Below are 54,689 nucleotides of genomic sequence, written 5' to 3'. Positions count from 1 at the left end.
AGCCGTGACGTTTCGCGAACACCTGAAATACGGCTGAACCATAGGCGGCCGAACGGCTTCCGTGATGCGGAGAATCAGCCAATAGGTGCGCAGCTACAGTCCGAAATGGATCAGAATACGAGAGCTAGCCAGCTCGGCCGACAACCACGGTGCCATCGAGCTCGGCCGACCTGGCGGTCCTGACCACGAACCCCGCCGCCGCCAGGATCAATGCCGTGCGTTTGGCCTGCCGCTCACTCGTTTCGATGATGATATGCCCGCCAACACGCAGCCACTCGCGGGCCCCAGCGGCAATGCGGCGATGAAGGTCGAGGCCGTCCGCGCCGCCGTCGAGCGACAGCATTGGCTCAAAATCACGTGCTTCGCGCGGCATGGTGGAAATCTCGGCAGTAGGGACGTAGGGGGCATTCGCTGTCAGTACCGAGACACGTCCCTTGATGACCCTCGGGAGGGCATCGAACAGATCGCCCTCGTGAACCACTCCACCCACACGGCCGACGTTACGGCGCGCACACGCCACAGCGGCAGGATCGAGGTCCGCAGCATGCAGTTCAAGCCCCGGCATCCGGGACGCGAGCACGGCACCCGCTGCGCCGGATCCGCAGCACAGATCAACGACGACTCTAGGCCCGACTGGCCGCGCCGAAATTCGTGCCCTACCCCGCCGGACCTTGGACTCCCCCGCCGAGACGTCCGACAGCAGCGCAACAGCCTCGTTGACCAGTAGCTCGGTGCGGCGACGCGGAACGAAGACACCGGTGTCGAGCTCAATCCGCAGGCCCCCAAACTCTGCCCAGCCGAGAATGTGCTCAAGCGGATTGCCCGCAATGCGCCGCTCCACGGTGGCACTGACATCAGCGGGAGAGGACGCGGCGGCCATGAGCAGCCGGGCCTCCTCTTCAGCAAAGACACACCCTGCGGAACGCAGGCGCTCGGCGATCCCGGCAACGGAATCGGCGGTGGAATCAAAGCCCAGTCCGGAGCGTGACAACGCAAACCCCTTTCGGCACGCCGGCGGGAGCAAACAGCATGCATTCCGGAAACGTCGCCAGGTCTCGCAAGATAACCGCCACGAACCTCATGGTATGCGCTCAATAGCCTCTTGGCACGGTCTCAAAAGACCGAGAATTCAGTGCAAGCGCTTCCAGTTGGGCATAGTTCAAAGGCCGCGCTGAAAGGCATGTGGCGTGTCAGCTACGGGGCGGGGCGGGGCATCACCCGGCGCAAACATTCCGTTTGAGCACGACGGCGGCCCTGTCACCTTCCGGGACGACCCCGCCGGGCACCCGCTCATTGCCGGCTAGTCCATTTCTGCCAGGAAGAGTAGCCCGGCCCACTATGCGGAGTCGAAAACGGAACCGGCACGCAGGGTCGGCATCTCCGCGTAGTCCATGCAGGGTGAACGGCCAACGCCTGGCGCTGGGCAACCCTGCTTCGGCGCAGCTCATACCGGACGGCAGCTCAGCTCATCCCGGACGGCAGCTCATCCCGGACAGGGACGTCAGCGAACAGCGTGCCCAAGACCGGTAACGAGCCGGCGGACAGCGTCCTCCGCAGTGGGTGGCTCGCCGAAGAACTGCTGCTGGAGGGTTGTGTCCGCTACATACCGGCCGGTCTGGAACCAATCGATCATGGCCGACATGTCCTTGGCCATCGGATTGACCGGCGCCAGCACAGTGCCGGCCCCGCGCAGTAGCCCAGTGGGCACCGAGCGGACGCGGATGGTCTTACCGGTGAGCCGGCCTGCGATATCCGCAATATCCTGCATGCTAACCGGCCGGTCCCAGCCGATGTCGATGCGTCTGCCCTCCACCCCCGGGACGTCAACGGCGGCGGCCAGATAACGGGCCAGATGCGCGGTGTGCACAAACGTCAGCGGTATCCGCGCCGACCCGAACCAACTGAGCCGCCCCTTGCTGATGGGGTCGCCGCCGAACCGGGTGATCTGGTCCAGGAACGCACCCGGACGCAGGGCCACGAAGGGCACGCCTAGTTTCTCCAGCCGGTCCTCCGCAAGCTTCTTGTGCCAGAAGTGCGGCACTTGCGGAGTCTGGTCGCACGTGAGGATGCTGGTGAGGACGAACCGGCGGATCCCCGAGCGGCCGGCCGCCTCCACGAGGTTGGTGTTGCCCACGATGTCAGTCTCGCTGGTATCGCCCTTGCGGTGCCTGGTGTAGCCGGCCGCCGAAGTGACTACAGCGTCGGCACCGTCCATGGCGCGCGCCAGCGACGCCGGATCCATCATGTCGCCGCGGGCAACCTCGGCGCCGGCCGCTTCGAGGCGGGACGCATCCGAGCCCGGCCGCACCAGCGCGCGTACCTGTCTGCCCCGCGCGAGCAGCTCCGTGACAACCTGGCTGCCCAGCATGCCAGTACCGCCCACCACCAGGACTGGTCCGTCGCTCATGTGATTCCTCCCGTGAACCGGCTTCCTCCCGCGAACCGGCCGGAGGACTCTCCGGCCGGTTGCTCACATTGTCGCCCCGCCCGGGGCAGCCCGCCAGCCCTACCCGCGTAATGACTCCGAGACAACGGCCAAAAGCGAGTTGAACCTGGCGTTGCCGGGAAGGTCATCGATAAACACGGGCTTACCGGTGGGGTCGCCCAGAGGAACCTGCCAGTTCGGATACAGCGCTTCGGTGGTGCCCGGCTGGTTCTGCACGCGCCGCTCCCCCACCGCGTCAACCAGTGCGACGCCGAGCAACACCGACGGTGTCTGGGCGAGGAGGCGGTGCAGCGCCTCAATGGTGCGCTCCTCGTCAGCGTGAGTGCCGGGGCTCGCTTGAGTGCCGACGCTGGCGGGAGCGACAGCGGGAGTCTGGCCGCCTTCAGGCAGCAGCCCGCGTTCGCGCAGCAACCCCATCATCTTCTCAAGCGTGGCCACATGGTCGGCCCGCTCTTCGGCTTCGGATCGTTCCAGCAGCCCCAGCCTGCTGCGGAGCGCCACGTGATCGCCCGCAAGGTAGCCGGCGGTGGGCGGAAGGTCGTGGGTGTTGACGCTGGCGAGCGCCTGCGTGCGGTAACGCTCCGGCGGCAGTGGGGAGTCGCCGTCGTTCTCGAACCACAGGATGGACGTCCCCAGAATGCCGCGGGCAGCAAGGTAGTCACGCACCCACGGTTCGAACGTTCCCAGGTCCTCCCCGATCACCACGGCGCCGGCGCGCTGGGCCTCCAGCGCCAGGATGCCGATCAGTGCGTCGTGATCATACTTGACGTAGGCGCCGTCCCGCGGCGAGTTTCCGGCCGGCACCCACCAGAGGCGGAACAGTCCCAGGACGTGGTCCACCCGGATGCCGCCGGCGTGCCGGAGGACCGTGGAGAGCATGTTGCGGAAGGGTGCGTAGCCCGCCTCGGCCAGGCGTGCGGGATGCCAGGGCGGCTGGTTCCAGTCCTGGCCCTGCTGGTTGTACATGTCCGGCGGTGCGCCCACGCTGATCCCCGGCGCCAGCACACCGCGAAGCGTCCAGGCGTCGGCACTGCTCAGGTCAACGCCGACGGCCAGATCATGCACCACGCCCAGCCGCATGCCTGCCCGGCGCGCGGCCTGCTGCGCGTATTCGAGCTGCTCGTCACAGATCCACTGCAGCCAGCGGTGGAAACCGATCCGGTGCGCAAGTTTTTCCCTCAGCGCCTCGGCCTCGGGCGACCCCAGGGCGCAATCCGGGTCCATCCACAGCGGGTCCTCCGCCGCCAGGTCTTCGCGGATGGCGGACCAGAGAGCAAAATCGTCCAGGCCGGTACCGGAACTCCGGCAAAATTCGTCGAACGCTGCCTGCCGGGCCGGCGAGCGCCGTGCGTGGTAAAGCAGCTCCAGGGCCTGGAGCTTGGCCGCGAACACGGCGTTCCGGTCCAGCCGCTCCCCGTCCGCGTTCAGGCCCTGGACCTGCTCCTGCAGCCTGTCGATCGTGGCGCGTTTGCGCGGCCTGAGGTAAGCCAGTTCCGGGATGGCTTCCACCCGGATGTAAAGCGGGTTGAAAAAGCGCCGCGTTGACGGCGAGTACGGCGAGGGCTGGACCGGCGGTACGGGCTCCGCCGCGTGCAGTGGGTTGACCAGGACGTAGTCCGCGCCCCGTTCACCGCTAAGCGTTGCCAGGTCCGCCAGGTCGGCGAAGTCGCCGATGCCCCAGGACCGCTTCGACCGCACGGAGTACAGCTGCGTGGCCAGTCCCCAGCCGCGGCGCTCCACCAAGGAATCGGCGGTGGTGAGCCGCGCCGGAACCACCACCAGCGCACACTCGGCTGTGACGCCGTCGGACTCGGCATGCAGCGTGTGCCAGCCAAGCGGCAGCCCCTCCGGCACGGCGAAAGTGGCCCGGCCGGTGGGCACGCCGTCCACATCCTGCGGCGTGACCCAGACATCCTGCTGGACCGCCTCCACGGGCTCGCCTGCGCCCGCTTCCAGCAGCACAGTCAAACGAGCGGTGGCACCGTCCGGGACGTGGACCGGAACCAGCCGGGCGTCGCCCTCTTGAACCACGACGGCGGGCGGCAGCATCCGCCGCCACGGCGCCAGTTCGGCCTCGGCCAGGGCGGCTTCGATCAGTTCGTTCGTGTGGGCCCGGACGCCCAACGCAGCCAGGACTTTCACCAGGGTCTCGGGAGCGACGCTGTACGGCAGCCCGTCCCAGCCGTGGAATGACGTGCCCACCCCGCGCGCATCGGCCAGGCGCTGGAGGAGGTCCTGGTCCACATGAGCATGACCTGCTGCTTCACCGGCGCCTGGCGGAGCCGGGGTTCCGGAGAACTGAGCGTACTGCTGGTCTGGAGCCTTCATGGATGTCCGCCTCGTCTGGTGTGATGGGCCCGAACTTACATTGCGTCCTGTTCGACCGGGGGCTTCCTCGCTCCCGGACAACTGTCGGTACCGATTATTGCAGGAGGACACGGTTTACCAGGGCAGCCTGGCAGGGCAGCGACTTTGCCGGACCGGTTCGCGCGCGGAGGTTCCCTGGTCCTTAAGGCGCGTATTCCCGTCCCAGCGCCTATTCCTGGATTTTCTTCGCCGCTGCCTTCGCTGCCTGCTTGCTGGCCCGCACCTTGACGAGGGACTCAGGATCCACGATGTCTGCGACCGAAAGGAAGGCATCTTCCTGGCCATAATGCCCGGCCGCCTCTCGCCAGCCCGGTGCACTCAGCCCGCACTGCTTGCCCAGGAGCGCAAGGAAGATCTTCGCCTTTTGCTCCCCGAAACCGGGCAAGGCCTGCAGGCGTCGCAGTACTTCCTTGCCGCCGGGACCGCCCTGAGTCCAAATCTGCGTGGCGTCACCGTTCCAGTCGCGCCGGACCGTCTCCGCGAGGGCCTGGACCCGCGCCGCCATCGAGCCGGGGAACCGGTGGACTGCCGGCCTTTCCTTGAACACTTCGACGAACGCCTCCGGCTCGTAAGCGGCTACGGCTGCCGGATCGATGGAGCCGATGCGTGACCGGATCTTCTCCGGCCCTGCGAAGGCGGATTCCATGGTTACCTGCTGGTCCAGCAGCATCCCCGTCAGTAGCGCAAACGCATCATCAGTGAGCAGTTGGTCGGCAGCGGGGTCCCCGGTGATGTGCAGTTCCATGGTGCTTATCTTCCCATCCCCGGCTTCATACGTCATGAGAAGGCTGAGTTTTTCAGCACTGATCCGAGTAGAGACCCGCAAAACCAAGTACTACCTAATCTCAAACACGAGTACCGATTACGCGTTCACCTGGGCCACGCCCCAACTACCTTCGATCTAGAGCCAAAGACTCGTTGTCTCAGGGGTTGGATGTCTCACTAGGGGGTGTGAGAAGGAATGAATACAGGACTTAGCAGCCACGTTTTCCCGCCCGTAGGGGCCCGGGAAGTGAGCGGGGCCGGCGACGAGGAGGTCTTCGAGACCAAGGCCTCTCCCCCAGCCGTCGCCGGCCCTCTGACCGCTGCATTCTTGCCGCTTTCACCTTGGTTCTCCACCATTCACGTGCACGGACAGCCGATTGGTCGGTGCCATGGGAGCCGGCACTGTGGGAGTCGGCCATGAAGTATTCAACATCGCAGGTTTCCGCGTCACACGCGCCTTCGGGCAGGCGTCCGGCGCAGCCGCGCCAGGGCCAACAGCACGCGGCCGGGCGTCCTGCCGCGCTTCCCGGCCAGCCGCCGTCACCTTCCGCTGCCGGAACGGCCAGCACCGGCCCAGACGGTTTCATCCCCGATTTGGCCACCGGAGCGACAACCCTCGCTGACTCGCTCGAAATCCTGACCCGGACGGCGTCTGCCACCCTCAGCAGGCTCATGGACTCCCCGGTCGAATGCGGCACGCTCCTCAACAGGGCAAAGAACGGCCCGGCCACAGCCGGCACCAACGCGCAGACTGCCGAGTTGGCCCGGCTGGAGCAGGAGGTGCGTGAAGGACCCCTGACGGAAGCGCTCACCGGCAACGGCACCGTGGCCATGAACCACGTTTCATCCGATTTCCGCTGGTCGCGCTACCGGCCACACCTTCAGGCTGCTGGATTTCACAGCGTCCTTGGCGTGCGCCTCCGGCTGGATGAGGGTGCCACTGCGGCCCTCGCCTTCTTCGCCCCTGCTGCCCAGGCCTTCCCGCTTCCTGTAATCGCCGGGGCCCACGGTTTCGCGGACCTCGCAGCGCGGGGCCTCAGGCTGGTGCTCGAGCTGCAATCCACAAGCACCAGGGCGTCCGACCTGCAGTCCGCGCTCGAAAGCCGGACCTCCATCGATATCGCCTGTGGAGTGATCATGGCGCAGAACAGGTGTTCCTACGACGAGGCGATTGCCATCATCGCCAAGGCGTCGAGCCACCGGAACCTCAAGCTGCGCAAGGTCGCGGAGGGTATTCTGGAGAAGTTGCCCGGCGGCGCGCCGCGCACCCACTTCGAACACTAAAGCAGCCGCTCGGCTCATGGGGGACAACGATGGTTCAAGTTTGTGCGTTCGTGGTCGCGGCGGTCCTCGCCGCCCTGGCCATCTTCCAGATAGCACTTATTGCGGGCGCTCCCCTCGGCCGTCTGGCCTGGGGCGGCCAGCACAAGGTCCTTCCACCCAAGCTACGGCTGGGCAGCGGAGTCTCCATCGTCCTGTACGGAGTCTTCGCTTACATCGCCCTGGCGAGGGCCGGGCTTACGGGTCCGGTCATCAGCGAATCTTTTACGGACGTGACCGCATGGGTCCTCACTGCCTACTTCGCCTTGGGTGTCGTCATGAACGGGATCTCGCGCAGCCGGCCCGAGCGCCTCACCATGACTCCGGCGGCGCTTGCCCTAGCGCTGCTGTACCTCGTGCTGTCGCTCAGCTGAGCGCTTAAGTGCAGCAAGTCAGGGGCATTTTGCTCCTGACTTGCTGCGTGGGTGGGCCCTGTGGGGATCGAACCCACGACCCACGGATTAAAAGTCCGATGCTCTACCAACTGAGCTAAAGGCCCCAGCCGACGGTCAAGTGACCGATCAGCCCAGTCCATTTCTGGACGATAAATACTTTACCCCACGCGCGGGGCCGCTTTGACACGAAAGGCGCGTGCCGTCGTCGTACATCCCTTTTTCCGCAGGATTTGAGGGCCCGGCCCGAGTGCTCGGCTTCCACTGAGCACTCGATTTCCCCGGCGACACAGGAGTAGCGTTGGGGCATGAGCGAGCAAGCAGGACCCAGTCATTACGGCGGCGCCAACCGGCATCACAAACCGAAGCCGTTCGCGCCCATCGACTTTGAGCCGTTCGCCGGAGGCCCGGACCCCGCGCGAGTCTCCGAAGCCGCTCACCTCGCCGCCCAGGCCCTGGTGCGCCACGGACGTGACAGCGACGATCCCGTCATCACCGACCGGCTGGTCAAGCTGACGGACGAACAGGGCCTGGAAGCCATCGCCGAGATGTGGGCCGAAAGTCCGGCGCGGTCCTTGCCCGGTGCGCTATGGCGGCTGTACGCGCTCCGCGCGGCCACCGTCCAGGACCCGGAGCGCATCTCCGTTTACTTCCGTGCGGGCAAGGACACTGCACAGGTCTCCAACGTGGTGGCCGGCGCCGCCGAGCCACCGGGGGCCGATGAAATGCGGACCCTGGCGGACGCCATACTTTCCGGCGCGTTCGACGGCGAGTTCGACGTCGCGCTGGAACGTTCCGCCGCTTTCTGCCGTGTGGTTGCGCTCGGCCAGGCGACCCTCGCCGACGGCGCCGAACACGGCAATGAGGCCCATGCGAGCAAGCTCACGCGCAACTCGCATCAGCTCGTGAAGACGGCCGAGGATCTTGAACACGCTGCGAATGCCTGGCGTCTGGGCGAACTCGACTAAACAGGACGCCCGATCTGTCAATGTTGACTTGGGCCGGGCAACGTAGAACACTAAAACTGGTGCCGAGCCGCGAAACCCCCGGGCTTCAACATTTAGCCGCCTAGAGCGGCCTACCGCCGAGAGGCGTATCCGGTTCGGCACCATTTTCCTGCCTGTTTACAGGCCGCAGGCTGACGCCCGGTAGACTCAAGTCCAGTTGCAGGCCTGCGTCAAGTCACAGTGGGCGGCCCCTAGACCCACTCCAACGCCCGGAGACCGAACCCAACGTGAAGCTGCGCCTTTTCCCCCAGGAGCCCGCCGGGCTGGTTCTGTTATCCCAAATGGCCCAGCAAATCGTGCATGCCAGTGCCACCATGGCCGAGATCCTGGGCGTTCCCGCCGGTGAGCACGCCAGACTCGTGAACGACATGCACAACCACGAGGCGAAATCCGCCCAGCTGCACTTCGCCCTGCTCACGCACATGCGCACGAGCTTCGTAAATCCACTCCCCCGCGAAGACATGTACGCCCTGTCCCGCTACCTCAACGAGGCCCTCGAAAAGCTGGACGGTGCCGCCGAACTCGTTTCCCTCTACAAGCTGGACCGGTTGCCCAAGCGTGCCGCGGACCAACTGGAGGTCATCAGCCGCCAGGCCGAGCTCACCGTGGATGCCATGCGCCGGCTTAACAATCTCGATGACCTTGAGGACTACTGGATCGAGATCCTCAGGCTGGCCCAACGCGCAGAGCGGACGCACCGCGTCTGGGTGGCGGACATGATCCGGGACATGAAGTGGGCGCAGTATTCACGCAACCGCGATGTCGCGAACCAGCTGGTGGAAGTCACCAAAGACATGCGCCGCATCGCCACCCAGGTAGGCAGCATCATCGTCAAGGAATCCTGACGTGACAGCAGTGATATTCGGCGCCGTGGTCCTGCTGACCGCGGCGTTCGCCTTTCTCAATGGCTTCAGGGACGTCTCCACCGCCGTAGCGCTCGCCGTCCGGACCCGTGCCCTCACCCCGTCGGTAGCTGTGCTGCTGGCTGCCTTCTTCAACCTCGTGGGCGCCCTGCTCAGCGCCAGCGTGGTGGTGGCCATCAGCCACACGTGGATTCATCTGCCGGCGGGGACCAGCGGCCTGGGTATCCTCCTGGCGGGTGTGGGCAGTGCCTGCGCCTGGGGCCTGCTGATGTGGTGGCGGGGCATCCCCGCGTCCTCCACACACGCCCTGGTGGGCGGGCTGGCCGGCGCCGGGCTCGCCAGTCTCGCCGTGGGCGGGCTGGGCGTAGGGGGCGTTGACAGGTCCTTGCTGGTCCAGGTGATACTGCCGCTGCTGCTCTCGCCGATCGTCGCCTACGTGGGCGCCTACCTGCTGGTTTTCCCGACGAGTTGGGCAGCACGCCATGCCCAGCCCAATGTCATCAACCAGCGCTTCCGCCGCAGCCAGGCCATCGCGGCCGGCGCTGTCGCGTTCGGCCACGGGCTGCAGGACGGGCAGCGGGTGGGCGCCGTGCTGCTGCTGGCACTTGCCGCGGCAGGTTATGCCGACGGCGGCAGCATCCCCCTGTGGGTGGCGCTGTTCTCCGCCGTTATGATGGCCATCGGGACCCTGTGCGGCGGCTGGCGGATCTCGTACACCCTGGCCTACAGGATCACCCGGATCGACCCGCTGCGGGGTTCCGTGTCCCAGACATTCAGCGCCTTGATGCTGCTCGTTGGGGCCATTGCGTTGCAGTGGCCCGTGTCCACGACCCACACTGTCACGGCCTCCGCGCTGGGTGCGGGCGAAAACCAGCATTTCTCGGTGACCAACCGGAAACTCGTCCTGGAGATCCTCGGGCTGTGGGTCATCACGCCGGTAGCGGCCGCTGCCGTGGCCTTTGTCTTTGCCCTGGCACTGTCACCGCTGACCGGCGTTTAGACCAGCCTCACGCCCCGTTAAACCACAATCGACTGCTCCAGCAGCGCCCTTCTGAGCTGTCAAAAGGGCCCTGCCGGAGCAGTCGATGAGGTTAGGGAGGCGGTGGATGGGCCCACACCGCGAGGGTTCCCGGGCCTGGGGCCACACCGGCGAGGGCCCCGGCCTGAGCTTGCGAAGGCTGGGAGCCGGTGGGGACTTGCGAGCCTGGGGATTACCCGAAGCGGCCGGAAACGTAGTCTTCGGTCGCCTTCACCGTGGGGTTGCTGAAGATGTTCTGGGTGTTCCCGTATTCGATCAGCTTGCCCGGCTTGCCGGTTCCGGCGATGTTGAAGAACGCTGTCTTGTCCGAGACGCGGGCGGCCTGCTGCATGTTGTGCGTCACGATCACCACGGTGTACTGGTCCTTGAGCTCATTGATGAGGTCTTCAATGGCCAGCGTGGAGATCGGATCCAGTGCCGAGCATGGCTCGTCCATGAGGATCACCTGCGGCTGCACGGCGATGGCACGGGCGATGCAGAGGCGCTGCTGCTGGCCGCCTGACAGGCCCGAACCCGGCTTCTCCAGCCGGTCCTTCACCTCGTTCCAAAGGTTGGCGCCCTGCAGCGAGCTTTCCACGAGCGCGTCGGCTTCCCCCTTGGAGATCTTCTTGTTGTTCAGCTTCACGCCCGCCAGTACGTTGTCCCGGATGGACATGGTGGGGAACGGGTTGGGCCGCTGGAAGACCATGCCGATCTGCGAACGGACGGTCACGGGGTCAACGCCGGCTCCGTAGAGGTTGTCGCCGTCCAAGAGGACTTCACCTTCAACGCGGGCTCCGGGCAGCACTTCGTGCATGCGGTTCAGGGTGCGCAGGAAGGTGGACTTGCCACAACCCGAGGGACCGATGAAGGCCGTCACGGATTTGGCCTCGATGGCGATGCTGACATCCTCCACGGCGAGGAAATCGCCGTAGTACACGTTCAGGTCTTTGACGTCGATGCGCTTAGACATGATGTTCCTTCACTTGCTGGGGGTACGGATTGAAGTCTAGGGTTTGGTCGCGGGGACCGGAACGGCCTGCCGAAAACTTTTTCAGCGGCCCGTCTTGGGGGCAAAAATCCTGGCGATCAGGCGGGCGCCGAGGTTCAGGATCATCACCAGGATGATCAGCACCAAGGCCGCGCCCCATGCCCGCTGCGAGGACGGGTCAGGGTTGGCCGGCGATGTGGGATTCAGGATCTGGGTGTAGATGAATGTCGGCAGCGAGGCCATCCAGCCGCCGAACACGTTGTTGTTGATGCTGGTGGCAAAACCTGCGGTGACCAGGATGGGGGCGGTCTCGCCGATGACGCGTGCGATTGCGAGAGTGACGCCGGACGCGATGCCGGAGATCGCCGTCGGAATGACCACCTTCACGATGGTGCGCCACTTCCGCACGCCCAGCGCATAGGCTGCTTCGCGAAGCTCGTTGGGGACGATCTTCAGCATTTCCTCGCTGGAGCGCACCACCACGGGGATCATGAGCACGGAAAGGGCCACGGCAGCGACGGCGCCGGTTTTTGTGCCGGGCCCAACCACCGCAAAGAAGAAAGCGGCGGCGAACAGGCCGGCCACGATGGACGGGATGCCGGTCATGACGTCCACGAAGAACGTGATGGCACGGGCCAGCCGGCCGTCGTTGCCGTACTCCACCAGGTAAATGGCAGTAAGCAGGCCGACGGGCACGGAGATGATGGTGGCAAGCACCGTCATCTGGATGGTGCCGATCAATGCATGGTAGATGCCGCCGATAACAGGGGCGCCTTCTTCCACAGCCTTGTTGTCATAGACGCCGGTCACGCCGTTCATGGAGTTGGTGAGGAAGCCGGGAGCAATCAGGCCGGGAAGGCCGTTGACCAGCACCGTCCAGATCACGGAGATCAGCGGGAGGAGGGCGATCAGGAACGAACCCACCACCAGGCAGGTGGCCAGCTTGTCTTTGGCCTTCCGGGACCCTTCGACCATGGCGCTCCAGCTGACCAGGCCGACGGCGAAGAGCAGGGCCGAGACGATGCCCCAGCCGAAAGTGTTGAAGCCGATCAGTGCCAGGATGGCGGCGCCGATGATGAGCGCGGCCGCCAGGACAACGTACGGCGCGAACGCGGGAAGCTGGCCCTTGGTGAGGGCGGAGCGCTTGCTGCGCACCGGGGTGAGAGTGGAGGACATCTAGTTGGCTCCCGAGAATTCTTTGTGCCGGCTGATGATCCAGCGGGCGATCATGTTCACGGCAAGCGTGATGAGGAACAGGACCAGGCCGGCCGCGATCAGGGTGCTTACCTTGAGGCCGCTTGCCTCGGGGAAGTTCAGCGCGATTTCGGCAGCAATGGTCTGGTTGCCGGACGTGATCAGGCTGGCGGTCAGCGCTCCCGAAGACAGCACCAGCGCCACGGCCATCGTCTCGCCGAGCGCGCGACCCAGTCCAAGCATGACGGCGCTGATGATGCCCGGCCGGGCGAATGGCAGGACCGACATCCTGATCATTTCCCAGCGCGTGGCCCCGAGGGCCAGAGCGGCTTCCTCGTGCAGCTTGGGGGTCTGCAGGAAGATTTCACGGGTCAAAGACGTGATGATGGGCAGGACCATCACCGAGAGCACAATGCCCGCGGTGAGGATGGTCTTGCCGGTGGCCGAAGCCGGGCCCTGGAAAATGGGCAGCCAACCCATGTTCTCGGCCAGCCAGTTGTACGCCGGGGAGATTTCCTTGGCGAGGAAGGCCGCACCCCAGGCGCCGTAGATGACCGACGGGATGGCTGCCAGGAGGTCAACCACGTAGCCCAGGCCGTTGGCGAGCCCGCGCGGCGCGAAGTGCGAGATGAACAGGGCCACGCCGATGGCGACGGGCGTGGCGATCACCAGGGCGATGACTGCGGCGATGAGGGTGCCGATCACAATCGGCCAGATGTAGGCGAAGAAGCCTGCTCCGCCCTGGATTTCTGCGGCCGGGGCTGTCAGTGCCGGAATGGCCTGCACAACAAGGAACAAGGCCACGCCGAACAGGACGGCGAGGATGAGGCACCCGGCGGCAAGGGCGGCGCCGGAAAAAATCTTATCCCCGGCGCGGCCTGCGCCCTGGGAACTGCTCAGGGGGGTGGCGGTCATTCCAGACCCTTCGGTTTGTGGGTGGTGCCAAAATCTAGCTTACAAAGCCAAGTCCCCGCCCCGCCTTTCGGCGTGGCGGGGAACATGGTCTCAGGGACAGGTACTAGGACTTGACCTTGATGGATTCGATGGCCTTGGTGGCCTTCTCGGCGAGAGCCGAGGAGAGCGGCGCGGACTTCGCGGAGTCAGCAGCAGCCTTCTGGCCAGCGTCGGAGACTACGTAGCTTTCGAAGGCCTTGACCAGGTCAACGGTTTCCTGCTTGTCGTAGGCGGAGCAGACAACGTGGTAGGAAACCAGGACGACCGGGTAGGCGCCCTTCGCGGTGGTCTTGCGGTCCAGCTTGATGGCGACGTCGTTGGCGGAGCGGCCTTCGACGGGCTTGCCGGCTTCGACAGCCTTGGCTGCGGCGTCGGCAGAAATCTTGACGAAGTCCTCGCCAACCTTGATCGAAGCGGTGCCGAGCTTGCCGCCGACTGCGGAGTCATCCGCGTAGGTCACGGCACCCGGGGTGTCGGTGACGGTCTTGACAACGCCGGAGGTGCCCTTGGCGTTCTCGCCCTGGAGGGATGCGGGCCACACGCCGGAAGCCTTGTCGGTCCAGACATCGGCCGCAGCAGCGGCCAGGTACTCGGTGAAGTTGGTGGTGGTGCCGGAGTCGTCAGAGCGGTTGACCGGGGTGACCTTGGTGTCCGGGAGGGTGACGCCCGGGTTCAGGGCGGCGATGGCCGGGTCGTTCCAGGTAGCAATCTGGCCACGGAAGATCTTGGCCACGGTGGTGGCATCGAGCTTCAGGTCGGTGACGCCGGGGAGGTTGAAGGCCACAGCGATCGGGGAGATGTAGACGGGGATGTTGATGGCACCTTCGGGACCGCACTGGGCCTTGGAACTGGCCAGCTCTTCATCCTTGAGGTAGGCGTCGGAACCGGCGAACTGGGCCGAGCCGTCGATGATGGCCTTGCGGCCTGCGCCGGAACCGTCCGGGGAGTACTGCACGGTCGCGCCGGAGTTGGCGGAAGCAAAGCCGGCCTTCCAGGCGTCCATGGCTGCGCCGGTCGAGGAGGCGCCGATGCCGGTCAGCGTGCCGGTGACCTTGGGGCCGCTGGCAGCCTGGGTGCCAGCAGGCGTGTTGCCGGTGGCGTTGTCTGAACCGCAGGCGGTGAGCGCGAGTGCGCCGGCCGCGATAACAGCAATAGCCGCGTGGCGGCCGAAACGGAGTGCCTTCACTAGATGTGTACCCCTTCCAGGGATAATCAGTAGCGGACAGGGCCGGAGACGCCCTGCAGCGCGATGCGTACGTTTTGTACCTTCATCGAATTTAGGGGCGGCAGGTAACGGGATTGGCTGCCGAAAGTGAACAGAACATTAACGGCAGTGACATTTTCCCTTACAACTGTAGCGTCGCCATTGCGCAGGTCTCACTTGCGGCCGTAGGGGCCACCCGGCAAATAGACTGAAGGGCATGGCCGCACCAGCAGGACTTTCAGCAAGCAGGCGATTCCTGCGCGGTCGAATCCGCACAGGCCTGATCCGGAGCCGGAATTCGCTGCTCCCCGCAGTCCAGATGACGGCGTGCGCGGTGGGCGCCTACGCCTTCGCCGAGTACGTGCTGGGCCATTCCGGTCCACTTTTTGCGGCCACGTCATCACTGATCGCCCTGGGCTTCTCGCGTGATCCCCGCCTGCGTCGCGTTATGGAGGTGGGCCTGGGCTGCACCATCGGGATTGCTGTTGGTGATCTGCTCCTGCACTGGCTGGGCAGCGGAATCTGGCAGGCCGCCGTCGTACTTCTTTTTTCCATCCTGCTGGCTCGCTTCCTGGACAGCGGCACCATCTTCACCACACAGCTGGGACTGCAGTCCCTGCTGGTGGTGCTGCTGCCGGCGCCCGCCGGCGGACCTTTCACCCGGAGCCTGGACGCCGTGGTGGGCGGGCTGTTCGCCCTGCTGGTGACGGTCCTGATCCCGAAGGACCCGCGCCGGGAGCCCCGCGACGACGTCCGCAAGATCCTGCACGAGCTCGCCGAGGTGCTCCGCGAGTGCGCCTCCGCCCTGACGGACAGTGATTCCACCCAGGCCTGGCACGCCCTGATCCGGGGCCGCAACTGCCAGCCCCTGGTGGACCGCATGCGCCAGTCGCTGCGGGCCTCCAACGAGGTGGCCACCCTGGCGCCCGCCTACCGCCGGCACCGGGACGAGCTGGACCGGCTGGACAGCTCCCTTGACTTCATTGACCTGGCGCTCCGCAACAGCCGTGTCTTCGCGCGGCGGTTGACCAGCGCCATCAACCATGCGGCGCTGTCCGACGAGGCCACCGAAAACATCGCCGACGTCCTCGAAGAAACCGCGGCGGCCATCGATGAACTGTCGCTGGGCCTCGCTGAGACGCACGACGGCGTCCGCCGCGCCCATCTGCGCACGGCACGGCTGGAACTTAGCGAGACTGCGCTGCGGCTGCATCCGAAGCTGCTGGAGGTCCAGCGGCTGGAGGGTGAGACTGTGGTGATGCTGTTCCGGCCGCTCATGGTTGACCTCTTGGAGGCCACCGGGATGGACTCGCGCGAGGCCCGGGACATACTGCCCGGCCTGTAGCCCGCCAGCGACCTAAGCACGCGCGACGGGCTGGGCCCACGCCTGCAGGGCTCCCTGGCCTGGGCCGCACCGGCGAGGCCCCGGCCTGAGCCTGCGAAGGCTGGTAGCCGGCGGGGACTTGCGAGGTCACGGAGCGGGCGGGGAATGTCGGGGCCCGCAAGTAGGGTGGAACCCATGGCAACAAAGACTTCCCGCGCTTCCAAAGCGCCCGCATACAAGTGCGCCGAATGCGGCTGGACCACGGTCAAGTGGGTGGGGCGCTGCGGCGAGTGCCAGGCCTGGGGCAGCGTTGAGGAAACCGGCGCGGCCGTGGCGCGCACGACGGCGGCAACTACAGTCCTCGAGCCGGCGCGGCGGATTGCCGAGGTAGACGCCACCACCGCGGCTTTCCTGCCCACCGGCGTGGACGAGCTTGACCGCGTCCTGGGCGGCGGGCTGGTCCCCGGCGCGGTGATTCTGCTGGCCGGCGAGCCGGGTGTGGGCAAGTCCACGCTGCTGCTGGATGTCGCCGCGAAATTCGCACGGACTGCGCAGGACGTCCTGTACGTGACGGGCGAGGAGTCCGCCGCCCAGGTGAAGCTGCGCGCGGAGCGGATCGACGCCGTCGCGGATTCCCTGTACCTGTCAGCCGAAACGGACCTCGGCCAGGCACTGGGACAGGTGGAAAAAATTGAGCCGCGCCTGCTGATTGTGGACTCGGTCCAGACCCTGAGCAGCGCGGACGTGGACGGCAGCGCGGGCGGCGTGTCGCAGGTTCGTGAAGTGGCGGCCTCCATCATCGCGGCGGCCAAGCGGCGCAACATGACCACACTGCTGGTGGGCCATGTGACCAAGGACGGGTCCATTGCCGGGCCGCGGCTGCTCGAGCACCTGGTGGATGTGGTGTGCCAGTTCGAAGGCGAACGCCATTCCCGGCTCCGCATGCTGCGCGCGGTGAAGAACCGCTACGGACCTACGGACGATGTCGGCTGTTTCGACCTGAACGAGAACGGCATCGAAGGCCTCACCGATCCCAGCGGGCTGTTCGTCAGCCGAACGAAGGAGCCCGTGTCCGGCACGTGCATCACCGTGACCATGGAAGGCCGGCGGCCGCTGCTGGCTGAAGTGCAGTCCCTGCTGGCCGAGAGCCCCAATTCGCAGCCGCGCCGTGCCACCAGCGGCCTGGACAGCTCGCGGGTTTCCATGCTGCTCGCCGTCCTGCAGCAGCGCGCCGGGTGCCTGTTGCACAAGGACGATTCTTACGTGGCCACGGTGGGCGGCGTGAAGCTCAGCGAACCCGCCACCGATCTGGCGGTTGCCCTTGCCGTCGCGTCGGCCAAGGCCCGCAAGCCGCTGCCCATCAGGCTGATTGCCTTCGGTGAGGTGGGCCTGGCGGGCGAGGTGCGGCCAGTGCCCGGCATCAACCAGCGGATCCAGGAAGCCCATCGTCTCGGCTTTACCCACGCCGTGGTTCCGGCCAGCCACAACGGCCCCGGGCCTGTGCCTGCAGGGTTCTCCGTCCGCGAGGTGGAGCACCTTACGGAGGCGCTGAGCCTGCTGATCGGGTAGCTGCCAGGGACGCGGTCCTGACAGGAACTCCCGGATTTACCGGGACGGCACACCGAACCTGGCTTATTCGGGCCGGAAGTTGAGCAGGACTTTGCCGGATTCGGCGGAGTTTTTGGCGGTGGCGAAGGCTTCGAGTCCCTGGCTGAGCGGGTATTCGTGGGTGATGACGGGGCCGATGTGCAGCGTGCCGTCGGCGAGGGCGGTGATGACGTCATCGATTTCGTTGTTGAAGCGGAACGAGCCTTTCAGGTTCAGTTCCCGGGTGATGGCCAGCGAGATGAGGACCGGCTGCGGTCCGGTGGGCAGCAGCCCGACCATGACCACGGTCCCGCCGCGGGCCGCACCCTGAATGGCTGAGGCCAGGCCGTGGTGGCTTCCCGAGGATTCGATCACGACGTCGGCCTGCACGGCCGCGATGCCCTCGGCGTCACCGGCCTGCAGGACCTGGTCCGCGCCGACCGCCGCGGCGATCTCCAACGGTTTGGCGTGCATGTCCACCGCGGTGATCCGGGCAGCGCCGGCACGTTTGAGGACCGCGATGGCCAGGGCACCGATCGGGCCGGACCCGATCACCAAAGCCGTCTTGCCGGCCACGTCCCCGGCCCGGGCCACCGCGTGCCAGGCCACCGACGCAGGCTCGATCAGTGCCGCGGTGCGCAGGTCCAGGGACCTGGGGAGTTCCCGCAGCATCCGGGCGGGCAGGTTCACGAAGCGGGCGAACGCCCCGTCGGTATGCGGGAACCTCGCGGCGGACCCCAGGTACGTGCAGCCCGGGGACAGGTTGGGCCGGTCCGCCGGATACCTGATGTCCCCGGCACCCGGGCCGGGCGTCGCGGGATGGACCGCCACCGGGGTGCCCGCCGCGGGCCCGGTGCCGTCCGCAGCGGCCACCACCACGGTCCCGGAAATCTCATGGCCCAACACCAGGGGGGCCTTCAGGATCGATTCCCCCGCCGCACCGTGCAGCCAGTAATGCAGGTCCGACCCGCAGACCCCGCCGTAGGCAACCTCGACGACGGCCTCATCCGGGCCAGGTACGGCCAGGGGCACGTCCTCGATCCGCAAATCCCCCGCCGCGTACGCCACCACAGCCGGACCCGAGACCGGCAATGCACTTACTTCTGTTTCCGGCACCGCTGAAGAACCCGTCTTCCCCGCCGCTGCTGCTGCCACTGCTGACACACCCGCCTGAAAAGCACCCATCAGACCACCACCGTCATTCCGCCGTCGATAAAGATTGTCTGCCCGTTCACGAAGTCCGACCCGTCCGAGGCCAGCCACACCGCCGGACCGGCCAGGTCCTGCACGGTCCCCCACCGGGCCGCCGGGGTCCGGCCCAGGATCCAGGAGTTGAACTGCTCATCGTCCACCAGGTTCTGCGTCATCTCCGTATGGATGTAGCCCGGGGCGATCCCGTTGATCTGCAACCCGGAGGCTGCCCACTCGGCCGTCATCGCCCGGGTCAGGTTCCGCAGCCCGCCCTTTGCCGCCACATACGGGGCGATCGTGGGCCGGGCCAGGTCCGTCTGCACCGAGCAGATGTTAATGATCTTGCCCCTGCCCCGCGGGATCATGTGCCGGGCCGCTTCCCGGCCCACCAGGAACGCGCTGGTCAGGTCCGTTTTGATGACCCGCTCCCAGTCGGCGACGTCCAACTCCAGCATCGGCACCCGGTGCTGGATCCCGGCGTTATTCACAAGGATCTGCAAAGGCCCCACATGCTCCTCCACCCACGCAATCCCACGGGCGGCCTCGGCATCACTCGTGACATCAAACGCGACACTGTGCACCCGGCCCGGACCGAAATCCGCAGCCAACGCCACCTCAGCCGCCTTCAACCGCTCGGCATTGACCCCGTTCAACACCACCGTCGCACCCGCAACGGCCAGTGCCCGCGCCAGCGCGTTGCCGATCCCCCGGCTCGACCCCGTCACCAGGGCAACCCGCCCCGTCAAATCAAAAAGCCCACTCATCTGTTTTCTTCCCGCCGTCTTCCTCGCATGGTGCTGCCGTCTTGTTGTTGCCGTCCGCGTCCCGCGGGCGGACGCTATGCTTCGAACGGACCCTGCTGGACGAGGTTCGCCGGGAGGCGGCCGGCAGCCAGCGCTTCCAGTTGCTTCGCCAGGAGCTTGAGGATCCGCGGTTCGAAGGCGGATGCGTTGCCGCCAACGTGGGGCGTGATCAGGGCGTTGGCTGAACCCCACAGCGGGTGGTCGGCGGGGAGCGGTTCGGGATCCACCACGTCGATGGCGCACTGTAGCCGCCCGGAAGTGACCTCCCTGGTCAGGGCCGCGGTGTCCACCACAGCTCCCCGGCCTACGTTTACCACCAGTGCGCCGTCGGGCAGTGCCGCGAGGACCTTCTCCCCGATCAGGTGGTGGGTCTGGTCGCTGAGCGGCAGGACGCTGATCAGGATGTCGTGGCTGGCTGCCAGTTCTGCCAATTCGGACGACGCGTGCACGTGCCCGTTCTCGTCGTCGCGCACTGCACTCCCCACGCGCGTGACGGACACTTCAAAGGGTTCCAGCCGCCGCGCTATTTCCTGGCCGATACCGCCCACGCCGGCCAGAAGCACCCGCCGGTCGGCGAGCGACTGCCGGCGCTCGGGCCGCCAGACCGCTTGCTGCTGGTCACGGACTGCCTGGTCGATCCCCCGAAGCTTGGCCAGGATAAGGCCCAGAGCCAGCTCGGCGGTAGCCGCTGCGTGGACTCCGGCCGCACTGGACACAGCCGCACCCGGTCCCGCGGCCTCCCGCACGCCGTCGAACCCTGTGGATTGGGTCTGGACGAACTTGAGTTCCGGAACTTTGGTGAGCGCCGGGAGCACCGCGCCCGCGTTGATGTAGGGCAGGATCACAGCATCGATCTCGTCCAACGACCCGCCCTCGGGATCGGACTTGAGGTCCCAGATGACGCCCCGGAGGCCGCCTGGCAGCGGCTCCAGATCTGCGAGCAGCTGCTTGTCGGGGAAACTGACCGTTCGGATGACCTGCATGGGGGACCTATCGTTTCTGCTGGTGGCGGTGGCTGTGGCCGTGGGCTGCGGGGAACGCTGGTGGGTCAGCGGCGGTCGAAGGTGAGGCCGCCGGGTACTTGGAAGGTGGGCATGATTTCCATCATCCCCACATTGACGTGCCGGGGTGTTTCCACTGCATAGTCCAGTGCATTGACGATGTCGTCCGTGGTCAGCGACTCGTAGCCCTCGTAGTACGTCTTCCAGGCTTCGTCCATGGCCTCGGGCGTGCCGCCCATGTTGCGGCCGAAGATTTCGGTCTCCACCCGGCCGGGGCAGATTTCGGTGACCCGGATGCGCTTGCCCACGGTGTCGTTGCGGAGCTGGCGTGAGATCTGGTGCACCGCTGCCTTGGTGGCGTGGTAGACCGTGTGTCCGTAGAAATTGTAGATTCCTGCGATGGAGCTGATGTTGATGACGTGGCCGTTGTCCCGCTCCACCATGCCCGGCAGGACCAGGCGGGTCAGCTGAAGGAGGGACCGGAGGTTGACGTCCACCAGTTCGTCGATGTCATTTTCCGAGGAGTCCAGGATGTTGCCGGGACGGGAGACGCCGGCACAGTTGACCAGGACGTCCACCTGAAGTCCCTCCAGCGCCGCAGTCAGTGCAGCCGTGTCCGTCAGGTCGACGGCGTGCGGGATCGCCCCGGTTCGGTCCGCCAGTTCCTTCAGGCGGTCTTCATTGCGGGCAAAGGCGTGGACCTGCAGTCCGCGCTTGGCCAGCCGTTCGGCGATGGCCGCCCCCATGCCGGTGGATGCGCCGGTGACGACGGCGGTTGAATAGTCTGAAAATGGCATGGAAGTCTCCAATGAGTGGGTTTGGCGAAGAGTGATTCGGGCGTGGCCGCGCGGCCGCCGCCCCGGTTCAGCAGTGGTTGTGCAGTGGTTACGCGTCCCGGAGCGGCAGGTGCGCCCGGTCCTTCACGGTGCTGACGGCAGCCAGTGTGCCCAGGGCCGTGATCACGGCGTAGAAGGCAGGCATGTAGATGTTTCCGGTGGACGAGATCAGCCAGGTCATCAGCAGCGGAGCCGTACCCCCGAACAACGCGGACGAGATGTTGTAGCCGAGGCCGTACGCCGAATACCGGACACGGGTGGGGAAGAGTTCAACGATCAGGATGTGGATCACGGCGGTGTGTCCGGCGAAGATCACTGCCATGATGCAGGCACCGAGGATGGCCAGGGCCATGTTTCCCGTGGCAATGATGGCGTATGCCGGGATGCCCGCCACGGCCATGGCGATCGCGGAACCGGCAATAACCTTCTTGCGCCCGATCCGGTCTGAAAGTGCGCCCATGAACGGGATGGCGATGCAGATGGCCACCAGGCTGCAGGCGGTCACCAGGAGAGCCTCACCGATCGTGAAGTTCAGCTGCTTGCCCTTGAGGAACGTCGGCATGTAGGAGAAAAGCACGTAGTAGCCGGAGCCGTTCATCAGGGGGATGAACAGGGCCAGGAGCATCGCCCGGCGGTGTTCAGCCGAAGCGAACGCCTCCTTCAGCGGGTTGGCGGACAGGCCGCCTTCTTCCTTGAGCTTCTGGAAGTTGGGGGTGTCGCTGATGGCCTTCCGGATGTACCAGCCGATGACGCCCATGGGGATGGCCACCAGGAACGGAATACGCCAGGCGAAGGCACCGAAGCCGCCGCCTTCGATGGCTGCCTGGGTGAGCCACGGGGACATGGAATAGGCAACAAGAGTGCCCGTCAGAAGGGCGGCGAAGGAAGCGATCTGGGCGTAGGAGGTGATGATGCCGCGCTTGCCTTCCGGGGCGTGCTCGGCGAGGAAGGTCATTGCGCCGGCGGCTTCGCCACCGACCGAGAAGCCCTGCAGGAGCCTCAGAAGGACCAGCAGCACCGGCGCCGCGATACCGATCGCGGCGTAGTCGGGCAGGATGCCGATGCCGGCGGTGGCCACACTGATAAGCAGGATGACAAAGACAAGGAGTTTCTGCCTGCCGATGCGGTCACCAAGGTAGCCGCAGACCACAGCGCCGAGCGGCCGCACAAAGAATGAGACGGCGTACCCTGCGAAGACAAACAGGAGCGCGTTGTCCGGGTTGCCGGGAGCGAGGAAGACAAGGGCAAGGGTCCCGGCCATAAAGGCGAAGATGCCATTGTCGTAGAGCTCCACGAAGATGCCCACACAGCCGGCGGTTACCACCTTCCGGGTTTGCCTGGCATCCAGGCGGTCGTTGTGCGGACCAGCCGCTCGCGTTGACGTTGACATGTTAGATCCTTACTTGTTTCTGGGGACAGAGGCGGGACATACCTGGACCTCAGCTACCGGAGGCCGGCTTGAGTTCCCGCCAGCTTGCGGGGGCTCCCACACCCAGCAAACCGAAGACTGTGTTTACTGATGTGCGCAGGGCCTCAAGTTCACGCATCGCGGCGCGGTGCCGCGCGGTGGCCTCGGCGACGGTGGTCTTGCGGAAGCGGACGGTGTCGCCTGGCCTCGCCTGGGCCAGGGCATCCAGCGAGCGGCTGGTAACTACACCGAGAACCGGGTAACCAGCCGTCACGCCCCGGCCGCGGTGGAGGACGAGCAGCTCTTCACGCGACGGCACCTCGATGGCACCGACAGGTACACCACGGGACAGGACTTCCGCCGTCGACTGCCGTTCCGGGAGTGCCCCGCCGAGGCGGAGACCGATGTGGTTGCTCCGGCCGCTCACGGTGTAGCTGGTCTCGAACAGGAGGTCCGCGGTGTCACCGAATTCGGCGATGTCCGGCCCGTCCGTGACGTCGATGACCGGGCGGGCGCTGATTCCCGGGCGGGAAAGCCCCAGCCGGAACAGCGGAAGGTCAAAGTACGGCTGCTTGATCGGGGGGACAGTCTTCCTGGCCCCGAGGGCGGTGCCGGCGGAGAGTTTCAGGCCGAATCCGACGACGGTGTCCGGCGCGCAGCTGCCCAGCAGCGTCGGGGCTTCCAATCCGCCGTGAACCGCGACGTAGGCGCGCAGGCCGGTGTTGATGCTGCGGATCGCCACGGTTTCCCCGGCCAGGACCGAGACCGGCTCCCATTGGGGGCATTCGCGTCCGCCGACCGTAAGGGTCAGGGGCGCGCCCGTGACGGCGATGAGCACGTCCGTGTCTGCGCGCATCCGGAAGTCCAGTGCGGTGACCTCGAGCAGCGGGTCATTGTCCAGGTTGCCAGCCAGAATGTTGGCTGCCCTGGCGGAAAACTGGTCGAGCGCCCCGTTCACAGGGAGCCCGTACCGCGGGCCCTTGAACCGGCCCAGGTCTGTGACCACCGCGTGGCCTGCCTGCTGGATGGTGAGGGTGCCGCTCATGCTGATGCCTCCAGCTCACGGCCCGCAAGGCGGGCGAAGTCGGCGGCCGGAATCTGGTGGAACCGGAGCAGGTCGCCGGGCATATAGGGAACGAGTGGCTGTTTGTCCGCGTTCAGCACGGTCAGGGGTGTCTGTCCGATGACGCACCACCCGCCAGGGGCTGCGGCAGGAGCGATTACCGCCTGCCGGCCTGCGACCGACACGGCTCCTGCCGGCACCGAAAGCCGCGGGTCCTTGAGCCGGGGTACAGGCAGCGGGAAGTCCGGGCCATCCATCATGGGTGAACCAGCAGGCGCACCCAGGCAGCGGATGACGTACGACTTGGCCGTATGGAGGGCAATGATCCCGGCAACCGAGAGGCCCTCGTGGTCCGCAACCTTTTGCAGGTCGGGCCCGTACTCGCCGCCGTACACAACCGGGACATCAAACTGCCGCGGCGTACGTGCGGGGGCACCCACGAAATCAAGCTGGCGCATGCCAAGGAGGACAAAGGCCCGGACCTGCCGTGCAGAGGTGATGTAGGGGTCGAACTCCACCAGCACCGAATCATAGGTGGGTACCGCACCATGGACGCCGTCGACGTCGGCAGTCTCAAGCCATGACGCCAGCGCGTGCACCGCGGCCCAGTTGCGCTCACGGTCAGGGGACGTAGCCACCACGCGGAGGGCGGCGTCACCGGATTCGTAAACCTCGACGGGAGTTGGGGTGGCAGCCATGTCAGGCGGCTTCCGCTTTGGCGGCCAGGACCTGGGCCAGCGGGGCGATGGTGACGCCGGCCGCGGTCAGTTCCCTGCGGATGAGGCGGGCCAGGTCCACTGCGCCGGGGTTGTCCCCGTGGAGCAGGACGGTGTCTGCGACGACGGCGAGCTGGACGCCTGAAGCGGATTCGATGATGCCCTCGCACACCATCCGGATGGTGCGGTCGACGATGGTTGCAGGGTCGTGGATGACGGCTCCTGGCTGGCTGCGCGGCACGAGGGTTCCATCGTCCTCGTAGGCCCGGTCGGCGATGCCGACGATGCCCACGGGCAAGCCGCGGCTGGCCGCCGCCTGGGCGAGCTCGCCGTCCTGGGCGAGAACGATGAGGTCCGGGCGGAAGCGGTGCGCGGCGTCAGCGACTGCGCCGGCATAGTCCTCGCGGGTGGCCACGAGGTTGCCCAGCCGGCCGTGCGGGGCAACGTGGGAAACACTGGTTCCGTGGTACGCGGCGAAGGCCGACAATGCACCGATCTGGTAGAGGACATCGTTGCGGACTTCATTCGCAGTGAGGTCCATGGCGCGCCGACCGAAGCCGCGGAGGTCCGGGAAGCTCGGGTGTGCACCAATGCTGACACCGCGCCGGACGCATTCTGCCACCGTGCGGTCCATGATGTCCGGATCGCCGGCGTGGAATCCGCAGGCAATGTTGGCGCTGGAGACGATTTCAAGAAGCGCGCTGTCATCACCGAGGGAGTAGGCACCAAAGCCTTCACCGAGATCTGCCACGAGATCAACTGTGCGACCCATACTGTGTGCCTTCCTTGCTTTTGTACTGGCTTTCATTGCCCCGGTGGGGAGCTGGGAAAAGTTTGGGGCAGCTGCTGTGCCCCTATTCAAGGGTGGCACCGTGCGCTGCCCCACACAAAGACGTAATCGGTGTCACGGGATAGGCCCCGGTTATGACCCGGGGCCTGTCCCTGGAGCGCTAGCGCAGGGCTTTGCGGAGGCCCATGGCACGCTCGACCACAACCACGACGGCGAGAGAGATCAGGATGAGGATGACCGACAGTGCCGCCACGGCGGCGTCGGCAGAGTTCTCCACGTACCGCAGAACCTGCACAGGCAGCGTTGGCAGCCCCGATTCGGCCACGAACAATGAGATGACTGCTTCGTCGAACGAGACGATGAAGGCTATGACGCCGCCGGCAATGACGCCGGGCTGGATGATGGGGAGGGTGATCCGCCGGAAGACGGTCCAGGACCCTGCGCCGAGGATCCTCGCGGCAGCCTCACAGGACGTGTCGGTGGTGGCCAGGCTCATCAGCGTTGTCCGGATCACGAACGGGATGGTGATGGCCACGTGGCCGATGATGATGCCCGCGTAGGTGTTGGTCAGTTTGAGGGGCCCGAAGAGCAGGACCATACCCAAGGCCAGGACGATGCTCGGGATCAGCAGCGGCGAGAGGAAAAATGACTGCACCACTGCCTTGGCCTTGAACTCAAACCGGTCCAAGGCCAGGGCCACCGGAACGCCGAGGGCGAGGACGATGATGGTCACGGTCACCGCGACGATGAGGCTCACCCGCATGCCGTTCATGAACGTGCTTTCCTGCGGCAGCATCTCGTACCACTTGAAGGTCAGGCCCTCCGGCGGAAAGGACAGGTACTGGTTGGATGCGAAGGAGACAACAAAAACAATCAGCAGGGGTGCCAGCAGGAACAGGTAGAGCAGGAAAACGAGGATCCCGAACGCCGGCTTGGCTGGGTTGAACCGCGGCTTGAATAGGCGGGCCTCAGACATGGCTAGCCTCCGATCTTTTTGGTGAGGCGCTGGTAGACGGCAATGATCAGGCCGAACAGGACCAGCAGGATGACGGACAGCGCTGCGGCGAACGGCCAGTTGAGGAGCCCGGTGGTCTGGTCGTAGATTTCCGTGGCAAGCACCTGCACGCTGCCGCCGCCGAGGAGGCGCGGGGTGATGAACGTGCTGATCGACAGGACAAAGACCAGCAGGAACGCGGTGAGGATGCCCGGAAGGCTCAGCGGAAGCGTGACCCTGGTGAACACCTGCAGCTTGCTGGCACCCAGGGATCCGGCTGCTTCTTCCAGTTGCGGGCTGAGGCGGCCGAAGCCTGAGATCATGGCGAGGATGGCGTACGGCATAAAGATCTCCACCAGGCCGATGGTTACGCCGGTCATGTTGTTCGTCAGCTTCAGCGGCGTATCGATCAGGCCCATGCCCTCCAGCGAAGAGTTAACCAGGCCGTTCGTGCCCAGGATGACCATCCACCCGTAAGTCCGCACAACTGCCGAGGTGAGCAGGGGTGCAATGGCTATTGCCATGAGCAGCCCGCGGTATTTGCTGGTGCTCCGGGCGAGGAACAGGGCCACCGGGTAGGACACCAGGATGCAGAGCAAGCCCACGGTGACGCCCATCTGGAACGTATCGAGCGTGACCCGCCAATAGTACGGATCGGACAGCGGCTGGATGTATGTGTCCAGGGTGAACGTTTCCTCGATGATGCCGTCGGGCGCACCGCGGTTAAACGACATCCGGATCATGTAGGCGAGCGGGAAAACGAAGCTCACCAGCAACCCGAGGAGGCCGGGAATCAGGAGGGCCAGATAGGTCCGCCGGTTCCGGCGTCCGGTGGCCCGCTCCAGATCGCCTTCGGCAGCACCGGCCCGGCGGGTGGCCGGGGTCTGTGTGTGGGTGGCGGTCACGCTACTGAATCCCGCTCTGCAGCAGGCAGCAGGCCTGCCGCATCCTTTACTGCTGCGGGCAGCAGGTATGCGTCCTGCTCGTTCCACGAAAGGTACGCTGCATCGCCCGGGCGGGGCAGGTCGCCACTGGAGGTGGGCACCTGAGCCTGCAGGACGCGGTTGCCGGCCTTGACGGCCACGGAGATAGCGTCGCCGGTGTAGCTGACACGTTCGATGACGCCCGCAATGGTCTCGGTGCCGGCAGGCCGCAGGGACACCCTGAGCCGGTGGGGGCGGATGACCAGTTCATGCGTGGATCCGGTCAGCCCGGGTGCGCCCACCGCACCGAACTCACCAAGTTCGTCGATGGAAACCCGGTAGTGCGTTTCGCCCTTGGCTGCCGCGCCTGTCTCGGACAGTACTCGGGCGTTGAGGAAGTTTGCCTGGCCGATGAAGTTTGCCACGAACCGCGTCTGCGGCCTTTCGTAGACCTCGGTGGGGGAACCGAACTGCTCGATGAGGCCACCGTTCATCACGGCGATCCGGTCAGCCATGTCCAGCGCCTCGTCCTGGTCGTGGGTGACGAACAGCGTGGTGGCCCGTGTCCGTTGCTGGATGGAACGGATCTCGGTCCGCATCGTCTCGCGGAGCTTGGCGTCCAGGTTGGACAAGGGCTCATCGAGGAGCAGGAGCGTGGGCTCCACAACAAGGGCGCGGGCCAGGGCGATGCGCTGCTGCTGTCCGCCGGAGAGCTCCCTGACCTGCCGCTTGGCCAGGTGGCCGAGCTGGACCATGTCCAGCGCGCCCGCTACGCGGCGCTTCTGGTCAGCCTTTGAGGTCTGGCGCATCTGCAGCCCGAACGCGACGTTCTGTTCGACGTTCATGTGCGGGAAGAGTGCGTAGGACTGGAAGACCATGCCCATGCCGCGCTTATTCACGGGAGTGTGGGTGATTTCTTTCCCGTCCACCACGATGGAGCCGGCCGTGGGGTCCATGAGCCCGGCCACCATGCGCAGGGTTGTTGTTTTGCCGCAGCCTGACGGGCCGAGTAGCGCCACCAGGTGCCCCTCCTCCACTTCCATGTTCAGGCGGTCGACGGCGGGATCGAGTCCCGCTGCGTACCTCTTGGTCAGATCCACGATGGACAGTTTTGATTCAGTCACGATTTCACTTCTCCTGAAGCGGTTTGGGGAGGGGCACCGTGGGAACGGTTATTTGGTGATGATCTGGCGCTTCCAGGTGTCGGTCCACTTGTCACGCGCTGTGGCCAGGAATTCGACGTCGAGCGGAACGATGTTCAAGGAGCCGTCAGTGGGAACCACCCGGTCCTTGACGTCCGCCGGGAGTTCGGCGTTGGTCACGGACGGTGCGTAGAAGAGGGCCTTGGCGAAAGCTGTCTGCGCCTCGGCGGACAGGGCATAGTCAACGAAGGTCTGGGCCGCTGCCTTGTTCGGAGCATCCTTGACGATGTTCACGGTGTTGATCTGGTAGACAGTGCCCTCCTTGGGGAAGGTCACGCCCATCTTCTTGTTGCTCTGGTCGCTGTAGAACTGGCCCCGGGCGTTCTGCCCAAGTCCCAATACTGTCTGGCCGGTGATGACGTTCTGGTATTCATCGGGGTTCGGTGCGAAGGTCTGCACGCCGGGCGCCATTTCCTTGAGGCGGGCTACGGCCTTGTCAATGCTCTTCGTGTAATCCTCGCCTTCCATCTTCGAGGTGATGGCCGTCAGGGAGAGGCCCAGCAGGGACGGCGGAGCGTTGACGTTGATCTTGCCGGCGTACGCCGGATCCCAGAGCACGTCCCAGCTCTCAGGGGCCTTGGGGAAGGTTGCGGTGTCGTAAAGCAGTCCGACGGCGTCGAGCATCACTACCGGGCCAAAACCGTCCTTGTTCTTGAACTTGTCCGGAACGTTCGCAAGGTTGGGTACTGCGGCGGCATCGATTTTGTCGAACAGTCCCTGGGTGTTGCCGGTTGTTGATACCGAGTTGTCCATGATTGCCACATCAGTGGCGGGGCTGTTCTTCTGACCTTGGAGGGCACTCAGCATTTCGGCGGAGGAGCGCTTGGAGGCGTAGTTAATCTTGATGTCCGGATACTTGGCCTTGAACGGCTCGATCACGGCGGCCGTGTACTGGTCCTGCCAGACTCCGGAGTAGGCGATCAGGTTCAGCTCGCCGGACGTGGCACTTGAGTTTCCGCCGCCAGCGGACCCGGTGCCGCCGCCGCAGCCGGTGAGCACAAGGGCTGCTGCTGTCGCAGCAGCAGCCAAGGCGATCTTGCCTTTAGTGATAACTCTCATTTTGTGTCTCTTCCTTATTGAGGACGAACCCGGATCATTGGCCGGCGGATTCTGGAGAATGCTCCTAAAACATATGCAGCGCATGTTTCGCTGATGTAAAAGAAGACGGCTCATTCTGTGAACGGGATGGTTATGCAAAAAGGGATATAGGGGCATCATCGCCGCTTATGTCCCGACGGGATACAATCGTTTCGTCACAGAAATTATGTTCTGAAGATCAACTTAGCCCCGAGATGTGGATCACACAAAGACCTATTGCGTATCCCGCCATAGAATCCGGATATGACCCCGTCGAAGCTTCAGGGCGCCGCAGACGAAAGAAAAGCCGGTATGGATACTCGAAAACTTGCCTACTTTGTGAAGATCGTTGACTCAGGGAGCATCACCAAGGCGGCCGCTGCCCTGCACGTTGCGCAGCCCGCCCTCAGCCAGCAGGTGTCAGCGCTGGAAACGGAACTTAAGCAGCGGCTCCTGATCCGCAGTAAGCAAGGCGTGCAGCCCACGGCGGCGGGCCATACGCTTTACCGGCATGCCCAGACGATCCTTCGCCTCGTTGAGCAGGCCCGCCAGGATGTGGCGAGTTCCGGGGCAGCGCCTGCCGGGAGGGTGTCCATAGCTATCGCGCCGTACAGCATGGCGTCGAGCCTCACACCGCGCATCATCGGCGAAGTAGCACGCAGATACCCCGACATCGTGCTCCATTTGACGGAGATCTACGGCGGCGTGCTCAGCGAAGCCATAAAGAACGGCAGGCTGGACATGGCCCTGATCTACGAGCCGGGACCCATCCGGGGCGTCCAGTTCACCACCATGATCGTGGAGGACCTACATCTGGTGGTCAACGGCAAAGGGCCACTGGCGGTTGAAGCCGGCGAGTCGGGCGACATCACCCTTGAACAGGCCGCCAGGTTCGGGCTCTTCCTGCCCGAGCAGAACCACACCCTCCGCCAAGTTATCGAAGCGGGGATGCGGGACAAGGGGCTGAGCCTTCGCCTGGTGGGCGAGGTGGAGTCCGTACCTTCCCTGACCCGGCTCCTGCGGGCGGACATGGGCGCCACCATCCTGCCTAAGTCGGCAGCGGACGCGCTCTTCCATGAGGAAGACTTCCGGGTCCTGCGGATAGTTGAGCCCGGCCTGCAGTGCAAGATAGCGCTCTGCACACCGGACCACGAACCTCTTTCAGAAGCGGCATCTGCAGTCCTGATGGTCCTGAAGGAAATGCTGCAGGAAATGCTCAGCGCCAAATACGCGAGATAGTGCCGCGTGGCACAAATTTTCCTTATCATGGCAGATGGATTTGGTCTTAGTAAACGTGGCTCCAAGAAACTAATCTGTAATTAAAGGCCGGAACGGTCCGGCAATTATTTACTCATTGGATTTCCTGATTGGGAGCACATCGTGAAAAAGATCAGCAGTGCACACCGGAACCCTGCTAGCGGCGCCCGGTTGGCGGCAAGGACCGGATCCCACTGCCCGGCCAACGGATTCTGGTTTCCCGAGGGACAGGACGGCCAGGCCGTGTTTGTTTTTGAAGGCAGCATCATGCCGATGTCCGGATCAGGAGCAACTCTTTGGCTTCTGGATGAAACCATTTCCGGCAGGCCAGCCTATCCCCTGCCCGGCGCCCAGGGCGCCTATGCAGTATCCCGCTCACTGGTTGGCTGACACACCGTCTGCTGTAGCCGGAGCCACTGAGTAAGCACGACTCAAAAGGGTCCATGTCCACCAAGGACATGGACCCTCATAGTTTAAGTCCGCTGACGAAGGAAGGGTGGGCCGCCCCGTTGGCGGCCCACCCTTCCTGTGCGTCAGCTGGCGTCTTCGACCAACAGGCCTTTTGCCTTAAGAACCTCGGTCAGGTTACACAGCTCGATGGTGGTGCCCCCTTCGTGGTACCGGCGGATGAGATCGCGTTCGGTGTCGTCACGTTCCTGCGAGAGGCGGATGACTTCCTCGATCTCGTTTTTACGGACCACCACCACACCGTCCGCATCGCCGCGCAGGACGTCGCCCGGGTAGATGATCTCGTCGCCGAACACGATCGGGTGGTTGATGGGGCCGATGGTCTCCTTGACCGTTCCCTTGATGCTGACACTGCCGGAGAATACCGGCAGGCCCAGCTCGATCAGGTCCTGGGTGTCCCGGACGCCCGAGTCGGTCACCATGGCAGCAAGGCCTTTGGCCTTCATGGCGTTGCCCAGGACATCGCCGAACGTCCCGGCCTCCTCGAATTCGCCGGCAGCAACCAGGACAACATCGCCCGGTTCCGCGTAGTGGATGGCAACCTGCAGCATGAGGTTGTCGCGCGGAGCGCAGCGCACTGTCAGTGCGGGACCGCAGAAGGACATGCTGCGGTCGATCGGCTTGATCTTCGAGCTGAGCGCGCCCTTCCTGCCCTGGGCTTCGTGGATGGTTGCAGAGGAGAACTTCGCAAGGCGGCTTACGGCGTCCGCCGTCGGCCGGTCAACGTTTGTCTTGACGTGGATCATGTCAGTGTCCTTCGGTTTGGATAGGTCAGCTAAGGGCTTGGACGGCTTTGTCGATGGCAGCAACGGATTCCTCGATGATGTCGAGGCTGGTGGCATATGAGATGCGGAAGTATGGCCCGAGCCCGTAAGCGGACCCCGGGATCGCTGCGACAGATGCCTGGTCCAGCAGGTAAAGGACGAAGTCCTGGTCGTCGCGGATGACGGTGCCGTCCGGCGCCGACTTGCCCAGCACCCCGCCGCAGTTGACGTAGGCGTAGAAGGCTCCCTCCGGCGTCGAGCATGACAGCCCTGCGATCGCGTTCAGCCCGGAGACGGCGGCGTCACGGCGGCTGCGGTAAACCTCGCCGCTGGTCCGGATGAAGGACTGGTCGCCGGTAAGTGCAGCCGCGGCGGCTGCCTGGCTGACGGAGGAAGGGCAGGAGGAAATCTGCGACTGGAGCTTGTTGATTGCCCCGATCAGGCCGGCAGGGCCAGCCCCGTACCCGAGCCTCCAGCCCGTCATGGCGTAGGCCTTGGAGACACCGTTGACCAGCAGGACGCGGTCCCTGAGTTCCGGGGCTGCTTCCACGAGGCCGGTCAGTTTGCCTGCACCAAAGTAGATCTGGTCGTAGATCTCGTCGGTCAGAACATAGACGCCGGGAAATTCAGCCAGGACGCCGGCGAGCTCCCGCAGTTCGGCGCGTGAATAGACCGCTCCGGTCGGGTTTGACGGAGTGTTAAGGATCAGCCACTTTGTGCGGTCCGTGATTGCCCCGCGGAGTGCATCGGGGGTGAGTTTGAAACCAGTGTCTTCGCCACAGGGGACGATGACCGGCTTGCCTTCGTTGGCCAGGACCATGTCCGGGTAGGAGACCCAGTAGGGGGCGGGAATAACCACTTCGTCGCCGTCGTCCAAGGAAGCCATGAGTGCGGTGAAAATGACCTGCTTCGCGCCGCCGCCGATAGTTATTTCCTGGGCTGAATAGTGCTGGCCGGTGTTCACCTCCAATGACTGCAGGATGGCCTTCTGCAGGGCAGGCGTACCGGTGACGGAGGTGTACTTGGTTTCACCGTCGGCTATGGCCTGGACGGCCGCTGCTTTGATGTGCTCGGGTGTATCGAAATCCGGTTCGCCGACGGTGAGGTCGAGAATCCTGCGTCCCTCAGCCTTGAGCTCCCGGACACGGGCAGCGGCGGCCACGCTCGGGGACGATTTGATGCGTGACACACGCGATGCAGGCACGAATTCAGACATGTTCTCTTCCCATGGTTCATCAGTGAGGGGACTTGTGTCATTCGAGCCTATGGACTGTGGAGCGGTCTGGATAAGACCTATTCTGCGTGGACGGATAAGCAACCCTTATGCCCTGACGGGCCACACAATCCGCTTATCACCGCACCGGATATCGGTATTTCCGCGGAGTAGTGGACGCACCTAGGGTTGAGAGCCTGTTGTTCAAGGAGAGGAACATATGACCGGCCATCAGGGTGCAAGGGCGGTCACGGGAGGTTACCGACACCGGGGACGTCGGGCGCCGCAGACCCCCGATCAGCAGCGGACGGAGCTCAGCCGGCTGCTGGCTGACAAGCAAGGTGCCATCCGCTTCAGATCGAGCCGGATCCGGGATCTCTCGGCCAGCCTCAACCAGATGGTTGCGCAGGCCCTCCGTGACGGCGTCCCCGTGACAGCCCTTTCGCGGACCACGCAGCTCTCCACCTGGACCGTACGCAGGACCCGCCTGGCCTTCGACGACCTGCAGCCTACGGGCTTGTCCCCTGCCGAACACCTCCGGCTGATCTCCCGGTTGCTTCACGAACTGACGGCTCTGGAGGAGTCGAAGGCGGCAGTCGAAGAAGAGCGCAGGCACCTGCTGGCATCGGCCAGCAAGCAGCGGATTATGGACGACTTCGAGTTGGCGTCCCTGACCGGGCTCAGACCCGAGCACATCAGAAAAATAACCCGCGGTGTCCCGCCGCGGCCACGGACCGTTCCGGCGCTCCGGCGGGAGGGTTAGCTCCCCGTAATCACCAGCGCAACACTGTGTCCGCCGAAGCCGAAGGCGTTAACCAGGCCGGCGGGGGCGGTGCCCTGAGCCAGCGTGTGGGCGTTTTCGGTGACGACGTTCAGGTTCACTTCGGGATCCAGCGCCTCGATGTTGACGGTTCCCGGGAGCTGCCCGGTCTGCAGGGCCTGGACCACCACGACGGCGGCGAGCGCACCGGCACCGCCCAGCAGGTGGCCGGTGTGGCCCTTTGTCGAAGTCACGGGTACGTCCGCGCCGAATATGGCGTTGATGGCCTGCGCCTCAAGCCGGTCACCCACCGGGGTGGAGGTGGCGTGGGCATGGACGAACCCGATGTCCGAGGCCTGCATTCCGGCCGAGGCCAGCGCCTTTTGCATGACCCGCTGCTGCATGGCCGGGTCGGCGGCCACGATGTCGTTGGCATCGGAGGTGACTGCCCCGCCGGCCACTGCACCGAGGACGGCGGCGCCGCGTGCCTGGGCGTGTGCTTCACTTTCCAGCACCACAATCCCCGCGCCTTCTGCGAGGACAAAGCCGTCGCGGGCGCCGTCGAAGGGGCGTGATGCCCGCTGCGGGTCGTCGTTGCGCGTGGAGAGTGCACGGATCTGGGAAAAACCGGTGATCACCAGGTCGTTCACTGAAGCGTCCACGCCTCCGGCGATAACGACGTCGACCGCTCCGGACCTGATCATTTCGGCGCCTTGGACAATTGCTTCGGCGCCGGACGCGCAGGCACTGACTGGGGTGCGGGCGCCACCGCGGGCGCCAAGGTCGATGGAAACCCATGCTGCCGGGCCGTTAACCATCAGCCGGGTCAGGGTGTGCGGGGATACCCGGCGCGGACCGCCGCTGGCCAGCGCACGGTCCTGCTCGAGGGTGGAGCCGAGGCCGCCGTAGGCAGAGCCGATCACCACGGCAAACCGCTCGGGATCGACCTCCGGCGCGCCGGCCTGCTTCCACGCTTCACGCGCCGCCACCAGCGCAAGTTGGCCGCACCGGTCCATCCGCTTCAGCTCACGCGTGGTGAGGTGCTCCGAGAGGTCAGCCGTGACCTGCCCGGCCATTCGCACCGGCAGCTGTTCCGCCCAGTCCGCATCCAGCGCGGCGATGCCGGATTTCCCCGCCAGCAGGCCGGACCAGGTCCCGGCAACGGCGGAGCCGAGCGGGTTGATGGTGCCGACGCCGGTGATCAGTGCCCGCGGTTGAATTGCGCTGTGTTGGATTGCAGTCATCTTTGGCTACTTTGCGGGGTTGTGGGTGCCGATGGGCACAAGGGTCAGATCGGGGTGGTTCTTCTCGATCCGGCGGAGTGCCCAGACGTCGTTGAACAAGGCGAGGTATTCGCCGTCGGACCTCAACAGCACCTCGGCGCCGGGTACGTTCGCCAGCGTGGCCATCGCGTCCGCCGTCGAAATCCTGGCAAGGGAATAGGGCAGGCGCTCCAGCCGCATGGGCGCGCTGAAGTCGTGCGCCATGCGGTCCTCCACCACTTCAAACTGCATGGGCCCGACGGCGGCAAGCACCGGCGCCTGGTCGCCGCGGACGTCGGAGCGGAGCACCTGGATGACGCCCTCGTGCTCGAGCTGCTCGATGCCGCGGCGGAACTGCTTGAACTTGCTGGGGTCCTTGGACCGGGCCACTTGGAAGTGCTCGGGGGCGAAGAGCGGAATGGCCGGGTACTCCACCGCGTCTTCAAGGAAGAGGCTGTCGCCCACGCGCAGCGAGGAGGCGTTGACCAGGCCCACGACGTCGCCTGGGTAGGCCTCGTCGATGACCTCGCGTTCGCGGCCGAACACTTGCTGGGCGTATTTTGTGGCGAAGGACTTCCCGGTCCGGGTCTGGGTGACCACCATGCCGCGTTCAAAGACGCCTGAGCAGACGCGGATGAAGGCCACGTGGTCGCGGTGGGCTTTGTTCATGCCGGCCTGGACCTTGAACACGAAGCCGGAGAACGGCGACTCCACTGCCCGCGGGCTGCCATCAACATCCGGGCGGGGTGCTGCGGGCGGCGCGAAATCCACCAGTGCGTCCAGGATTTCCTTTACGCCGAAGTTCAGGGCGGCGGAGCTGAACAGGATGGGGGTGGCGGTGCCCGCGTGGAAGGCATCGACGTCGAACTCAAGGTTGGATTCGATCACCAGGCCCGCTTCGTCCACGGCGTCGGACCAGTTGTTGCCCTGGCTTTCGGCGGCTTCCTCCGGCGTGAAGTACTCGGTCAGCGCGATGTTGGCGCCGGCGTTGTTGCGCTGGAAGCGGGCGAAGCGGTCGTTGCGGAGATCCCAGACGCCGCGGAAGTCGCCGGAGATGCCGACGGCCCAGGTCAGCGGCATGGGCTGCAGGCCGGTGCGCTCGGTGAGCTCGTCCATGAGCGCCAGGGCGTCCAGGCCCGGCCGGTCCCACTTGTTGATGACAGTGATGATGGGCAGGTTGCGCGCCTTGCAGACCTCGAACAGCTTCATGGTCTGCGTTTCCAGGCCCTTGGCAGCGTCCACCAGCATCACGGCGCAGTCGACGGCGGCCAGGACGCGGTACGTGTCTTCGGAGAAGTCCGCGTGCCCGGGGGTGTCCAGCAGGTTGATGACGGTGTCGCGGTAGGAGAACTGGAGGGCGGCCGAGCTGATGGAAATGCCGCGGTCCTTCTCCATCTGCATCCAGTCCGAGACCGTTTCCTTGCGGTTGGCCTTGCCGCTGGAGGCGCCGGCAGTGCCGATGACCTTCGCATGCAGTGCCAGCGCCTCGGTCAGCGTGGATTTGCCGGCGTCGGGGTGGGAAATAACAGCAAAGGTCCGACGCCGGGCCGCCTGTTTGTGAATCTCGTTGACCCGGGCGGGGCTAAGGACATCTTGGGACACGGTGCTACTTTCGCTGCGGTGGGGTTACCCCAAGGCGCTCGGCAGGCCTGATGGGGAAGCGTGGCTCTGGGAAAGCCAAGTTCCAGTTTATCGCAGCGGCGCCAGCGGGACCTTACGGAGGGTGACGGCCCCGGGATTCGGCGTCTCCACCGCACCGGCCTCCGAGGGCTCAGACTTCCGGTCCGCCCTTCCGGTCCGCATGCTCCCGGTCCGGGAAGCGGGGGCAAAACGCTTTCCGGACAGCCGCCGTCGGACGCGCTCCTGAGGCACTTTCGCGCAATCCACCATGGGGCACTTTAGGGCTTGTCCGTGCGGTTGTTGCCCGTTCTTACCTCTATCATTGAGCTTGCGGGAAACTGAGTACTTTTCATCCTGCCGGCGGAGGCTAAATCCGCCGCTCCTGCGGGCCTCAGTCCGCACCTTTGAAGGGAACACCTATGGCGCGGAGCCCCGAAGAATCGCTCAAGGCGACTCTGGGCAGAGTGGCTCCGGGCACGCCGTTGCGGGACGGACTCGAACGGATCCTCCGGGGACGCACGGGCGCACTGATAGTCCTGGGCATCGACCGGACCATCGAATCCATCTGCTCGGGCGGTTTCGACATCGGCATCGACTTCTCCCCCACAAGGCTGCGCGAGCTGGCCAAGATGGACGGCGCCATTATCTGCGACAAGGACGCGGGCAACATCCTGCGCGCCGCCGTCCAGTTGGTCCCGGACTCCAGCATCGAAACCCAGGAATCCGGCACCCGGCACCGCACTGCCGAACGCGTGGCCATCCAGACCGGCGTTCCCGTGATCTCCGTCAGCCAGTCCATGCAGATCATCGCGCTGTACGTCAACGGCCTCCGGCACGTCCTGGAGGGATCCGAAAAGGTACTGGCCCGCGCCAACCAGGCCCTCGCCACCCTGGAACGGTACCGCTCACGGCTGGACCAGGTCACCAGCTCGCTGTCCGCACTGGAGATCGAGGCCATGGTGACTGTCCGCGACGTCGCCGTCACCCTGCAACGCCAGGAAATGGTCCGCCGCATCTCCGAGGAAATCTCCCAATACGTCCTGGAGCTGGGTGAGGACGGCCGGCTGCTGTCGCTCCAGCTGGATGAACTGACAGTGGGCCGCGGCCCGGGCAGCGACGTCATCATCCGCGATTATGCCGGCCCCGACGCTTCGGCCGCGGACATCGAGAAAGCCGTTAGCGCACTGGTGAACCTGGGACCCACCGAGCTGATCGACCTCGGCAAGATCTCCGGAATCGTCGGTTTTGCAGGCGGCGAAGCCAACCTCGACGCCGTAGTGCAGCCCCGCGGTTACCGGCTGCTCTCCGGCCTCAAGGCAGTCCCCAAGGCAGTGGCCGACCGCCTGGTGGACCACTTCGGCGGGCTGCAGTTCCTCATGGCCGCCACCATCGATGACCTCATGACGGTCGACGGAATCGGCGATCAGCGCGCCCGCACCGTCCGCGAAGGCCTGAGCCGGATGGCCGAAGCAAGCCTGCTGGACCGCTTCCTCTAACACTCGATTAAAAGAAGCTTCAGTTGAGCTGGAACACTGCCTTTGGGCTGGCTTTCGACCCGAGCTTGGCCGTGAAGATGTAGTAGGCGCCGCCGCCACCGGGCTTGGTCGCAATAGCCTGGCATCCTTCGAGCGTCCGGTTCTGCGCCCACTGGAAGTTGGCCATCTCGCTGGCGCCCGGCGCAAGGGTCTTGATGAGATCTTCGCTCTTGGCCTGGCAGTCCTTGGACGAGAAGATCCGGTCCGCTCCGCTGGTCACCACAAACTCCATCTGGGACGTGCCGATGTTCACCTCACAGGGCATGGTGCCGCCGTTGGTCACCTTCAGGCTGAGCAGCGGCTTCTCGTCAGGGCCATAGGCCGGCTTGTCCGTCGACGCCGACACGGTAACCAGGTTCTGGTTACAGGTGGGAGTCGGTGTGGGCGTTGGCGTCGGGGCGGCGCTGGGGGCTGCCGACGGCGATTCGCTCGGAGCAGGGGCCGCGCCGGTGGCGTCCGGGGCGGTGCTTTCCGTGGAGGACGCCTGCTCCGTGCCATTGAAGGCACCGCCGACGGCGAAACCACCAAACGCCAGGCCCAGCACAATCAGGAGGGCTATCCCTACGAACAGGCGGCGACGGCGGTAAACGGCGGGGCTCGCCTTCCGGGGCGCGCCGGAACCCGCCCGGGAACCGGAAGCGGATGCCGTATTGCGCTGTGATGAATTGCCTTGCCTGCCCATCCTTCTAGGCTAGAGAACCGGCCCGTTTCTGCCCGGCCACCACGCCGTTACCCGCCCAACGCTAAGGTCACACTTCGCCGGCGGCTGCCTTGGGCGCACCTTGGCATGCGCCGCCACGCATCAACTACAGGGCACGAATCAACTACAGTGTGGGGATCGACGCTACAACCCTTTCCCCAGCCATGCCCGCGGGCGGCGCGCCCGAAACCACTCCTGACGTGCTGCAACTCGCGGAACTGCACCGTCGGATCACGGGCTGGTTCGCGGAGACCGCCCGGGAGCTTCCCTGGCGCGAACCGGGCTGCGCGGCGTGGGGCGTCCTGGTCAGTGAGGTCATGCTGCAGCAGACGCCCGTAGTGCGGGTGCTGCCGGTCTGGCGGGAATGGCTGGAGCGGTGGCCCGGCCCGGCGGGGCTTGCCGGTGAACCCGCCGGCGAAGCAGTCCGTTCATGGGGCCGGCTCGGCTACCCCCGCCGTGCGCTCCGCCTGCATGCGGCGGCCGCCGCCATCGTCCGCGATCACGGCGGCAAGGTCCCCGGCACGTTTCCCGAGCTGCTGGCACTGCCCGGGGTGGGCAGCTACACGGCCGCGGCCGTTGCCGCCTTTGCCTTCGGCCGGCGGGAAACCGTGGTGGACACCAACATCCGGCGCGTTCACGCGCGCCTCTTTTCCGGCGTCGCACTCCCCGCACCGTCCCTGAGCGCAACGGAGATGCGGCTCGCGGCGGAACTGCTGCCGGACGACGCCGGGACCTCCGTCCGCTGGAACGCTGCGGTCATGGAGCTGGGGGCACTGGTGTGCACGGCGCGGGCGCCGAAGTGCGCGGCCTGCCCGGTGCGTGACTCCTGCGCCTGGCTGGCGGCCGGTGAGCCGCCGCCGTCGTACGTCCCCAAGGGCCAGGCGTGGCACGGCACGGACCGCCAGGTCCGCGGCGCGGTGCTGGCGGTGCTGCGGCTCGCGGACAGCCCCGTGCCGGCGGAAATGTTCCAGCAGGAGCCGGCAGACCTGGGCTTCGAGGCGGACGGTGTCGGTGTGCCGCTGGCGGCGCTGCACCGATTGAACTCTGCCCCCGAGCAGCTGGAACGTGCGCTGGCCGGACTCCTCGGCGACGGCCTGGCCGAGCTCCACGAGGGCGGCTACCGGCTGCCGGGGTAGGCACTTTGGGGGAGTCTCAGGCCGGATGGCATACTTTCTGGTGACTCGAACCGGGGGAATTTGATGAGAATCGTGCTGTACACCATTGCGGTGTTGTGGGTGGCGGGGGCCATTTTCGCGCTGCTCCATACGCTGCGGAAGACCAAGCGCCACGAGCAACTGATCGCTGGCTGGCCAAAGGTCCAGGCCACTGTAACCGGCAACGTGGGGGGCTGGAGCGGTGGCAGCGGCGGTTCATCGCGAAGCCGGCGCTTCTATCCCACCTATCAGTTCGCAACCCCGAACGGGATTCTCTATGCCGGCGAATCGGAGGTGTCGTACCGTAACCAACAGGTGCCGGGAACGCCGGTGGAGGTGGCGTACAACCCCGCAAACCCCAACCAGTCGTTTCAGATGTCGTCGGATTCCAAGGCGATCCTCGGATGCCTGATGCCGTTCTTCGCCCTGTTTTCCCTGCTGCTGTTCTGGGTTGCCGGCAACTTCCCACTGGGCTGAGCCGTGGATTCCATCAAGCTGATCTTTGTTGTGCTGCCCGGGCTTTTCCTTGTCCTGGGCCTTATCCTCGCGGCCCTGTCACTGGCTGCATCCTTGCGCCGGAAACGGTCCATGGCCGGCTGGTCGGAGGCCGCCGCGACCGTCACCGGCAACCTGCACGGCAAGGACGGCCCCGGAAGCAACGGCAGGGACCGGTTTGCGCCGTCGTACGAATTCGACGACGCCGGCGGCAAACGCTGGCTGGGCCAGTCCGATAGCTACAGCCAGGACCAGGCAGTCATCGGCCAGTCCATCGCTGTTCGTTACAACCCGGCCAATCCGGCCGAATCCACCCTGCCTGTGTTTTTCGTGGCCCGGGGCCGGCTGGCCACAGGTCTCATTCTGGTGCTCTTTGGCGCTGGAGCCATAACAATGTTTGGCTCACTTTCCTGGTAGCCGTGCGGCCGCCGGGGGCCCGGTCCTACGCTGAAGTATGCGCAAGTCCGGGCTGCTTCTGGCAGTAATGACGACGGCGGTCCTCACCTCCTGCTACTACTACGAGGGCCCGACGCCTTGCCCGGCGATCGCGCAGGCGTCCGTGGTCTCGGTGACCATTCCAGTTTCCTATGTGCCGGACGTGGGGACGCTCCGGCTGAAGGCGTGCCAGGACGGGGTGTGCAGGGAAGACGCCGTGGAACTCCGCCCAGGCTCAGTTTCTGTGGACCAGGGCTGCAGTCCCGACGGCGTATGCTCCGCCACGGCATCACCCGACGGAACGCTGATCGGCATGCTGTTCCTGGACTCACTCACCGAGTCTTCCATGGCGGTGACAGCCACCGGAATTTCCCGCGACGGCCAGCCACTGCCGGTGCGCACGCTGGAATTCCGGCCCCGCGGGGCCTTCCCCTACGGCGAACAGTGCGGGCGGTTTGTCACCGCCTCTGTAGTGCTCGACGCCGAGGGGTTGCGAGCGGGACCGGCGTAAGTCCCACCCTTTTCGGGGAACAATCCGGGCATTCCCGAGCGGTTGCGCGGGGTTTCCACGGGCCTTGGCATCTGCCATGGCCTGCTCTTGACTTCCTCAGGGAACACTCCTACCGTCAGCCTTACTAACACAGAGAATGTTAGATTTCGTGTTCACAGGACGCCAGACGGGGGTTCCGATGCCACTATCAGATCGGGAGCGCAAACAGCTGGAAGAGCTGGAGGCGGATCTCGCGGCGGACGACCCGCAGCTCGCGCAAAGACTCTCGTCGGGTTCCGTCAGGCTCAGGGCCAAGGCCTATCTCGGGTTGGTGCTGTGCCTGATTGGGTTGATCGTGCTGATCACGGGAGTGAGCACGCAACTCGTCGTCGTCGGCGTCGGCGGCTTCCTCCTGATGGGTGCCGGCACATATCTGACCCTGGGCACGCACCCGCTGCGGCTGCGCTGACGCCTCAAGGAACTTTGATCGGGCCCTTCAACGGCGTGCCCACGGCCGATGCAGCCTTGCAGCCTTGCGGTGTGAGGCCCGGAGCGCCGGGCTCTCCACGGCTACGGCTCGCCGAATCCAGCCTGCACCAAACCGCCAACGTAATTCAGTGCGCGCTCCGCGTCCGGTCCCCAGGCCTCGACGTGGAGCAAGGATCCCTTGCCGGCGGCAAGCGTCATGAGCGCAGTCATGGAGGCACCATCCACGCCGTTGATGGTGACATCGGCGTTCATGGATGACAGCCCGCCGGCAACTTTGGCTGCCGGGCGGGCATGCATGCCGGCCTGGTTAATGAGTTCAAAATCCCCGGTGAATTCCGGCCCGGGCCCGGTCACCGAGCCTTCCGCGACTGAGCTGACCGGCGACGCCCCGGAGTCCCCCGACCCGTAAACGGCCTCAGCGGCCCGCTTGACGGCGATCAGGTCGGCGCCGCCCTGGGCCGCTACGGCGGCAGCCACCAGGCCCTCCACCAGGGGCGCGTCCGCGAGGAGCACCGCGGAGGGGTCCTCCGCGAGTTCCTGCGCCGATTCCGCCGTCATCACTGCAGAGCCAAGATCGGTCAGCACCACGACGCCGTCGCCGCCGGCGGCCTGGTCCAGCGCGGACATGACCTTCTCCAGGCTTGTTCCAATCCTGCCGTCCGAAGTGCCCCCGGCGGCGATCATCACAACGTCAGGCGCCATCTGCGCGGCGAGCTGCACGGCGCCGTCGGCGATCTTTTCACTATGGGAAACCACCACCAGGCGTACCGTCATGCAGCGGCCCCGACGGCGGCCCGGAGGATCAGGGCGCTGGAGGCGGCACCCGGGTCGCGGTGGCCGGCACTGCGCTCCCCCAGATAGCTGGCGCGGCCTTTGCGCGCCACCAGCGGATCTGTCGCCACCGCGCCTGCTTCGGCGGCTTCGGCCGCGGCCACCAGCACGGCCAGGACATTGCCCGTTGCGTCCGCGGCGGCTGCCTGGGCCGCCTCAGCGGCCGGGGTCCAGGCGTCCACCATGGTCTTGTCACCGGACTCGGCTTTGCCCCTGGCCACGATGCCGTCGCGGGCGGCCACCAACGCAGTAGCCAGCCCTGCGGGATCAACTTCGAGGGCATCGCCGAAGGCAGTGGCGGCCCGCAGGAAGGCTGTACCGTAAAGCGGGCCGGCGGCGCCGCCCACCTTGGACATCAGGGTCATGGCCGTCAGCTTCAGGGCCGCGCCCGGTGTCTCCGGCGGCGTCTCTGCGAGTTTTTCAAGCACGGCCTGGAATCCACGGTCCATATTCTCGCCGTGGTCCGAGTCGCCTATCGGACGGTCCAGCTCAATGAGCCACACCCTGTTTTCGGCCATCGCCTCGGCGCACATCGTCAGCCATCTCACGGCCCACTTAACGTCGAGCAGCATCGTCACACGCCCCACCGCAGCGCGGCCGTGTGCACGGGGGCGTCCCACAGCTGTGTCAGTTCGTCATCGAGCCGCAGTACCGAGATGGAGCAGCCCTGCATTTCCAATGCGGTGATGTAGTTTCCCACCAGTGAGCGCTCCACAGTGGCGCCCCGCTCCGCGAGCACCTGAACCGCGCGGCGGTAGACGATGTACAGCTCGCTCAGCGGGGTACCGCCCATTCCATTGACAAACAGCAGGACCTTCTCACCACTGGCAATGCCAAGGTCGCTGAGGACAGGCTCCAACAACCGGTCGGTGATGCCGTCCGCGTTCTCCATCGGGATCTTGTGCCGGCCGGGTTCACCGTGGATTCCGATGCCGATCTCGATCTCGTCCTCTGCCAGGTCGAAGCTCGGCGAGCCGGCGTGTGGCACGGTGCACGCCGTCAGAGCGACGCCCATGGTGCGGACATTGCTGTTGACGTGGTCGCCGATTGCGGCCACGGCATCCAGGCTGTCGCCTCGTTCAGCCGCGGCGCCGGCGATCTTCTCCACGAGGACAGTTCCACCCACTCCGCGGCGTCCGGCGGTATACAGCGAATCCTCCACGGCGACGTCGTCGTTGACGAGGACCGTGCGGACCTCCACGCCCTCGGCCTGCGCCAGTTCGGCGGCCGTCTCGAAGTTCAAAACGTCACCGGTGTAGTTCTTTACGATATGGACGACGCCGGCACCCGAGTTAACGGCGAGCGTCGCCGGAAGGATCTGGTCCGGCGTGGGTGAGGTGAACACCGCCCCCGGCACGGCGGCGTCGAGCATTCCCCGCCCGACATAACCGGCGTGCAGCGGTTCATGGCCACTGCCACCCCCGGAAAGGAGTCCGACTTTTCCTGACACAGGCGCGTCTTTGCGCGTGACGTACTTAGGATCGGCACTGACGGTGACGAGGTCGGCGTGGGCGAGGCCGAAGCCTTCTACAGACTCGTCGACTACGGAGCGTGGATCATTGATGAGCTTTTTCATGGCAGAACTCCTGGGTGTGGGCTCGTGCTAGAGGATTGCACTTTGACCCTACTACCGCGGATGGAACTCGGGTAGCCTGCGGCTTTCCGGGCATGGGTAAGGGACAGCCCCCAATGACTGTCCCTTACCGGCAGGCCCCAAACTGCGGCCCCATCAGTTTATCCATCAACTCGACTAACGCCAAGGTTTTGGGCGGACATGACGCTGGACGACGACGGCGTACCGCGGCAGGTGCATCGCGGCGCCGCGGCGCGGAAATCGCGGCGGCAGCCGGAAAGGTGCCGCGCCTCTGGACTTTAGAGGAACTTGATCATGCGTGTGTTGCCGAGGGTGTTGGGCTTCACCCGCGCCAGGTCGAGGAATTCGGCGATGCCTTCGTCATGGGAGCGGAGAAGCTCGGAGTAGACCGCCGGGTCCACCGCCGACTGGTCCGCCATGACCTCAAAGCCGTGGCGCTTGAAGAAGTCAACTTCGAAGGTGAGGCAGAAGACCCGGGCCACGCCGAGCGCCCGCGCCTCCTCGAGCAAGCTTTCCACCAGCACGTGACCCACCCCCTTGCCGCGCCAGGCGTCGGAGGCAGCCAGGGTGCGCACCTCGGCCAGATCTTCCCACATCACGTGCAGGGCACCGCAGCCGATGACCTCGCCATCGGCCGATTCGGCGATCCGGAACTCCTGCAGGCTCTCGTAATAGGCAACCGTCTCCTTGGCCATCAAGATCCGTTGTTCCGCCAGCGGCGCCACCAGTCTTTTGATAGCGGACACATCGTTGGTACGGGCAGGACGGATATCGAAGGAGTCAGTCACAGGTCAATCCTACGAGGCGGAGCGGCGACACCAGCGGCGACGTGGCTGCGCGCTCTCGGCTGGGGCGCTCCCGTACCGGCGCCATTAAACGGCGAAAGCCCCGCCGACTCCTTTTGTGGAGCTGGCGGGGCTTTCGCTGATGCTGGTTAGACGCTCGGGAGGATCTCCGGGATGCGCGGCTTGGCGTTGCCGGCAAAGGTGAACTTGGCGTCGTCGCCTTCGCCGTCCACATCCACCATGACGATGTCGCCGGCGTGGATCTCGCCGAACAGGATCTTCTCGGAGAGCTGGTCCTCGATCTCGCGCTGGATGGTGCGGCGCAGCGGCCGGGCACCCATGGCTGGATCGTAGCCGCGGGTTGCCAGGAGCACCTTGGCCGCGGGCGTGAGCTCGATGCCCATGTCCTTGTCCTTGAGGCGCTTCTCCAGCCGGCCGACGAACATGTCCACGATCTCGATGATCTCGTCCTGGGTGAGCTGCGGGAACACCACAACGTCATCCACACGGTTGAGGAACTCGGGGCGGAAGTGCTGCTTGAGCTCCTCTGTCACGCGGGCACGCATCCGGTTGTAGCCCGTCTGGGTGTCGGTGCCGGACTGGAAGCCGGTGGCAACACTCTTCGAGATGTCCCGGGTGCCCAGGTTTGTGGTCATGATGATCACGGTGTTCTTGAAGTCCACCACGCGGCCCTGGGAGTCGGTCAGGCGGCCGTCTTCGAGGATCTGCAGGAGTGAGTTGAAGAGGTCCGCGTGGGCCTTTTCAACTTCGTCGAACAGGACCACGGAGAACGGACGACGGCGGACCTTCTCGGTGAGCTGGCCACCTTCCTCGTAGCCGACGTAGCCCGGAGGGGCACCGAAGAGCCGCGAAACGGTGTGCTTCTCGGAGTACTCGGACATGTCCAGCGTGATGAGGGCGTCCTCTTCACCGAACAGGAACTCGGCCAGGGCCTTGGCCAGTTCGGTCTTGCCGACGCCGGTGGGGCCGGCGAAGATGAACGAGCCGCCGGGACGCTTGGGGTCCTTCAGGCCTGCACGGGTGCGTCGGATTGCCTGGGACAGTGCCTTGATGGCCTCGTCCTGGCCGACCACGCGCTTGTGCAGTTCGTCTTCCATCTTCAGCAGGCGCGAGGACTCTTCCTCGGTCAGCTTGAAGACCGGGATGCCCGTGGAGTTGGCCAGCACCTCGGCGATGAGATCCTCATCCACCTCGGAGATGTCATCCATGCCGCCGGACTTCCAGTGGCGTTCCTTCTCGGACCGCTCGGTGATGAGCTTCTGCTCCTTGTCCCGGAGCGATGCGGCACCTTCGAAGTCCTGCGCATCGATGGCGGATTCCTTCTCCAGCTTCAGCTGGGCGATGCGCTCGTCCATGGCCTTCAGCTCCGGCGGGGCGGTCATCCGACGGATGCGCAGGCGGGCACCGGCTTCATCGATCAGGTCAATGGCCTTGTCCGGCAGGAAGCGGTCCGAGATGTAGCGCTCGGCGAGGCTGGCTGCCGAGGCAAGGGCGCCGTCGGTGATGGTGACACGGTGGTGCGCCTCGTAACGGTCACGAAGGCCCTTGAGGATCTCGATCGCGTGCGCGACGGAGGGCTCCTTGACCTGGATCGGCTGGAAGCGGCGCTCCAGCGCGGCGTCCTTCTCGATGTGCTTACGGTACTCATCCAGCGTGGTGGCACCGATGGTCTGAAGTTCACCACGGGCCAGCATCGGCTTGAGGATGGAGGCGGCGTCAATGGCACCCTCAGCAGCGCCGGCACCCACCAGGGTGTGGATCTCGTCGATGAAGAGGATGATGTCCCCGCGGGTGCGGATTTCCTTGAGGACCTTCTTCAGGCGCTCTTCGAAGTCACCGCGGTACCGGGAGCCTGCAACCAGGGACCCGAGGTCCAGGGTGTAGAGCTGCTTGTCCTTGATGGTCTCCGGGACGTCGCCGCGGACAATCGCCTGGGCGAGGCCTTCGACGACGGCGGTCTTGCCGACGCCGGGCTCACCGATCAGGACGGGGTTGTTCTTGGTGCGGCGCGAAAGAACCTGCATGACGCGTTCCATTTCGGACTCGCGGCCGATCACAGGATCCAGCTTGTTCTCGCGCGCAGCCTGGGTCAGGTTGCGGCCGAACTGGTCCAGTACTACCGAACCGGCGGGGGTGCCTTCGGGCTGGCCGGCCCCGACGCCTGCGCCGGTGGTTTCCTTGCCCTGGTAGCCGGAGAGCAGCTGAATGACCTGCTGGCGGACCCGGTTGAGGTCAGCACCGAGCTTGACGAGCACCTGGGCGGCAACGCCTTCACCCTCACGGATAAGGCCCAGCAGGATGTGCTCCGTGCCGATGTAGTTGTGGCCCAGCTGCAGCGCTTCGCGCAGGGAGAGCTCCAGCACCTTCTTGGCGCGGGGCGTGAAGGGAATGTGGCCGGACGGGGCCTGCTGGCCCTGGCCGATGATCTCCTGCACTTGCTCGCGGACGCCGTCGAGCGAAATGCTCAAGGACTCAAGAGCCTTGGCGGCAACGCCTTCACCCTCATGGATCAGCCCCAAGAGGATGTGTTCGGTACCAATATAGTTATGGTTCAGCATGCGTGCCTCTTCTTGGGCAAGCACAACGACGCGACGGGCACGGTCCGTAAATCGCTCAAACATTTCGCCACACTCCTAGCTACAACGTACTTTGATGCTACGTGCCAGATCCCGTCTTGTGGAGCGTGTTCGCCACAGGGGAAACCGTGATGTTTCTCAGGTGTCCTGAATCGCCGCAGACGGCTGTCGCCGCCGGTATTCCTGGGGGCTCAGGGCGTACCGTCTCTTGAAAGCGCTGCTGAAGCTGAAAGGACTCGCATACCCGACTTTGGCGGGGAATTGACGTGAGGATGCCGGGGTGCCTGACCGGATTTCAAGCACTTGCCGCGGGGGACGGACCGGGCAAAGGATCGGAACCATGCCTCGCATTGCCATGCTGATGACTGCCGCCACCGCCGCACTGGCTGGCATCGGAGGACTGTAATACGCCTGTTCCGTGACGCCCGGATTGCGCGGCACGGATTTGCGACTTTTGTTAGTGCCATGTCCCGCACAACACGGCACTCGGGAACCCGGTTTTTGCGCTGAGGTTCGTCGGCGCCTTCCGGGCACTGGCGGGGGCGCCACTTTACGCGTGGGTGACCGGGCTTGCCAGCGCGCCGCCCGTGTCGATTGCCCTTGCCTCTTACACATCCAGGCTGGTCATTACCGCAGGCGTGAATATCCCCCTGATAGCAGGCTTGGCAGCGCTGCTACAGCGCAACATGCCGCAGCCGGCAGAAAATTCTTCGAACACGCGTGGACGCGTTGGAAACATTTACCGCACCTCGCTGTCCCTGGCCGCCCCGGTGGCCTCTGCAATGCGTGGACCATGCTTTGACGGCCCTTTAGCCGCAGCATCGGCAATTGCGGCCAAGAGCGCAAGCCCGGTTATTCCTTTTGGCAGCAAAGAACCCTGTCCCGCCGAGAGGCGAAGCAGGGTTCTTGGCATTCAAAGGGACGCGGTCCCCTAGGAATTGGCCTTTTGGTAGGCGTCCTGGATTTCAGCCTGAATTCTACCGCGGCTGTTGACCGTGTAGCCGTTATCACGCGCCCACTGACGGATCTGTGCGGAATCATTGCCGCGACCCGTCACGGCAGCCTTGGCGCGGGAACCGCGCCCGGACGACGTTTTACGGGCGGCAGCGACAAAGCGCTCCAGGCTCGAGCGGAGTTCGGCTGCATTCGCGGCCGACAGATCGATTTCGTAGCTGGCCCCGTCAAGGCCAAACCGGACATTCTCGTCCGCGGATCCCCCATCCAGATCATCTACGAGGATGATGTTTACTTTCTGTGCCATTTAAAGACTTCCTCTTTGAGGTTCGGATGTGCAGAAAAGCAGGATGTTTCTACAAAAAGTATGAACCTCATTATGGCACTACGTCAAAGTGACAAATGACCACTGTGGATAATCACAGAAAGTACTGCGGGCCTATTTATCCGGAGCGGTATCCGGTCCGTCCGATGGCTTAACGGTGCGCGCATCGGCCTCGGCCTGGGCACGCGCTTCCGCCTGCCGCTCGGATTTATCGGCATTAAAGATCGATTTCATGGCGAACCAGAAGATCAGGCCCACCACTATTGAGGGCAGCAGTACAGCTACATATTCCATAATCAGTGCCCTTCGGGCTTCAGGAGCGGGAACAGGATGGTTTCACGGATCCCTGCCCCGGTGAAAAGCATGACCAGGCGGTCGATTCCCAGCCCGATTCCGCCCATGGGCGGGGCACCATATTCGAGGGCCCGGAGGAAGTCCTCATCGAGCTGCATGGCCTCGTCATCACCTGCCGCCGCGTGCCGTGACTGCTCGGTCAGCCGCTCACGCTGGATAACGGGGTCAATGAGTTCGGAGAAGGCCGTGCCGCGTTCCATGCCGCCGATGATGAGGTCCCAGGCCTCGATCAGCCGGCCGTCTTCGCGGTGCGGCCGGGCCAGCGGCTGGGCGGACGGCGGGTAATCGTAAACAAAGGTGGGGTTCAGGAGCGTGGGTTCCACGATTTCGCCGAAAAGTTCCACGGCCAGTTTCTCGGCGTCCCATTTCGGGTCCGCCTTAACCTCGTGCTTCGCGGCGATCTCGCGCAGTACCTCAAGCGGAGTGTCCGGAGTGACTTCCTGGCCAACGGCGTCGGAAAGTCCCGGGTAGACCGACACCCAGGCCCAGTCGCCGTCCAGGTTGATCTCGCCGGCTTCGGTCTGGAGGGTGCGCCCGGCACCCACTGCGTCGGCGGCGTCGAGGATGATTTCCTTGATGCGGTCAGCCATGACGAACTGGTCCGCCCAGGCTTCGTAGCACTCGAGCGTGGTGAACTCCGGGCTGTGGGTGGAGTCCACGCCCTCGTTCCGGAAGACGCGGCCCATGTCGTAGACACGGTCGATCCCGCCCACCACCGCACGCTTGAGGTACAGCTCGGTGGCGATGCGCAGGGTCATCTTCTGGTCGAACGCGTTCATGTGCGTCTCAAACGGGCGTGCGAGGGCGCCGCCGTGGACGAGCTGCAGGATGGGGGTTTCCACCTCCACGTAGTTGTGGCGGTGGAGGCTTTCGCGGATTGAACGGGTGATTGACGCGCGGGTGTAGACCATTTCACGGGCTTCGTCGCGCACCATCAGGTCCACGTAACGCTGCCGGACGCGCGTTTCCTCGTTCAGCTCCGCGTGCAGCACAGGCAGCGGCCGCAGGGCCTTGGAGGCCATGGACCAGGACTCCGCCATCACGGACAGTTCGCCGCGGCGGGAGGAAATCACCTCACCCTTGATGAACACGTGGTCGCCCAGATCCACCAGGGCCTTCCAGTCCGCGAGCGCTTCCTCCCCCACATTGGCAAGGCTCAGCATGGCCTGCAGCCGGGTGCCCTTGCCGTCAACACCGCCCTCCTGCAGGGTGGCGAAGCAGAGCTTGCCGGTGTTGCGCACAAACACAACGCGGCCGGTGACACCCACAACGTCGCCGGTGGTGTCGTCCGCTTCGAGGTGCGCGTACTTTTCGCGGATCTCGGTCAGGGAGTGTGTGCGCTCAACACCCACCGGGTATGCCTCGGTGCCGCGCTCGATCAGCTTGCTGCGCTTCTCCATGCGGATGCGCATCTGCTCGCTGGCATCGAGGGGCTCTGGGGCGTTTTTGGGGGTGGGGGTGTTTTGGGAAGTCACAATCCCCAAGTTTACCGGGAGTTCAGCCGGCCGGGTTCCGGCGCAAGCCCGGGCATAGACTCGGGCTGTGGAGTCCTGGAAACTAGAAACGGCGGATGGCGGGCGCCTGGAGGCGCATTCGTTCCTCACCCCTGCGGAACAGGAGCCGACGACGGCGGGACCTCCCGGCGTCGTACTCGTCCACGGCACTCTGGTCACCGACGCCCTCTACCGCCCTTTTGCGCGGAAACTCAGCCTCCTGCTGGGCCGCCCGGTGCACTGCTACAACCGGCGCGGCCGGGCGGGCTCCTCACCGCAGCCGGACGATTACTCGGCAGAAACCGAAGTCAGCGACCTCGCTGCGGTCATGGACAAGACGGGTTCTACCGATGTTGTGGCGCACAGCTACGGCGGTTTCGTGGCACTGCAGGCTGCCCGGACCCTGCCGATCGGCCGGCTGGTGACCTATGACGCGGCGGTATCGCTGTCCGGAAACCTCGCCCACCGGTGGCGGCCCGAGCTTGAGGACGCCGTCACCGCAGGCCAGTTGAACCATGCGTGGGCACACCTGGTCCAGGGCCTGGGTACCGCCGGGCCGCTGTCCTACCTGCCGCTGGGCGCGCTGCGGATGCTGAGCATCCTCTCAGCCAGGACAAACCTCGGGACGGAGATGCGCCAGTTGCTGCCCACAGCCGTGAAGGAAATGCGCGCCGTGCTCGACGCCGACGCCGATCTGGACGACTTCACTGCCCTCACCACCCCCATCCTGATGCTCAGCGGCGGCTGGAGCCCGGCGTACTTCGCGGAGACCGGCCGGCAACTGGCGTCCGCTGTGCCGTCCATCGAGTTCCGCGTGGTCCCCGGACAGCTGCACGAGGGGCCCATAAGGCCCGGCAAGGGCCTGGCCGTGCGGATTGCCCGGTTCATCAATGCCAGCGACGGCCAGATCCGGAAGCTGGGCCGGCGCCGGTAGCCGGCCGGTAGCCGGCCGGGACCCGCCGGGGACCCAGCCGGGCTCAGCGCCGCCCGCCTAGGATGGGAACCGTGAAAGAGCAGGAAGTCCCCACGCACGACGGCGGCACGCTGGCTTTGTACAGTTACGGCACCGAGGATGCGCCGGGAGAGCGCCGGGTGGTGGTGATCGGCGGGGCCTTCCTGACCGCGCTCATTTACCGGCCGTTCTCCGTGGCACTGGCCAGCGGCCTGGGCGAGGCCTGGGCCGTTGACGTCTACGACCGGCGTGGACGCGGCAAGTCCACGGAACAGCCGGCCGGTTACTCCATGGCCACGGAAATCGCGGACGTCCGCACCATCATGGAAGCCACCGGCGCCCGCAACCTGCTGGGCCACAGCCTCGGCGGGGCGGTGGCCCTAAACGCAGTGCAGGAGTTCGCGGGAACGCCGCACGAGCCGGACAAGCTGGCGGTTTACGACGCCGCGGTGAACATCGAAGGCAGCATCGATACGTCGTGGCTGGACGACTTTGAAGCTGCCGTCAACGCCGGCAAAGTGGGGCATGCCATGGCCCACCTGAAAAAGGGAATGCAGCCGGCCACGGCCTTGTCCAAGATTCCTGAGCCCGTCCTGGCCGGGCTCATGGCATTGGTGTCCCGCACCAAGGTCAACAAAATGGCGCGGGAGTTGATGCCCACGGGCGTGGGTGAACTGCGCGCCGCCTACGACGAGGCGGAGCATGCCCGGGACTTTGCCGTGCTGCCCGCCAACACACATTTCATGGCGGGCGGCAAGAGCCCGCGCTACTACAAGGTCACGGCCCGCCGCCTTCACGCAGCAGTCCCCGGCAGCACCTTCGAGCTGTCCCCCAAGGGCTACCACGGTTCCATCCCGGCCGCGGTGAAGGAACTGGTCACCGACCTCGCCGAGTACTTCAAGGGCTAAGGCATTACGCAGGTTGCTCCGCTAGGCTCGGATCATGACGCGCGAGAACATCAAGACCCCCGACGGCGGCACCCTGGAGCTCTTCACCACGGGTGCGGAACTGGCGTCCGCCGGCTCAGGCGTGGTTGTGGTTCCGGCTTCCATGGTGACTGCAGCCGACTACACCAGGTTTGCCCAGAAACTCAGCGCCGCCCTCGGCCGGCCGGTGCACACCTTCAACCGCCGCGGCCGGGGTTCCTCCTCGCCGCAGGCTCTGGACTACACCCTGGATGCGGACATCCGGGACCTGGACGCCGTCATGAAACACACCTCCAGCACCGACGTGTTTGGCCACAGCTTCGGCGGCGCGCTGGCCCTGCACGCTGCCCGGACCCTTCCCGTGGAGCGCTTGGCCGTTTATGACCCTGCCGTGTCCGTGAACCACAGCGTCACGGCCGACTGGACACCGGAATATGAGCGCGCCACCGCCGCCGGCGACGACGACCGCGCCCTGGCCGTTCTCACCAAGGGGCTGGAAACCGGCGGCGCCTTCTCCCGGATGCCGCTCTCCATGCTCACCATCGCCAACAAGCTCACGGCGGGCACACACCTCGGTAAGCAGATGCGGGACATGATGCGCACGGGCGTCCGGGAAATCAAGGCAATCATCGCCGCGGACATGCCGGCCGAGCCGTTCCTGGAGCTGCCCTTGGAGACCCTCATTGTGGTGGGCGAAAAGAGCCCGGCCTACTTCGGCGTGGCGTGCGGCCAGATCCACGACGTCCTGTCCGGTTCCAGCTACACCATCCTGCCGGGCTTCGGCCACGACGGCGTCATCAAGGCGCCGGACAAGCTCATCACCGAACTCAGCGACTTCTTCGCCGGTTAGCCGACCCACCCAAAGCAACGCGGGGTCAGTCGATGTCCCTTCCGGTCCCCTTATTGGGCGAAAAGTGACCCCGCGTCGGCTGGTCATCATCGGTGGCGCAGCCGCCGTGGCCTCCCTGGCGGCCTGGGTGACCCTTCACATCGCGAAAACCCTGGTCACCCCGGTGGGCCGGCGTCGTGAACGCATCAGGATCGTCGATTCCGGTGCCGGCACGGTGACCCTCCGCGCCAACCGGGACACACTGGCCCGCGGCGTCTTTAGCCTCTACTGGGGCAATCGAAGTGGCCACGCCCGGATCGGTCAGGTGTTGTCCACCGACGCGAAGGCGAGAACAGTCACCCGCCGGTTGGAGGCCATCTACGCAGGCCGGCTTGCGCCGGACACTTCGGGGTACTGGTCCGGGTACGTCTACCCGGACCCCGAAGAGGCCGGCCTCCCTTTCGAGGACGTCACCTTGCCAGGGCCCGCTCCAGCATGGCTCGTTCCAGGCGCCGACCAAACGTGCTGGGTAATCCACATCCATGGCCTCGGCGGACGCCGGGCAACAGGGCTTCGCACGGCACCGTTCTTCCATCGCCACGGGCTCACCCAGCTGCTCATCTCCTTCCGCGGAGACGGTGACGCTCCCCCGACGGCAGACGGCAAACACCACCTTGGCGTCAGCGAGTTGACGGACGTCGAAGCAGCCCTGGCCTTTGCGGCGCGGCACGGAGCTACTTCCGTCATCCTGTCGGGCTGGTCGATGGGCGCAAGCATGGCGCTGGCCGCGGCGCACACCTCCAAACACCGGCATCTGATCACAGGGCTGGTACTCACCGCGCCGGTCCTCGACTGGCACCAGACACTGCTTTCCAACATGGCATCAGCACGGCTGCCGTCTGCTCTGGCACGGGGAGCGTCGCGCGTCCTCGGCGGTCCCCTGCACCGGTTCGCCGGATTGCATCAGCCGC

Annotated in this window: 53 protein-coding genes and 1 tRNA gene (1 of these 54 only partly in view); 20 read left to right on the top strand and 34 right to left on the bottom strand. The window is 65.3% G+C overall.

Features of this window, described 5'->3' with window-relative positions; translation table 11 throughout:
- Window positions 1-124: 124 nt before the first annotated feature.
- From IAQ70_RS15415 to IAQ70_RS15400, 4 genes are all read right to left on the bottom strand, one after another.
- A complete protein-coding gene (locus tag IAQ70_RS15415) occupies window positions 125-991 on the bottom strand; it encodes a putative protein N(5)-glutamine methyltransferase (protein WP_223860113.1) in 867 nt (288 codons plus the stop codon).
- A 510-nt stretch (window positions 992-1,501) separates the two neighbouring features.
- Window positions 1,502-2,407, bottom strand: a complete 906-nt coding sequence (locus tag IAQ70_RS15410) for an SDR family oxidoreductase (RefSeq protein ID WP_190990190.1) — start codon at window positions 2,405-2,407, stop codon at window positions 1,502-1,504.
- 99 nt (window positions 2,408-2,506) lie between these two features.
- A complete protein-coding gene (malQ, locus tag IAQ70_RS15405; RefSeq protein ID WP_190990189.1) occupies window positions 2,507-4,774 on the bottom strand; it encodes a 4-alpha-glucanotransferase in 2,268 nt (755 codons plus the stop codon).
- Between the two features lie 208 nt (window positions 4,775-4,982).
- Window positions 4,983-5,558 carry an HhH-GPD-type base excision DNA repair protein gene (locus IAQ70_RS15400; RefSeq protein ID WP_190990188.1) on the bottom strand — a complete coding sequence of 192 codons (576 nt, stop codon included), beginning with the start codon at window positions 5,556-5,558 and terminating at the stop codon, window positions 4,983-4,985.
- A gap of 437 nt (window positions 5,559-5,995) precedes the next feature.
- Between IAQ70_RS15400 and IAQ70_RS15395 the strand changes: the two genes are divergently transcribed.
- The gene (locus IAQ70_RS15395; RefSeq protein WP_190990187.1) at window positions 5,996-6,862 is read left to right on the top strand and encodes an ANTAR domain-containing protein; all 867 of its coding nucleotides are present in this window, start codon (window positions 5,996-5,998) and stop codon (window positions 6,860-6,862) included.
- 29 nt (window positions 6,863-6,891) lie between these two features.
- Entirely contained in the window at window positions 6,892-7,272 is a 381-nt protein-coding gene (locus tag IAQ70_RS15390) for a hypothetical protein (protein WP_190990186.1), read from the top strand.
- Window positions 7,273-7,324: 52 nt separating this feature from the next.
- Here the strand turns inward: IAQ70_RS15390 and IAQ70_RS15385 are convergent.
- A tRNA-Lys gene (locus IAQ70_RS15385) sits at window positions 7,325-7,397 on the bottom strand.
- 201 nt (window positions 7,398-7,598) lie between these two features.
- On the opposite strand from IAQ70_RS15385, the gene IAQ70_RS15380 reads away from it, so the two are divergent.
- The 3 genes from IAQ70_RS15380 (at window position 7,599) to IAQ70_RS15370 (ending at window position 10,160) form a co-directional block, all read left to right on the top strand.
- Window positions 7,599-8,258 (top strand): hypothetical protein, encoded by a 660-nt coding sequence (locus tag IAQ70_RS15380; RefSeq protein WP_190990185.1) that lies wholly within the window; start codon window positions 7,599-7,601, stop codon window positions 8,256-8,258.
- A 266-nt stretch (window positions 8,259-8,524) separates the two neighbouring features.
- Window positions 8,525-9,142 carry a DUF47 domain-containing protein gene (locus IAQ70_RS15375; RefSeq protein WP_190990184.1) on the top strand — a complete coding sequence of 206 codons (618 nt, stop codon included), beginning with the start codon at window positions 8,525-8,527 and terminating at the stop codon, window positions 9,140-9,142.
- A 1-nt stretch (window position 9,143) separates the two neighbouring features.
- Window positions 9,144-10,160: an inorganic phosphate transporter gene (locus tag IAQ70_RS15370; protein ID WP_190990183.1), complete on the top strand. Its 1,017-nt coding sequence runs from the start codon at window positions 9,144-9,146 to the stop codon at window positions 10,158-10,160.
- A 211-nt stretch (window positions 10,161-10,371) separates the two neighbouring features.
- On the opposite strand, the gene pstB is transcribed toward IAQ70_RS15370, so the two are convergent.
- The 4 genes from pstB to pstS all read right to left on the bottom strand — a co-directional run bounded on the left by pstB (window position 10,372) and on the right by pstS (window position 14,503).
- Window positions 10,372-11,151, bottom strand: coding sequence for a phosphate ABC transporter ATP-binding protein PstB (gene pstB, locus IAQ70_RS15365; RefSeq protein ID WP_190990182.1), 780 nt, complete (start codon window positions 11,149-11,151; stop codon window positions 10,372-10,374).
- 81 nt (window positions 11,152-11,232) lie between these two features.
- Window positions 11,233-12,345 (bottom strand): phosphate ABC transporter permease PstA, encoded by a 1,113-nt coding sequence (gene pstA, locus IAQ70_RS15360; protein ID WP_190990181.1) that lies wholly within the window; start codon window positions 12,343-12,345, stop codon window positions 11,233-11,235.
- Entirely contained in the window at window positions 12,346-13,278 is a 933-nt protein-coding gene (pstC, locus tag IAQ70_RS15355) for a phosphate ABC transporter permease subunit PstC (RefSeq protein ID WP_190990180.1), read from the bottom strand.
- Window positions 13,279-13,381: 103 nt separating this feature from the next.
- Window positions 13,382-14,503, bottom strand: a complete 1,122-nt coding sequence (gene pstS / locus IAQ70_RS15350; RefSeq protein WP_190990179.1) for a phosphate ABC transporter substrate-binding protein PstS — start codon at window positions 14,501-14,503, stop codon at window positions 13,382-13,384.
- A gap of 235 nt (window positions 14,504-14,738) precedes the next feature.
- Between pstS and IAQ70_RS15345 the strand changes: the two genes are divergently transcribed.
- The gene (locus IAQ70_RS15345; protein WP_190990178.1) at window positions 14,739-15,866 is read left to right on the top strand and encodes an FUSC family protein; all 1,128 of its coding nucleotides are present in this window, start codon (window positions 14,739-14,741) and stop codon (window positions 15,864-15,866) included.
- A 174-nt stretch (window positions 15,867-16,040) separates the two neighbouring features.
- On the top strand, window positions 16,041-17,414 hold the full coding sequence (gene radA / locus IAQ70_RS15340) for a DNA repair protein RadA (RefSeq protein WP_190990177.1): 1,374 nt from the start codon (window positions 16,041-16,043) through the stop codon (window positions 17,412-17,414).
- Window positions 17,415-17,477: 63 nt separating this feature from the next.
- On the opposite strand, the gene IAQ70_RS15335 is transcribed toward radA, so the two are convergent.
- From IAQ70_RS15335 to IAQ70_RS15280, 12 genes are all read right to left on the bottom strand, one after another.
- Window positions 17,478-18,617, bottom strand: coding sequence for an L-idonate 5-dehydrogenase (locus IAQ70_RS15335; protein ID WP_190990176.1), 1,140 nt, complete (start codon window positions 18,615-18,617; stop codon window positions 17,478-17,480).
- Complete coding sequence (locus tag IAQ70_RS15330) at window positions 18,617-19,387, bottom strand: SDR family oxidoreductase (RefSeq protein ID WP_190990175.1); 771 nt, start codon at window positions 19,385-19,387, stop codon at window positions 18,617-18,619. Before IAQ70_RS15330 ends, IAQ70_RS15335 begins: the two co-directional genes overlap by 1 nt.
- 74 nt (window positions 19,388-19,461) lie before the next feature.
- Window positions 19,462-20,409: a 2-hydroxyacid dehydrogenase gene (locus IAQ70_RS15325; protein ID WP_190990174.1), complete on the bottom strand. Its 948-nt coding sequence runs from the start codon at window positions 20,407-20,409 to the stop codon at window positions 19,462-19,464.
- Between the two features lie 65 nt (window positions 20,410-20,474).
- The gene (locus IAQ70_RS15320) at window positions 20,475-21,224 is read right to left on the bottom strand and encodes an SDR family oxidoreductase (protein WP_190990173.1); all 750 of its coding nucleotides are present in this window, start codon (window positions 21,222-21,224) and stop codon (window positions 20,475-20,477) included.
- A gap of 88 nt (window positions 21,225-21,312) precedes the next feature.
- Complete coding sequence (locus IAQ70_RS15315) at window positions 21,313-22,653, bottom strand: MFS transporter (protein WP_190990172.1); 1,341 nt, start codon at window positions 22,651-22,653, stop codon at window positions 21,313-21,315.
- A 49-nt stretch (window positions 22,654-22,702) separates the two neighbouring features.
- Entirely contained in the window at window positions 22,703-23,716 is a 1,014-nt protein-coding gene (locus tag IAQ70_RS15310) for a 5-oxoprolinase subunit C family protein (RefSeq protein WP_190990171.1), read from the bottom strand.
- Window positions 23,713-24,432 (bottom strand): 5-oxoprolinase subunit B family protein, encoded by a 720-nt coding sequence (locus IAQ70_RS15305; protein ID WP_190990170.1) that lies wholly within the window; start codon window positions 24,430-24,432, stop codon window positions 23,713-23,715. The genes IAQ70_RS15310 and IAQ70_RS15305 overlap by 4 nt, the downstream gene beginning before the upstream one ends.
- A gap of 1 nt (window position 24,433) precedes the next feature.
- Complete coding sequence (locus IAQ70_RS15300) at window positions 24,434-25,222, bottom strand: LamB/YcsF family protein (protein ID WP_190990169.1); 789 nt, start codon at window positions 25,220-25,222, stop codon at window positions 24,434-24,436.
- A 178-nt stretch (window positions 25,223-25,400) separates the two neighbouring features.
- A complete protein-coding gene (locus IAQ70_RS15295) occupies window positions 25,401-26,216 on the bottom strand; it encodes an ABC transporter permease (RefSeq protein ID WP_190990168.1) in 816 nt (271 codons plus the stop codon).
- A 2-nt stretch (window positions 26,217-26,218) separates the two neighbouring features.
- Window positions 26,219-27,139 (bottom strand): ABC transporter permease, encoded by a 921-nt coding sequence (locus tag IAQ70_RS15290; protein WP_317983679.1) that lies wholly within the window; start codon window positions 27,137-27,139, stop codon window positions 26,219-26,221.
- Window positions 27,136-28,281 carry an ABC transporter ATP-binding protein gene (locus tag IAQ70_RS15285; RefSeq protein WP_317983678.1) on the bottom strand — a complete coding sequence of 382 codons (1,146 nt, stop codon included), beginning with the start codon at window positions 28,279-28,281 and terminating at the stop codon, window positions 27,136-27,138. Before IAQ70_RS15285 ends, IAQ70_RS15290 begins: the two co-directional genes overlap by 4 nt.
- 48 nt (window positions 28,282-28,329) lie before the next feature.
- The gene (locus tag IAQ70_RS15280) at window positions 28,330-29,418 is read right to left on the bottom strand and encodes an ABC transporter substrate-binding protein (RefSeq protein ID WP_190990167.1); all 1,089 of its coding nucleotides are present in this window, start codon (window positions 29,416-29,418) and stop codon (window positions 28,330-28,332) included.
- Between the two features lie 330 nt (window positions 29,419-29,748).
- Between IAQ70_RS15280 and IAQ70_RS15275 the strand changes: the two genes are divergently transcribed.
- On the top strand, window positions 29,749-30,675 hold the full coding sequence (locus IAQ70_RS15275; RefSeq protein ID WP_190990166.1) for a LysR substrate-binding domain-containing protein: 927 nt from the start codon (window positions 29,749-29,751) through the stop codon (window positions 30,673-30,675).
- A 141-nt stretch (window positions 30,676-30,816) separates the two neighbouring features.
- The gene (locus IAQ70_RS15270) at window positions 30,817-31,083 is read left to right on the top strand and encodes a hypothetical protein (protein WP_190990165.1); all 267 of its coding nucleotides are present in this window, start codon (window positions 30,817-30,819) and stop codon (window positions 31,081-31,083) included.
- Between the two features lie 143 nt (window positions 31,084-31,226).
- Here the strand turns inward: IAQ70_RS15270 and IAQ70_RS15265 are convergent, their stop codons facing one another.
- A complete protein-coding gene (locus tag IAQ70_RS15265) occupies window positions 31,227-31,907 on the bottom strand; it encodes a 4-carboxy-4-hydroxy-2-oxoadipate aldolase/oxaloacetate decarboxylase (protein ID WP_190990164.1) in 681 nt (226 codons plus the stop codon).
- A 25-nt stretch (window positions 31,908-31,932) separates the two neighbouring features.
- A complete protein-coding gene (locus tag IAQ70_RS15260; protein WP_190990163.1) occupies window positions 31,933-33,141 on the bottom strand; it encodes an aspartate transaminase in 1,209 nt (402 codons plus the stop codon).
- 217 nt (window positions 33,142-33,358) lie between these two features.
- On the opposite strand from IAQ70_RS15260, the gene IAQ70_RS15255 reads away from it, so the two are divergent.
- Window positions 33,359-33,901 (top strand): hypothetical protein, encoded by a 543-nt coding sequence (locus IAQ70_RS15255; RefSeq protein WP_190990162.1) that lies wholly within the window; start codon window positions 33,359-33,361, stop codon window positions 33,899-33,901.
- On the opposite strand, the gene IAQ70_RS15250 is transcribed toward IAQ70_RS15255, so the two are convergent.
- Together IAQ70_RS15250 and IAQ70_RS15245 are read right to left on the bottom strand one after the other, a co-directional pair.
- Window positions 33,898-35,142 carry a beta-ketoacyl-[acyl-carrier-protein] synthase family protein gene (locus tag IAQ70_RS15250; RefSeq protein ID WP_190990161.1) on the bottom strand — a complete coding sequence of 415 codons (1,245 nt, stop codon included), beginning with the start codon at window positions 35,140-35,142 and terminating at the stop codon, window positions 33,898-33,900. The two genes, IAQ70_RS15255 and IAQ70_RS15250, sit on opposite strands and share 4 nt — an antisense overlap.
- A gap of 6 nt (window positions 35,143-35,148) precedes the next feature.
- Window positions 35,149-36,762: a peptide chain release factor 3 gene (locus IAQ70_RS15245; protein WP_190990160.1), complete on the bottom strand. Its 1,614-nt coding sequence runs from the start codon at window positions 36,760-36,762 to the stop codon at window positions 35,149-35,151.
- Window positions 36,763-37,199: 437 nt separating this feature from the next.
- Between IAQ70_RS15245 and disA the strand changes: the two genes are divergently transcribed.
- On the top strand, window positions 37,200-38,276 hold the full coding sequence (disA, locus tag IAQ70_RS15240) for a DNA integrity scanning diadenylate cyclase DisA (RefSeq protein WP_190990159.1): 1,077 nt from the start codon (window positions 37,200-37,202) through the stop codon (window positions 38,274-38,276).
- 19 nt (window positions 38,277-38,295) lie between these two features.
- On the opposite strand, the gene IAQ70_RS15235 is transcribed toward disA, so the two are convergent.
- Complete coding sequence (locus IAQ70_RS15235) at window positions 38,296-38,997, bottom strand: hypothetical protein (RefSeq protein ID WP_190990158.1); 702 nt, start codon at window positions 38,995-38,997, stop codon at window positions 38,296-38,298.
- Between the two features lie 182 nt (window positions 38,998-39,179).
- Between IAQ70_RS15235 and IAQ70_RS15230 the strand changes: the two genes are divergently transcribed.
- From IAQ70_RS15230 to IAQ70_RS15210, 5 genes are all read left to right on the top strand, one after another.
- Window positions 39,180-40,151 carry an HhH-GPD family protein gene (locus IAQ70_RS15230; protein ID WP_190990204.1) on the top strand — a complete coding sequence of 324 codons (972 nt, stop codon included), beginning with the start codon at window positions 39,180-39,182 and terminating at the stop codon, window positions 40,149-40,151.
- A 63-nt stretch (window positions 40,152-40,214) separates the two neighbouring features.
- Window positions 40,215-40,646: a DUF3592 domain-containing protein gene (locus IAQ70_RS15225; RefSeq protein WP_190990157.1), complete on the top strand. Its 432-nt coding sequence runs from the start codon at window positions 40,215-40,217 to the stop codon at window positions 40,644-40,646.
- Between the two features lie 3 nt (window positions 40,647-40,649).
- The gene (locus tag IAQ70_RS15220; protein ID WP_190990156.1) at window positions 40,650-41,081 is read left to right on the top strand and encodes a DUF3592 domain-containing protein; all 432 of its coding nucleotides are present in this window, start codon (window positions 40,650-40,652) and stop codon (window positions 41,079-41,081) included.
- 37 nt (window positions 41,082-41,118) lie between these two features.
- Complete coding sequence (locus IAQ70_RS15215) at window positions 41,119-41,610, top strand: hypothetical protein (protein ID WP_190990155.1); 492 nt, start codon at window positions 41,119-41,121, stop codon at window positions 41,608-41,610.
- Window positions 41,611-41,788: 178 nt separating this feature from the next.
- A complete protein-coding gene (locus IAQ70_RS15210) occupies window positions 41,789-42,058 on the top strand; it encodes a DUF3040 domain-containing protein (protein WP_190990154.1) in 270 nt (89 codons plus the stop codon).
- Between the two features lie 101 nt (window positions 42,059-42,159).
- On the opposite strand, the gene dhaM is transcribed toward IAQ70_RS15210, so the two are convergent.
- The 8 genes from dhaM to lysS all read right to left on the bottom strand — a co-directional run bounded on the left by dhaM (window position 42,160) and on the right by lysS (window position 50,993).
- The gene (dhaM, locus tag IAQ70_RS15205) at window positions 42,160-42,852 is read right to left on the bottom strand and encodes a dihydroxyacetone kinase phosphoryl donor subunit DhaM (RefSeq protein ID WP_190990153.1); all 693 of its coding nucleotides are present in this window, start codon (window positions 42,850-42,852) and stop codon (window positions 42,160-42,162) included.
- Window positions 42,849-43,481 carry a dihydroxyacetone kinase subunit DhaL gene (gene dhaL, locus IAQ70_RS15200; RefSeq protein ID WP_190990203.1) on the bottom strand — a complete coding sequence of 211 codons (633 nt, stop codon included), beginning with the start codon at window positions 43,479-43,481 and terminating at the stop codon, window positions 42,849-42,851. Before dhaL ends, dhaM begins: the two co-directional genes overlap by 4 nt.
- Window positions 43,482-43,483: 2 nt before the next feature.
- Complete coding sequence (dhaK, locus tag IAQ70_RS15195) at window positions 43,484-44,485, bottom strand: dihydroxyacetone kinase subunit DhaK (RefSeq protein WP_190990152.1); 1,002 nt, start codon at window positions 44,483-44,485, stop codon at window positions 43,484-43,486.
- A 296-nt stretch (window positions 44,486-44,781) separates the two neighbouring features.
- Window positions 44,782-45,291, bottom strand: coding sequence for an amino-acid N-acetyltransferase (locus IAQ70_RS15190; RefSeq protein ID WP_190990151.1), 510 nt, complete (start codon window positions 45,289-45,291; stop codon window positions 44,782-44,784).
- 146 nt (window positions 45,292-45,437) lie between these two features.
- Window positions 45,438-47,930: an ATP-dependent Clp protease ATP-binding subunit gene (locus tag IAQ70_RS15185; protein ID WP_190990150.1), complete on the bottom strand. Its 2,493-nt coding sequence runs from the start codon at window positions 47,928-47,930 to the stop codon at window positions 45,438-45,440.
- An 886-nt stretch (window positions 47,931-48,816) separates the two neighbouring features.
- Window positions 48,817-49,146: a histone-like nucleoid-structuring protein Lsr2 gene (locus IAQ70_RS15180; RefSeq protein ID WP_190990149.1), complete on the bottom strand. Its 330-nt coding sequence runs from the start codon at window positions 49,144-49,146 to the stop codon at window positions 48,817-48,819.
- A gap of 132 nt (window positions 49,147-49,278) precedes the next feature.
- Window positions 49,279-49,458 carry a hypothetical protein gene (locus tag IAQ70_RS15175; RefSeq protein WP_190990148.1) on the bottom strand — a complete coding sequence of 60 codons (180 nt, stop codon included), beginning with the start codon at window positions 49,456-49,458 and terminating at the stop codon, window positions 49,279-49,281.
- A gap of 2 nt (window positions 49,459-49,460) precedes the next feature.
- Window positions 49,461-50,993, bottom strand: a complete 1,533-nt coding sequence (gene lysS, locus IAQ70_RS15170) for a lysine--tRNA ligase (protein ID WP_190990147.1) — start codon at window positions 50,991-50,993, stop codon at window positions 49,461-49,463.
- Window positions 50,994-51,060: 67 nt separating this feature from the next.
- Between lysS and IAQ70_RS15165 the strand changes: the two genes are divergently transcribed.
- The 4 genes from IAQ70_RS15165 to IAQ70_RS15150 form a co-directional block, all read left to right on the top strand.
- Window positions 51,061-51,945, top strand: coding sequence for an alpha/beta fold hydrolase (locus IAQ70_RS15165; protein WP_190990146.1), 885 nt, complete (start codon window positions 51,061-51,063; stop codon window positions 51,943-51,945).
- A 62-nt stretch (window positions 51,946-52,007) separates the two neighbouring features.
- Complete coding sequence (locus IAQ70_RS15160; RefSeq protein ID WP_223860111.1) at window positions 52,008-52,871, top strand: alpha/beta fold hydrolase; 864 nt, start codon at window positions 52,008-52,010, stop codon at window positions 52,869-52,871.
- Window positions 52,872-52,905: 34 nt separating this feature from the next.
- A complete protein-coding gene (locus IAQ70_RS15155) occupies window positions 52,906-53,739 on the top strand; it encodes an alpha/beta fold hydrolase (RefSeq protein WP_190990144.1) in 834 nt (277 codons plus the stop codon).
- A gap of 64 nt (window positions 53,740-53,803) precedes the next feature.
- On the top strand, window positions 53,804-54,689 hold the 5' portion of the coding sequence (locus IAQ70_RS15150; RefSeq protein WP_190990143.1) for an alpha/beta hydrolase family protein. Its footprint extends 242 nt past the window's final position; the window shows 886 of its 1,128 coding nt (coding positions 1-886); it begins with the start codon at window positions 53,804-53,806; its stop codon lies beyond the right edge, outside the window.

It is taken from the genome of Pseudarthrobacter sulfonivorans, from assembly GCF_014712225.1.
GTDB classification, from domain to species: Bacteria; Actinomycetota; Actinomycetes; order Actinomycetales; family Micrococcaceae; genus Arthrobacter; species Arthrobacter sulfonivorans.
The sequence above is the reverse complement of the archived record's forward strand: the minus strand, read 5'-3'. Positions and strand labels throughout refer to the sequence as shown.

Excerpts from the sequence above, each read along its gene's own strand:
- IAQ70_RS15155 (WP_190990144.1), top strand. The coding sequence starts at position 52,906 with ATGACGCGCGAGAACATCAAGACCCCCGACGGCGGCACCCTGGAGCTC.
- IAQ70_RS15180 (WP_190990149.1), bottom strand. The coding sequence starts at position 49,146 with ATGGCACAGAAAGTAAACATCATCCTCGTAGATGATCTGGATGGGGGA.
- IAQ70_RS15280 (WP_190990167.1), bottom strand. The coding sequence starts at position 29,418 with ATGAGAGTTATCACTAAAGGCAAGATCGCCTTGGCTGCTGCTGCGACA.
- IAQ70_RS15210 (WP_190990154.1), top strand. The coding sequence starts at position 41,789 with ATGCCACTATCAGATCGGGAGCGCAAACAGCTGGAAGAGCTGGAGGCG.
- IAQ70_RS15335 (WP_190990176.1), bottom strand. The coding sequence starts at position 18,617 with ATGGGTGCTTTTCAGGCGGGTGTGTCAGCAGTGGCAGCAGCAGCGGCG.
- radA (WP_190990177.1), top strand. The coding sequence starts at position 16,041 with ATGGCAACAAAGACTTCCCGCGCTTCCAAAGCGCCCGCATACAAGTGC.
- pstC (WP_190990180.1), bottom strand. The coding sequence starts at position 13,278 with ATGACCGCCACCCCCCTGAGCAGTTCCCAGGGCGCAGGCCGCGCCGGG.
- IAQ70_RS15250 (WP_190990161.1), bottom strand. The coding sequence starts at position 35,142 with ATGACTGCAATCCAACACAGCGCAATTCAACCGCGGGCACTGATCACC.
- pstA (WP_190990181.1), bottom strand. The coding sequence starts at position 12,345 with ATGTCCTCCACTCTCACCCCGGTGCGCAGCAAGCGCTCCGCCCTCACC.
- IAQ70_RS15395 (WP_190990187.1), top strand. The coding sequence starts at position 5,996 with ATGAAGTATTCAACATCGCAGGTTTCCGCGTCACACGCGCCTTCGGGC.
- IAQ70_RS15295 (WP_190990168.1), bottom strand. The coding sequence starts at position 26,216 with ATGTCTGAGGCCCGCCTATTCAAGCCGCGGTTCAACCCAGCCAAGCCG.
- IAQ70_RS15225 (WP_190990157.1), top strand. The coding sequence starts at position 40,215 with ATGAGAATCGTGCTGTACACCATTGCGGTGTTGTGGGTGGCGGGGGCC.
- IAQ70_RS15315 (WP_190990172.1), bottom strand. The coding sequence starts at position 22,653 with ATGTCAACGTCAACGCGAGCGGCTGGTCCGCACAACGACCGCCTGGAT.
- dhaK (WP_190990152.1), bottom strand. The coding sequence starts at position 44,485 with ATGAAAAAGCTCATCAATGATCCACGCTCCGTAGTCGACGAGTCTGTA.
- IAQ70_RS15400 (WP_190990188.1), bottom strand. The coding sequence starts at position 5,558 with ATGGAACTGCACATCACCGGGGACCCCGCTGCCGACCAACTGCTCACT.
- IAQ70_RS15265 (WP_190990164.1), bottom strand. The coding sequence starts at position 31,907 with ATGATCCACGTCAAGACAAACGTTGACCGGCCGACGGCGGACGCCGTA.
- IAQ70_RS15185 (WP_190990150.1), bottom strand. The coding sequence starts at position 47,930 with ATGTTTGAGCGATTTACGGACCGTGCCCGTCGCGTCGTTGTGCTTGCC.
- IAQ70_RS15160 (WP_223860111.1), top strand. The coding sequence starts at position 52,008 with ATGGGAACCGTGAAAGAGCAGGAAGTCCCCACGCACGACGGCGGCACG.
- IAQ70_RS15215 (WP_190990155.1), top strand. The coding sequence starts at position 41,119 with ATGCGCAAGTCCGGGCTGCTTCTGGCAGTAATGACGACGGCGGTCCTC.
- IAQ70_RS15305 (WP_190990170.1), bottom strand. The coding sequence starts at position 24,432 with ATGGCTGCCACCCCAACTCCCGTCGAGGTTTACGAATCCGGTGACGCC.
- dhaL (WP_190990203.1), bottom strand. The coding sequence starts at position 43,481 with ATGCTGCTCGACGTTAAGTGGGCCGTGAGATGGCTGACGATGTGCGCC.
- IAQ70_RS15320 (WP_190990173.1), bottom strand. The coding sequence starts at position 21,224 with ATGCCATTTTCAGACTATTCAACCGCCGTCGTCACCGGCGCATCCACC.
- disA (WP_190990159.1), top strand. The coding sequence starts at position 37,200 with ATGGCGCGGAGCCCCGAAGAATCGCTCAAGGCGACTCTGGGCAGAGTG.
- IAQ70_RS15275 (WP_190990166.1), top strand. The coding sequence starts at position 29,749 with ATGGATACTCGAAAACTTGCCTACTTTGTGAAGATCGTTGACTCAGGG.
- IAQ70_RS15175 (WP_190990148.1), bottom strand. The coding sequence starts at position 49,458 with ATGGAATATGTAGCTGTACTGCTGCCCTCAATAGTGGTGGGCCTGATC.
- IAQ70_RS15345 (WP_190990178.1), top strand. The coding sequence starts at position 14,739 with ATGGCCGCACCAGCAGGACTTTCAGCAAGCAGGCGATTCCTGCGCGGT.
- IAQ70_RS15390 (WP_190990186.1), top strand. The coding sequence starts at position 6,892 with ATGGTTCAAGTTTGTGCGTTCGTGGTCGCGGCGGTCCTCGCCGCCCTG.
- IAQ70_RS15235 (WP_190990158.1), bottom strand. The coding sequence starts at position 38,997 with ATGGGCAGGCAAGGCAATTCATCACAGCGCAATACGGCATCCGCTTCC.
- IAQ70_RS15325 (WP_190990174.1), bottom strand. The coding sequence starts at position 20,409 with ATGCAGGTCATCCGAACGGTCAGTTTCCCCGACAAGCAGCTGCTCGCA.
- IAQ70_RS15260 (WP_190990163.1), bottom strand. The coding sequence starts at position 33,141 with ATGTCTGAATTCGTGCCTGCATCGCGTGTGTCACGCATCAAATCGTCC.
- dhaM (WP_190990153.1), bottom strand. The coding sequence starts at position 42,852 with ATGACGGTACGCCTGGTGGTGGTTTCCCATAGTGAAAAGATCGCCGAC.
- IAQ70_RS15230 (WP_190990204.1), top strand. The coding sequence starts at position 39,180 with ATGCCCGCGGGCGGCGCGCCCGAAACCACTCCTGACGTGCTGCAACTC.
- IAQ70_RS15410 (WP_190990190.1), bottom strand. The coding sequence starts at position 2,407 with ATGAGCGACGGACCAGTCCTGGTGGTGGGCGGTACTGGCATGCTGGGC.
- IAQ70_RS15255 (WP_190990162.1), top strand. The coding sequence starts at position 33,359 with ATGACCGGCCATCAGGGTGCAAGGGCGGTCACGGGAGGTTACCGACAC.
- IAQ70_RS15330 (WP_190990175.1), bottom strand. The coding sequence starts at position 19,387 with ATGAGTGGGCTTTTTGATTTGACGGGGCGGGTTGCCCTGGTGACGGGG.
- IAQ70_RS15300 (WP_190990169.1), bottom strand. The coding sequence starts at position 25,222 with ATGGGTCGCACAGTTGATCTCGTGGCAGATCTCGGTGAAGGCTTTGGT.
- pstB (WP_190990182.1), bottom strand. The coding sequence starts at position 11,151 with ATGTCTAAGCGCATCGACGTCAAAGACCTGAACGTGTACTACGGCGAT.
- IAQ70_RS15310 (WP_190990171.1), bottom strand. The coding sequence starts at position 23,716 with ATGAGCGGCACCCTCACCATCCAGCAGGCAGGCCACGCGGTGGTCACA.
- malQ (WP_190990189.1), bottom strand. The coding sequence starts at position 4,774 with ATGAAGGCTCCAGACCAGCAGTACGCTCAGTTCTCCGGAACCCCGGCT.
- IAQ70_RS15380 (WP_190990185.1), top strand. The coding sequence starts at position 7,599 with ATGAGCGAGCAAGCAGGACCCAGTCATTACGGCGGCGCCAACCGGCAT.